Here is a 56,875-nt window from a genome sequence, read left to right as displayed (position 1 = left end):
CAAGTACCCGAACTTCGCAACCGACGCCGACATCCTGACCCCGGCCTGATCAGCACCACCACCGCCGGCCCGGGAAGGACAGCCTGCCAAGCCATCCTTCCCGGGCTGCCCTCAGTACGATGAAGGTTTTCAATGAAGAAATATGCAACCGTCGACCCCACCAGCGGCAATGTAGTGCAGGAATTTGACAGCATGACAGACGCAGAGGTGGCCGCTTCCCTGACGCGCTCCCACGCTGCCTACCGGTCCTGGCACACGAAGGACCTCGCAGAACGCTGCGCGCTCCTGCAGCGCATCGCCGACCTCCACCGGCAGCACTCCATCGACCTTGCCAAACTGATGGCGCTTGAGATGGGCAAGCCCATCACCCAGGCCAAGGCCGAAGTCGAGCTATCCGCTGCCATCTATGAGTACTACGCCACGTCGGGCCAACAGTTGCTCGCCGACGAAGAACTCGACATCGCCGGTGCGGGCCGGGCAATCGTCCGGACAGCTCCCATCGGACCACTCCTGGGCGTCATGCCGTGGAACTTCCCGTACTACCAGATGGCACGGTTCGTCGCTCCCAACCTGCTGCTGGGCAACACCATCTTGCTCAAGCACGCCAGCAACTGCCCGCAACAAGCCCTGCGCATTGCCGAAATCATCGACGCGGCCGGGGCCCCGGAAGGCGTCTACCAGAACCTCTTCGCCACCTCCGGACAGGTCGCGGAAATCATCGCCAGCCCCAAACTCCAAGGCGTTTCCCTCACCGGATCAGAGCGTGCAGGCAGTGCCATCGGCGCACTCGCCGGCCAATACCTGAAGAAGTGCGTCCTCGAACTCGGCGGCTCCGACCCGTTCCTCGTACTTCCCGCAGCCGATATCGACAAGGCCGCCAGTGCGGCAGCGGCAGGCCGATTCGGGAACGCAGGCCAAGCCTGCACGTCGCCGAAAAGGCTCATCATCGACTCGTCCAACTGGGACAAATTCCTTGAAGCGTTCCTGGCGAAAGCCGCAGAATGGCAAACCGGGGACCCCATGAGCGAAGACACGCGCCTCGGTCCCATGTCCACCGCCCAGGCCCGGGCAGAACTGGCCGAACAAGTTGACGACGCCGTGTCCAAGGGAGCGACCGTCCACCTGGGCGGAGCCGTCCCGGAAGGCCGCGGCGCGTACTACCCGGCGACCGTCCTCTCCGGCGTCACACCCGAAATGCGTGCCTACCGCGAGGAGCTTTTCGGTCCCGTGGCGATCCTCTACCGCGTGGATTCCGTGGATGAGGCAATCACCCTGGCCAACGATTCGCCCTACGGGCTCGGCAGCGCGGTCTTCACCGACGACCAGAAGCAGGCCGCCTACGTCACCGACCGCCTCGAGGTCGGCATGGTGGGAATCAACACCACCATCAAGAGTGCCCCCGACCTCCCGTTCGGCGGAGTCAAGAGCTCCGGCATAGGCCGCGAACTCGGCAAATTCGGACTCAACGAGTTCGCGAACAAGAAACTCATCCGCATCATCTGAGACCCGACACAAAACATCATCTGAGGCCCGACACAAAATAGGAGAGTCCATGCGCGCAGCAGTCTATTACGGCAAAAACAAACTTGAAATCGAAGACATACCGGAACCGTTCTTGGTCGATCCAGCCGGCTGATCCCAGCAGAGTACACGCAATCGATGACGACACACGATAAGGCTGGGCCTGCCACTGCAGGTCCAGCCTTCAGTGTGCGGCCTGGCTATTCGGGGAAGCGGCGCGGTGGACAGCCATGGGAATAAAATACCTCGAAAAGTTAGTTGTTGGTTAAAGTAATTCTGGCGAACACAGCAATCACCAAACAGGAGACACCATGGACAACACACCCCTCGATGTCAGTAAGACCGCACTGTTACTGATAGACCTTCAGAACGACAATGTCCATCAGGACGGGGCGTTCGCATCCTTCGGTGCCGCCGCCCATGCAGTTGAGCAGGGCTTGGTCCCCCACGTGGGGCAACTGCTCGAATGGGCACGCAACGAGTCAATGCCGATCATCCACAACCGCATCGTGTTCTACCCCGGTGGCGACTTCGGCGGGACGAATGCCCCCATCTTCCGGATGATCGGCCCGGAGTCACTAAAGCTCGGATCCTGGGGTGCAGACGCGCTGGAGGGGCTGGGGGCGCTGGCGGACGAGCCTGTCCTGATCCGCAATCGGATGAGCTGCTTCAACGGCAGCGGACTGGATATTTTGTTACGGAATACCGGGGTCACCACGGTAATAGTGGCAGGCGTCTGGACAAACATGGCCGTGGAACATACCGTGCGTGACGCAGCGGACCACGGGTACCGCACAATCCTGGTAACGGACGCAACATCGAGCATCAACGCAGAGTGGCACGACGCCGCACTCAGCTATGCCTTGACGAACATCGCCGAATTCCAGTCAACCGGCGAAATTACGGGGGCGGCCGTTTGAGTACGCTACCCCAACCGACCATCGCGTGGCAGTCCCCGGACGATCCGCGCAAGCCCTTGGTCGTCTTGCTTCACGGGCGCGGGTCACGCGAAACGGACATCATTGCGTTGGCGAATTACCTCCCGGCCGGTCCGGCCTACGCGGCTGTGCGTGCACCTCTCGCAGAGGGCCCGGGGTTTGCCTGGTTTGCGAACCGTGGCATCGGCCGCCCTATATCTGCGTCCCTCACGGAGACCATGGCATGGTTTACGGACTGGCTGGACAGTGTTGCGCCGGCCGAGCGGCCCGTGATCCTTGTTGGCTTTAGCGGGGGTGCCGCCTTCGCTGGGGGTCTCGTATTGAACGATCCTGGCCGCTTCGCAGGTGCGGCAATCCTCTACGGAACCCTGCCCTTCGACGCTGGCGTGCCGACGACGCCGGGCCGACTCCAGGGCATTCCAATGTTCGTAGCGCACGGTGACGCTGATTCGGTCGTACCGGCCGAGTTGCTGAGATCCACCTGGAGCTATCTCACTGAGGAGTCAGGTGCGCAGACAATTGCCATCCGTTCGGCCGGCGGCCACAGCATAGGACAAGACGACGCAACCGCCCTCGCGCACTGGATCACGGACCTGCAGGGGCCTTAGGCCACGCAGGAGGACCGCGGCCACTTATAAGGAATTTACATAACCGATAGCCCAATAAATATTGGACGCCATAAGGGACCGAAGCAGATACTTAAGTAACGACGAAAGGAATTCCCATGGCTTATCTTCGCCTCCATCACGTGAACGTCACTTCAGATGACATGCACTCCCTCAGCGACTTCTATCGCGACGCTCTCGGCCTGCCGTTGCTGCCTTCGCCGAAAATGATCGCAACCACCCATGCGGCCGACGCCGGAGTCACCGATGGAAACGCTGAATGGGAAGAGGGAGCACGCTTCTTTGAGGCTGGCGACCCCGAGGAACTTCAGGTGCACGCCACACGGCGCCAGGCGTACCTTGCCCTGCAGGAAGGGCACTCTGTAAATCCCCTTGTTGGGGGCCACTTTGCCTTCCGGACCGACGATATTGAAGCCATCAAGGCCCGGCTGACGGAACACAACATCCCCTTCGACGACTGGGGCATCTGGTCCGTTGAAGGGTGGCACCAGATCTTCCTGACGGACCCGGCCGGAAACATGATCGAGATTCACCAGGTGAAGGAAGCAAAGGCGTAGCCCTGCACTCCGGACTGGCCCTGACGGCCGTTGCGTCCCCTGCTCGGGGATGCAACGGCCGTCGCCCATTTAAATCGTGAAACGGCCGACCAACAGCCCAACGATTTCCAAGGAAGTCAACGACGCACAGATGCCCGGCTGGAGTGTTCCAACCGGGCATCGTGTTTCCTTGCTCCTGCTTCCGTCAGGCGGGGGAGGTGACATTTTCAAGGACAACTGCCAAGCCCTGGCCCACGCCGATGCAGATCGCGGCGACGCCCCAGCGCGCACCCGAGGCCTGCAGGCTCCGGGCGAGGGTGCCCAGGATCCGGGTGCCGGATGCGCCGAGGGGGTGGCCCATGGCGAGCGCGCCGCCGTGGCGGTTCACGATCGAGGGATCGATGCCCCAGGCGTTGATGCAGGCAAGGGATTGCGCGGCGAACGCTTCGTTAAGTTCGACGGCGCCCACCTGGTCCCAGCCGATGCCCGCCTTCGCAAGGGCCTTGTTCGCGGCCTCCACCGGGGCGTACCCGAAGTACTGGGGGTCGTTGCCGTGCGCGCCGCGGCCGGCGATGCGGGCCAACGGTTCCAGCCCGAGCAGCGCGGCGGCGTTTTCGCTGCCGATCCAGGCCGCGGAGGCGCCGTCGGACAGCGGGGATGCGTTGCCGGCGGTAACGGTGCCGTTCTCGGTGCGGAACACGGTCTTGAGGCCGGCGAGCTTCTCGGCCGAGGAGCCGGCGCGGATGCCTTCGTCGCGGACCAGGTCGGTGCCGGGAACCGGGGCCACCAGGTTGTCGTAGAACCCCTCGTCCCATGCGGCGGCGGAGAGGTTGTGCGAGTTCGCGGCGAACTCGTCCTGCTGCTCGCGAGTCACACCATACTTCTCGCGGAGCCGCTCGGTGGCCTCGCCCAGGGAGATGGTCCACTCCTTCGGCATGGCCTTGTTGACCAGGCGCCAGCCCAGCGTGGTGGAGGCCAGGGTCATGTCACCGGCCGGGTAGGGCTTCTCCGTCTTCGGCAGCACCCACGGGGCGCGGGACATCGATTCGGCGCCGCCCACGAGCATCAGCTCGGCGTCCCCGGCGTTGATCTGGCGCGATGCGATGATCGCCGCGTCCAGCGACGAACCGCAGAGCCGGTTCACCGTGGTACCCGGGATCGAGACCGGCAGGCCGGCCAGCAGGGTGCCCATCCGGGCGATGTTGCGGTTCTCCTCGCCGGCGCCGTTGGCGTTGCCGAACACCACCTCGTCGATCCGCTCCGGGTCCAGCCCCGGCGCACGCTTCACGGATTCGGTGATGATGTGCGCGGCGAGGTCATCCGGACGGACCCCCGCGAGGCCCGAGCCGAACTTACCGAACGGGGTGCGCACGGCGTCGTACACAAAAGCCTGATTCATATTGGTCCTTCTTCTTTTCTTATTGTCTTGGAGCCGCGAAACGAGAATTAGATGTTTCGTCCGCCCGCGATCTCCAGCACCGTGCCCGTCATGTAGCTGGACAGGTCACTCGCAAGGAACAGGATTACCGAGGCCACTTCCTCCGGTTCCCCAAAGCGTGCGAGCGGCACCTCGGAGAGGCGGGCCTCGAGTACTTCAGGCTTCATAGAATCGATCAAGGCCGTGCGGATGATTCCGGGCTGGACAGCGTTGACTCTCACGTTGGCGAAGCCGACTTCCTTGGCGGCGGCCTTGGTCAGGCCCACAATGCCGGCCTTGGCAGAGCTGTAGTTTGTCTGGCCCGGATTCCCGACCTTTCCGGAGATTGAGGACACGTTGATGATCGATCCACCACTAGGCTGCTCACGCATGATGCCCGCCGCGGCGCGGGTGCCGAGCCAGGCTCCCTTGAGGTGAACGGATATGACGGCGTCGAAGTCTTCTTCAGACATCTTCCGCATGGTGGCATCGCGGGTGAACCCTGCGTTGTTGACCCACACGTCGAGTCCGCCGAAGCTTTCACGCGCCGTCCGCGCGAGAGTGTCGACGTCGTCCGCTGACGTCACGTTGCAGCCAATCCCTACGGCACGGCCACCAATACCCAGACCCGCTGCCGCTTTGGCGGCCTGCTCGGCGTCAAGGTCACCGATGACTACGTTCGCGCCTTCCCGCGCGAACGCCACCGCGGTGGCCAGTCCCAAGCCGTTGGCGCCGCCTGTTATGACGGCTGTGCGATTCTTCAGCAGTTCCATGTACTTCTCCATTCAGTTGTGTTTGTGGGGCGGTCAGCGGATTGCGACCGCGTTGGACGGCGAGCCAACGCCACCAGGCAACCTGAGCGGCGTTGCGGCGACCATGCAGTCATACTGCCCGTCGGCCTGGCAAGCCTCGGCCAGTTCGTCAAGCTGCCAGAGTTCGCCAATAGCGAGGCCAAGCAACGGTATGAGGATCCGGTGCAGCATGCCGGTATGTGAGGAAGCGCGCAATGTCCCCTGCGTGTCGGCATGGACAGTGAGATCCGATGCACTTGCCGGCCAGACTTCCAAGGCGACGTTGTCGGCGGCCGCGAGAGCTATGCGATTGTCCCAAAACCATGCAGCAGTGTCGTGGCTCTGTTCCAAGCCCACTGACACGAGAGGGGCGCCGGACAATGTGTCAACCCCTGTTTGGGCGTCACGCTTGATCTGGTCGAGGCGATTGCCCAGCCAGCCGAAACGCAGCATCAGGATATCGCCTGGTTCGATGCCAACCCCTTGATGCCGGGCTGTTTCCTCCAGCACGCGGACCGGCACGGACCGCGGCTGGGAGTAATCGATGGGGTCCCCAATATGCTCCAGGTACCGCCCGACGTCGAGCAAGACTGCCCTGCCCACGATGCCGTGTTCGGCATAGCGCTGGATTCCCAGGGTCGGGTCTCCGGCGACCAATTTCTCTGGGTCCGCGCCGTTGTAAAAGCCGTAGTCCGGGTGACCGAAATGGCGAAGTCCGTCTATCTGGCTCGTTGCCTGCGGGAAAAGGTTGTCAATCCTGTCGTCCCGATGGAACTCGTTCAGTCCGAAGACAGTGTGCTGCAAGGAGCCGCGGTGGGAAATTAGCGGCGATGGAAAGGCATCTAAGGGAAGGTCAAGGGAGTAGGTTAGACCGCCACGGACCAAGCCCGCGGCCCGGATCCTTCGCGCCGGAGTCAGGAAGTTGAGGGTGCCGAGATCGTCGTTCGCGCCGAATATTCCCCAACTGCTGCCCGGTGGCGCGTCAGTGCGGCCCAACAGGTCGTGGTAACTGGGTAGGCCGTCCCGATGGTTCACGCGTCGTCCATGGATGTCGCATCGCCCCTGTCAGGTAAATCCGGGATGAGCAGGACCTTGCAGGATTCCTCGGACAGGAGTTCGATGGCTTCGTCGAGAGCAGACAGTGGAAGGCGATGAGTGATGAACTTGGACAGGTCCAGTTTGCCGCTGGCCACCAACTCTGCAATCTTCTCCCAGGTTCCCCAGAGAGCGCGGCCGAAGCTACCGGTGAAGGTAAGGCCCTTCTTTATCAAGTAGGCAGCGACATCCACCTCAATCGAACGGCCCGGAATTCCGACGGCGACGATCGTCGCCTCCTTACGCAGTGCTTCAAGGAGCGGCGGCAGTGCTGCAGGGGCCCCGGAGGCTTCGAAGGCGACATCGAAACCGAACTTGGCGCCGGAGAGCCCACGGCAGGCGCCTATAACATCGTCCGTGGGGGCAAGCGGTGTTGCCCCCAGTTCTGCGATCAGGCCCCTGCGGTAGGCGTTCGGTTCAACAACCACCACGTTGCCGGCGCCCAGCGCGCTGGCGATCGCAACTATGAACAGGCCCACTGGGCCTCCACCGCTGATCACCACATCAGCTCCGGCGAGGTCAACTTTTGATCGCTGGATGGCGTGCATGGCTACCCCAGCCGGTTCCAAGAGGGCGGCCTGTTCAAGGGGAAAATCCTGGGGCAACTTGAAGCAGGCCGTGGCCGGGACAACAAGCCGTTCGGCGAAGCCGCCGTCCAGGTGCAGTCCAAGCAATTTCATGTTGAGGCAGTTGTGGGCGTTTCCGTTACGACACGGGTAGCAGTCCCAGCAGGCGACGTGGGATTCGAGCGCCACCTTGTCCCCGATAGTCAGAGAGTCAACCGCGGATCCGACTTCAATGATTGTGCCAGCGCACTCGTGCCCCAGCACTACCGGAATGTCGAGGTTAAACGCCTGCGCCATGGGTGAGTACTCGTAGAGCTCGCGATCGGTTCCGCAGACCGAGGCTGCTGCGATCTGAATTCTTACCTCATCCACGGAAATTCGCCGTTCGGGATAGGCGCTGACGAAATTGGCACCGCGTTCGGGCTTTGCCTTGACCACGGCGCGCATTGTGCCGATTACATGGAGCGATTCTGTCTCGGGAGCACTAAGGGACGTCATTGTGTTGAACCATTCTTCTAGGACTTACCGATTATGAGGTCGGGGCGCCGTCGACGCGGTAGAAGGCGAGCTTTTCCTCGTCGATCCTCGCTCCAACGCCGGTACCCTCCGGTACGTGTATCCGGCCTTCCCGGATGACGAGTGGATCGGCCAGGAGATCGTCGGCCATGTCGAGGAAGTTCGAAAGCTCTCCTGCACGGCGACTTGTGGCCTCATACGCAGCGCCGAACACCACTGTGGCGATGGTCCCGATCTGAGTGTCGATCTGGTTGCCCATGTAGACGTCTACACCGAGTCCGGTGGCCAGTCCCAGTATTTCTTGGGACTCAGTGAAACCGGTCCGTGCAGTCTTGATGCAGAGGCCGTTGCAGCCACCGGAGAGCAGCTCACGTGAAGCATCCCCTGCAGTCGGCACGCTTTCATCACCCACGATCGGGATCGCTGACATCTCCACCAGCCGACGGCGGCCCATGGCTTCCTTGGCGTCGCAGGGCTCCTCGAGGAAACTCAGGCCGAGGCCCTCAGTACGGCGCAGCACTTCAATTGCTTCGTTGGCAGTCCAACCGCGGTTGGCGTCCAGATAGAGTTCCACATCCTCGCCCAGCCCCTCGCGCAGTACATGGCACGCTTCGACGTCGAGGGCCAGCGGGCGCCTGCCCACTTTGAGTTTGAAGGTGGTGATGCCGTAGTCCTCACCGAAGCGCTGGGCTTCTTCGAGTAGCACCTCGGGCTCTTTGAAGCCGAGCATATGGCTGACCCGCATTGAGGGGGCAAAGCCCCCCAGGAGGCTCCAAACTGAGCTGCCCGTAGCCTGGCCGATGATGTCCCAGAGGGCGATGTCGATTCCGCCCTTGGCCGTGTTGTTGTGAACCGTCCGTCGAAGCACCTGTTGGACCAACTGGCGGCGAAACGGATCCAACCCAGTCAGTGCGGGGGCAAATATGCCGTTGATGACAGCGACGATGGAAGCCTGCGTCTCGCCGTATGTGTAGGGCCGGGGCGGAATGTCCGCCTGGCCGATGATCCCGGTATCGGTGTGGATCCGCAGCAGGACGTGGTCTGCCGTCGTGACTTCGCCACTGGCAAACTTTAACGGCCTGACGTAAGGGATCTCGTAGGGAATTGCCTCTATGCGTTCAATCTTCATGTCCGTGATGTTCTCTCTGTGGCTGTCAGCGGAGGTAGACCCTGCGCGGGTCGATTTCATAACGCAGCAGCCGGAGTTCTTCGGCTGTGGGTTGAGGAGTGACCCTGAGGTCGTTGGAGACTTTAAGGTCCCATCCGGTATTCTCGCGGACCTGCTCAACGGAGATACCTTCGTGGACGGCCGACAGCTGTAGCTCATCATGCACACCCGAACGCGTAAGGATTCCGAGCTCCGTGATGACCTTCGTCACGCCTGCTCCCCTGACCCGGCCGCCCTCAGCAAGTGCACGGTCCGGCCCTGGCGAGGTGCAGAAGTCCAACTGCTCCACAAAGGTGCGGGCATCATGACGGCGCATCACGACGAAGACTTCCTTGGAATTAGCAGCCACTTCAACGGCTCCGCCCGATCCGGGCAGCCTCACCTTGGGCTTCTCCCAAGGCCCGATCACAGAAGAATTCAGGTTGCCCCACTTGTCGATCTGCGCTGCGCCAAGGAAACCGACGTCGATGTGGCCGCCTTGGAGGACGTAGCCGAACAGGACCGGCATTGAAAGAACTGCCTCAGCTCCCGTAATGAGGACGGCGTCTGCAATCGTTTCAGGAAGGTGGGAGGGATGGGCCCCACAGACACCGGACTCGTAGACGATTTCGAGATCAGGGGCGGAGGTCATGCTCGCCAGCGATACTGCAAGAGTTGGGAGCCCGATTCCGGCGAAGACCGTGTTGCGGCCTGCCAGTTCTCTCGAGGCGACGACGGTGAGCAGCTCGGTGGCGCTGATGCTTATGTCGGGGGCCAATGAGGTCATTGCGCTTCCTTAGTGTTGTCTCCGGCGCTGTCGGCTGGCTCTAGCCGTGTTCCATAGTTGACCTGACCGCTCAGGGCCTGTCCGACGCGGAGCCGGGCTAGCGTGCCCTCGCCAAGCTTGGCCAGATACTCTGCGTGATCTTTGGTCCCGTATATCCACTCCTCCATCCATCTTGACAGGCTGACCGGGTCGGCGCTGATGCCTGACCATGAACGGTAAAAGTCGTTGTCCCGGTCGGAGTACCCCTGTGAAAAGGACGGATGGGTGGCCCCAGGGCATTCAACAACAGCATCCACGGCGAGTGCCGGAATCACGGTTCGGTTCGGGTCCGCCCTAATCACGTCGTCGTCAACGATCTCCTCAACGACGACTATGGCGCGTTTGGCCGCGAAGACTGCTTCGGCCTGAATTCCTGTCAGGCCCCACATCTGTGTGTTTCCTGACCGGTCAGCCCGCTGGGCATGCACGATGGTGACGTCCGGATTGATAGGGGGCACCACGTAGATCTCTTCGTACAGCCCGTCCTCATCGGGATAGGGCGAGGTGACCTTGCGCATGCCTTTCTGGATGCTGGGAAGGTCGGATCCGAAATAGGACCGGAGAGGGTAGAACGGTAATCGTTGCGCCCCGGCCAGGTAGCGGCAGATCATTCCGTAGTGGCTATATTCCTGGTAATCGAGCGGGGCGGGCTCCGACCGTTCCACGCGTCGGCGCAGCTCCCCCAGGGATCCGGCCGAGGAGTTGCCGACGAACGAGGACACAAGTGTGCTGATGCATCCGCCGGCCAGCATTTGATCCACCACGATGTCCGCGGTCATGCGGACCAGCGTCAGATTCTTCCGGCGCTGGCGGATGATCTCATGGCCAGCGGCCGTAGGTATCGCGTGCGTGAAGCCCTCAATTGCCACGACGTCGCCGTCGTGGACGAACCGGGCAATCGCTTCCTGCATGGAAAGCGCTTTGTTTTTGGTCCTGCCGGGGGAAGCCCCCACTGGCAGCGTGGTCGACGCTGGCATGGTCAACTTGGAACTCCTTCGATACGCAGGGAACGTCGCGTCCTGTTGCTTTACCTTCCCAAACGAACTTATTTGACGTCCAATACCAATAAGGGTCGACGTTATCTATGCTTTAGATATATCGACCGGTGACGCGTCCGCCGCGCACGCCGCGTGGCCTCTTATGACCGACAACCACGACGAGGGGTAGGCAGTGGAATTCAAGGAACTCGAGGCGTTCGTCGCCGTGGCCGAAGAACTGCATTTCAGCCGTGCGGCTGAACGGCTGCAAATTGCGCAGCCTCCGCTCAGCTACCGGATCCAACAACTGGAAAAGCAACTCAAGATCAAGCTTTTTAATAGGAATACGCGCTCTGTTACGCTCACGGACGCCGGCGAGAGACTCCTCGGCCCGGCCCGCAGGGTCCTCGCCGACGTCGAACTGGCGAAGGCGGCCGCGCACTCGCTCACGGCCGGTGAATCGGGCCGCGTTCGCCTGGGTTTCGCGGGGGCTTCAAGCAGCAAGATCCTACCGCCGCTGGCCCAGGAGGTTCGGCGACGTTATCCCGGCATCGATTTTGTACTGCAGGGGCAGGTCTACGCCTACGCAGCCTTGGACCAGGTGGTCAGCGGCCGTCTTGACATGGGCTTCGTCCGACTCCCAATCAACCACCCTGACGTCAGTTACCGAATAGTCGAACACGAGCGACTTATCTGCGCCCTTCCCTCTTCGCACCCACTCGCGCGGGAAAAGGAAGTCTCACTTGAGCAGCTTGCCGACGACCCGTTCATCAGTTTTCCGGCCGAAGGAGGCTCCTCTCTGCGGGCCGCCTTGCTCGAGTCCTGCGCACGAGTGGGGATCACACCGAGGATCGTGCAGGAGGCTCCCGATTCCTACACGATTCTTGCCCTCGTGGCGGCCGGTGCAGGTGCCACTCTGACACTTACATCCGTGCAACATGTTCAACCCACCGGTGTGACATATCTGCCGATTGCCGGGGAACCAATCTGGCTTCATGCCGCCATCGCGTGGCGTACTGACAACGGATCACCGGCCCTGGCCCGCGTCCTTGAAGTTTTCGACGAAGTTCTCCCAGGGCCTGTCGCTTAACGCTATCCCCCACCAGCCCGCACTCGATATATCTAGATTTCTAATTGAATGATCGCTCATTGGTATTTGTGTTAGATAGCTGGAGGTCCGTAGCCTTCTCGTAGGAGCTGTTACGAAAGTCACACCCGGCATCAATGCCGGATGCGGCAGCAAGCAGCGCTCCACCCGCCACAGCGACGCTGCCGCCAATGCCGGCAACAGCGAACGCGCTATAGGACACCTCGACGAGAATGAGCCAAGGCCATGAAATTGAATGATCCCCAAGCAGCCAACGGGCTGGAGGGCAAAGAAGCCTCCGGTTCCGCTGGCCGTGAGAAAATGGGCCGGCTTCCGGCCCTGCGCTGGGCAGAGCTGCCCAAGCCCGTCGGACTCCGTAAAATGCTCGGCCCGGGCATCATCCTGGTAGCCGTCGGCATCGGATCGGGCGAATACATTTCCCACCCTTACATCACCAGCCAGGTTGGACTGACCTTCCTTTGGGCCGCAGCAGTCGGGCTGGGTCTTCAGTACTTCATCAACACTGAGGTGGCACGCTACACACTCGCCACGGGCGAAACAGCCGTTACCGGATTCACGCGACTCTGGCGCGGCTGGGCTCCGCTGTTTGTCATCATGACCGTAGTTCCATTCGCCTGGCCCGGCTGGATGAGCAGCGCTGCCACCATGGTGACCTTCACCGCCGGCGGGCAGGGAAGTGTCCAATGGATCGCTGTCGGCGGCCTCGTCATCATCGGGCTAGTACTTACCCTCTCGCCGATCGTCTATAAGACGGTGGAGAAGATCGAGTTCCTGAAGGTCATCGCGATCCTGGTCTTCGCCGTCGTGATTATCCTGTTCGTCATCGGCTGGGAACCGTGGGCCGCACTGCCCGCGGCAACTGTCCAGAGTGCCGGGCGCATGCCCGAGGGCATCCCAGCAGCGTTCCTTGTCACGGCTATGGTCTTCGCCGGTGGCGGGGGCGCGCTCAATCTGACCGTCAGCAACTACATCCGAGATAAAGGCTGGGGCATGGGAGCCCATGCACCGCGAATTGTCTCGCCGATCACGGGCCACGAAGAAGCCGGCTCTGCCACGGGGACGCAGTTTGCAATCACCTCGGAGAGTGAGAGGCACTGGAAGATTTGGTGGAAGAATGCGAAGACCGAACAGTTCTGGTCCTTCTTCGTCATCGGCCTGTTCACCATCGTGATCTTCTCGCTCCTCGCCTACCGGCTGATGCCCGTTGGTAGCTACCAAGGCAAGGGCGACCTGTCGTTCATTCAGGTGCAGGCCAACATCATCGGCGAGCAGTTCGGCGGCCCGCTGCAGACGTTCTATCTGCTCATCGGCACCGTTGCGCTGATGTTCGCGAATCTGGCAGTGGTGGATATCGTGGCCCGTGTTGTCGCCGACGTTCTTGCTGTCAGCTACCTTCGTGACCACAAGTTCTGGACCGAAGCAAAAATCTACAGCACATGCGTATGGACCATGATCGTGCTCGGCGTCATCATCCTCAGTGTGGGCGTCACCCAGCCCATCACCCTTCTGGCCATGGCTGCAATCCTCAACTGCGGGGTCATGGTGGTTTACTGCGCACTCCTCATCCGGCTGAACCGCCGCCTGCACAAAGTAGTCCGCATCAATCGCCCGCGCATCGCAGCCCTGGGCATTGCAGTCCTCTTCTACTCAGCGGTTGCCATCTTCACCACGGTCACTCAGATTCAATCCCTCACGGGCGCGTAAAACATGAGGCGTGACCGGGCTTTGATGCCCGGTCACGCTTCCTGCGCGTTCCCACCACACGAAAGGATGCTTGGCATGAGCACCCCCCAGATCACCTTCATTGGCGCCGGTGCCATCGGCCTCCCCATGGCCGTGCGAGCCGCCGCGGCAGGCGCCGTAACAGCCGTGGATACGTCAGCTGAGCGTCTCGCGGAAGCCCGCTCGCACGGACTCCAGACGTCAGAATCATTGGCTGCAACCTCCCCCGCCGATATCGTGCTGGTCATGGTGGCGACGGCACAGCAGGCCGCAGCGGTCCTGAACGGACCTGATGGCGTCTACGCAACGGCGGACCCCGGAGCCGTCGTCGTCGTCCTCTCCACCCTAGGCCCCGACGCCATGCAGAAGCTGGCGGCCGAACGCCCAGCCGGCGGCCCCGTGCTGCTGGATGTCCCGGTTACCGGAGGAATCCCGGGGGCAGTTGCCGGAACCCTGACCCTTTTTGCCGCCGGAGACCCGGACGCCATCGAGCAAATACGACCCGTGCTGGAGACGATGGGGAAGGTGGTCTTTTCCGGGCCCAATGTCGGCGACGGACAGTCCTACAAGATCGTCAACCAGCTCCTGGCCACCAGCCAACTGGTAGTAGCCGCTGAAGCCCTCGCCTTCGCCGAACGGCTCGGCCTCGATACCGGCAAGGTCTTCGACGCGGTAAGGGGAGGCGCCGGAGGATCCTGGATGCTGGAAAATTACGGCCCCCGAATGCTCGACACGAACACCGCTGACATCGCGGCACGCGTAGACATCTTCCTCAAGGACGCAGCCCTGGTGGGCGAGACGGCAGAGCGGATTGGCTTTGAAGGCAAGATGGCAACAGCGACTGTCGCCGTCCTGGAACGCGCTGTTGCCTTGGGGCTCGCAGCCCGCGACGCCTCCAGCGTAATCGACGTCTACCGGCAAAAGTGACCCCGCGGGGTACGACCCCCTCACGCGGCAAAGCTTGCTGAGCGAGGGGGGCGTCCCGCTGGCTAGAAGACGATGACCGGCTTGATCGTCTTCCCGCTCTTGGAATCTTCGAAGCCTTGGTTGATATCGTCAAGAACGTAGTCATTGACGAGCTTCTCGAAGGGAAAACGGCCCTCTTTCCACAGCTGGATCAGCCGTGGAATAAAGACCTGTGGGACGGAGCTGCCCTGGACCACGGTTTTGAAGGTCCAACCTTTCACAAGCGAGGCGCCGATCTCGAAACTGACCTCAGTACCAGGCTTTGCCGCGCCAACCAGAGCGACCGTTCCGCGAACGCCCAGTGAATCGGCTGCCTGACGGAGGAGCGCAGGAATGCCAGTAGTGTCCACCACATAGTCAACTCCGGCGTCAGCTGTGATTTCTCGGAGCCGATCCGCCAGATTTTCCGTCTTTGAGTTTATGACGTGAGTGGCACCGAGCTCGCGGGCGAGCTCCAGGCGGGCGTCGTGAATATCGACGGCGATGATGGTGGCACAATCTGCCACCCGTGCCGCCATGACTGCGGCGCAGCCGACAGCGCCCGTGCCGAAAACGGCAAGCGAAGACCCGATTTCAGGCCGGAGCTCATTGAGGACGGTGCCTGCACCCGTGTTGATGCCACAACCGAGTGGACCCAGGTGCTCAAGAGGGACATCCTTGTCAACGCGGACTATGGATTCTTCGACCACGTTTGCGTGGGTGGCGAAGGATGACTGGCCAAAGAAGTGGGACGAAATGGCCTCGCCGTCCTTACTCAGTGCGGTGGCACCGTCCAGACGGCGGCCGCCGAAATCGGCAGCCATCAGGTTCTCACAGTAAGACATCTGGCCGTTCCGGCAGCGCTTGCAATGGCCGCAGTATGCGGCTGCCAACACCACATGGTCGCCCGGCACCACCGAGACAACCGAGTCGCCGACCTCCTCGACGATGCCGGCCCCCTCGTGGCCGAGAACGGCGGGCAGCGGGGTGGGATAGATTCCATCGCGAACGAGAGTGTCCGTGTGGCAGATCCCGGTCGCAACCATGCGGACCCTGACTTCGTTGGACCTCAGGGCGTCCAGTTCAAGCTGTTCAATCGTGAATGGCGCGCCCTGCTTGCGCGCGACAGCGGCAGTTATCTGCACGGCAATCTCCTTCTTATGTTGGCCGGGGTGCCGAAGCGCCCCGAGAGTCGCGAAGCCGCTAATTGCGTTTCGCGCGGCGCTGCGCTCTGGTGCGCGTCGCCCGTCCTATCTGGGTCTGGAGCAACAAGAGGCGCGGCACCGCGAGGTACACGGCAGTGGGGACCACCACAAGGGTCAGTACGAACGCTCGCAGGACCGGATGCCACTGCGGAACCAATGCTCCCAGCGCGCACATCCCCGTGGCCGCCAGCGGAAATATCGCCAACCAGGTCACGACGGCCCTCACATGCACGGATGCCATACCGACGCCCCTGTGATGATGCACGTCGATTTCGTCCGCTGCAAGCAGCGCCTTGCCGTCGTGCTCCACTCAATCTCCAAACGTTTGGTTGGAGTTGATATTACTGAGCACGGCCGTGCAAATGCAAACGAACGGTTGGAGATAAAATGGCGGCATGGCCTGGGACACTGACGCGACACGAAAGAAGATCCTTGATGCAGCTATTGCCGAGTTTTCAGAACGCGGCTTCTCCGGTGCACGCATCCATCAGATCTCCCAGAACTCAGCGTGTAATCGCGAACGGATCTACTTCTATTTCGGCGGCAAGACCCAACTCTTCGAAGCGGCATTGACGCACCAACTCGTCACCGCCTTGGACGACCTTCCCGTCATCGGCTCAGGCCCCGAAGCCATTGCCGATTTCGCGGGCCGCTACTTTGACTTTTCCAGAAGCCGGCCAAGTCTCGCACGACTAACTTTCTGGGAGGGTCTCGAACGGGGCCACCCTGTCGGCGCCGAGGGCCGGGCCGTCCATTCGTCGAACAAAGTATCCGAGATCCGCGCCGCGCTCCCCGCGATAAGCGAAGCCGGTGCCGAGGACATCCTGCTGACAATCGTCACTCTGTGCCATGCCTGGATATCGACCCCGAACGTTCATCTCGTTATTACCGGCGAGCCGAACGAGGAACGCAGGCGCGCAGCCATCATGCGGGCCAGTGAACTGCTGGCTTTCGACGCAGGTACGGACTAGACACCCTCAGCTACTCGGGGCAAATGGCCAGGCAACCGGCCGAGTAAGATACTTGACGTTTCAACTTTCTTGCCCTATATTTAGTTGTATCTTCAAGTATTAATCCTCCAGAAGAACAGAATCCGATGAAAAACCTCCTTGCCCGCGTATTCGGAAAGAAGAACCACATGACGAACCTGACAATCATTGGAAACGGCAACATGGCTCGTGGCATTGCCACCCGCGCCCTCGCCGGCGGCCACACGGTTGAGATTCTCGGACAAGACGCGACCAAAGCGCGGGAGCTTGCCATCGAGCTTGGCACCGGCGTCACCTTCGGCACGACGGACGATGCCCCCCAGGGTGACATCGTGGTGTTGGCCGTGCCGTTCGACGCCGCCAAGTCGGTCGTCAGCGCCTATGGCGAAGCTTTGGCCGGCAAGACCATCGTGGACATCACCAACCCCGTGAACTTCGATACCTTCGATTCCCTCGTTGTGGAACCCGGCAACTCAGCCGCCGAAGAAATCGCCCAACTCGCGCCGGCAGGTTCGAACGTCGTGAAGGCCTTCAACACGACCTTTGCGGGCACCCTGGTTGCCGGCGAGTCAGGTGGACAGCCGCTGGATGTCTTCATCGCCGGAGACAATGCGGGTGCCAACGCGGCCGTCAGCAACCTCGTCAGCGGCGGCGCCATGCGCCCGCTCGTCGTCGGTCCACTCAAGCGCGCACGGGAACTCGAGGGCTTCCAGTTCGTCCTCATGACCATGCAGGCAAACCCCGAGTTCGCCGATTTCAACTGGGACACTGGCCTCTTGGTCACCAAGTAGCGGTCTAGAGCCGCTGTCGCGCCGTGTAGTGAGAAAGTTTTGACAACGTCGAGCGAGTGCATGGCCGTGGCCGCTCATGGAGGGGATTATGGAGGTGTCTGCCACGGTCGACGCCGATGCGAACTTGGTGCTCGAAAGGGCCCGTCAAGTAGCGTGGCGTGGAGGACTTCCACGGGAACCGTGGATTGTTGCCGAGAGCACGAGTGTTAGATTCCTGAATTGATTCCCTGTCCTCCCCGCGGCAGACACCAGAATTTGCAGGGTCAAGGGTGTCAGGAGGAACTGTCATGGATATTGTTCACGAGCGGACCGCCGGGATGGATATCTCCAAACTCGACGCAAAGGTCTGCGTGCGGGTCCCCGGCGCCCGGGCCGGGACATACACGTCAACTGTCACGACCTGGGGCTCGACGACCGGGCAGATCCTGGAACTGCGGGACTTCCTCGAACGCGAGCACGTCACCACAGTGGTTATGGAAGCCACCAGCGATTACTGGAAGCCATTCTTCTACCTGTTCGAAGAAACCCTGCCGGTGATGCTGGTCAACGCCAGGGCGGCCCGGAACATCCCGGGACGCAAAACAGACGTTTCCGACGCAGCATGGCTGGCCCAGCTCGCCGCGCACGGGCTGCTGAGGGCCTCCTTCGTCCCGCCTGAACCGATTCGCGACCTGCGGGACCTCACCCGTGCCCGGTCCATAGCAACACGCGACCGGACACGCGAGATCCAGCGCCTGGAAAAGTTCCTTGAGGGCTCCGGGATCAAGCTCTCCTCCGTGGTCTCGGACCTGACCGGGGTCTCGTCCCGGGCGATGCTCGAAGCCCTCATCAACGGCGAACGGGACCCGGAAGTCCTCGCCGGCCTCGCCAAAGGAACCCTGCGCTCCAGAATCCCCGCACTCGTTGATGCACTCACCGGCCGGTTCAAGGAGCACCACGCGTTCATGGCCCGGCTGCATCTGGACCAGATCGATGCCCAGACCCGCATCATCGACGCGCTGACGGACAGGATCGAGGAGGCGATGGCCCCCTTTCGTGCAGCCAGGGAATTCCTGGCCACCATCCCGGGAGTCTCTCTCAAAGTCGCCGACGTCATCATCGCCGAAACCGGCGCGGACATGACCGTTTTCGAAACACCGGCCCGGCTCGCGTCCTGGGCCGGCGTCTGTCCCGGCTCCAACGAATCAGCCGGACGGATCAAATCCGCGCACATCTTGCCCGGCAATAAATACCTCAAAGCAGCCCTCGGCACCGCGGCACTCTCAGCCTCGCGAAGCAAAAACACCTACCTCGCAGCCAAATACCAACGCATCAGATTCCGGCGGAGTGCAATGATAGCCATCGTCGCCCTCGAACACTCGATACTCAACGCAGCCTGGCACCTCCTTGCCCAGGGGGAATGCTACGACGATCCCGGCGCCGACTACTTCACCCGCCTCGACCCCGTCAAAGCCCGCACCAACGCCATCAACAAACTCATCAGCCTCGGCTATGACGTCACCATCAGGCCCACCGCAGCCTGACCCACCTTACTTTCGTATTAGTTCCACCGGGCGACAGCCTCCGGACGCAGGAAGAGGACGACGGCGGGGAAGCACCCGCCGTCGTCCTCTTCCTGCGTGAGGTTCACGAATCCTCGCCGTCAGGTGACTACCAGACCGCTAGAAGACAATGACAGGCTTGACGACCGTTCCATTGGCGGAGTCCTCGAAGCCCTGGTTGATCTCACTCAAGGCGTAGTTGCGCATCAGCTTGTCCATGGGGAAACGGCCTTCCTTCCACAACTCGATGAGCTTGGGAATGAATACTTGGGGCACTGAGCTGCCTTGGATCACGGTCTTGAACGTCCAGCCCTTGACCAGGGAGAGGCCGATTTCGAAGGACACCTCTGTCCCGGGTTTTGCGGCGCCTACCAAGGCCAGGGTTCCGCGGAGGGCAAGAGCATCGGCCGCTTTGCGGAGCAGTTCCGGACGGGCGGTTGTGTCGATCACGTAATCGGCGCCGCGGCCATCCGTCAGACGAAGGATCTCGTCCGTGAGGTCCGTTTCCTGCGTGTTGATGACGTCCGTCGCTCCGAGTTCCTTGGCGAGATCCAGCCGGGAGGTGTGGATGTCCACTGCAATGATGCGTGCGCACCCTGCCACCCCGCCGGCCATGATGGCACCGGATCCTACGGCTCCCGTGCCGATGACCACGAGCGTACTGTTCAACGCGGGCTTAAGTTCGTTGAGCACCGCACCGGCTCCGGTCTGGATGCCGCAACCCAAGGGTGCAACAACCTCGAGTGGGACGTCGGAACCGACCCGAACGACGCTTTCCTCGACGACGTTGGCGTATGTGGCAAACGATGACTGGCCGAAGAAGTGGGAGGAAATCACTTCGCCGTCCTTGCTCAGTGCCGTGCTTCCGTCAGGCCTCCTGCCGCCGAAGTCTGCCGCGAAGAGGTTCTCGCAGTACGCCATCTCGCCGGATCGGCAGCGGTCGCATTTTCCGCAATATGCGGCCGCGAGCAGTACATGGTCGCCCGGCTGCACCGTTGTGACGGAAGACCCTATCTGCTCCACAATTCCGGCCCCCTCGTGTCCCAGGACGGCGGGCAAGGGTGTCGGATAGACCTGGTCTCGGACGATGGCGTCCGTGTGGCACACGCCAGAGGCCACCATCCTTACGAGCACCTCATTCGGACGGAGAACGTCCAGCTCAAGTTTTTCAATCGTGAGTGGCTGCCGCGGCTCACGGGCCACTGCTGCGGTTACCTGCATAGTCATGCCTTCCTGTCCGTGTAGGGCTCTTGGCTTAGAACGGGTACTGCTGGTCGGACTGCTCCACGGTGATCCATTTCAGTTCCGTGAACTCGTTGATGACGGCCCGGCCATCGAACCGGCCGTAGCCGCTGTTCTTCATGCCGCCATAGGGAGCCTGAGCCTCGTTCTGCACTGTTGCCCCGTTGACGTGCACGTGTCCGGCCTGAATCCGCATGGCAACCTGCAAGGCCCGGGTACTGTCCGCACCGAAGACGGCGGCGGCGAGGCCGTATTCGGTGTCATTTGCCACTTGGACTGCCTCTTCGACGCCGGAGACGCGGACTACCGTGGTGATGGGGCCGAAGGTCTCCTGGTCGTAGATGGACATTTCGGGCACCACTTTGTCGATGATCGTGGCAGGCATTGAAGCACCATCGGCCCGGTCACCGACGACGAGCTCTCCGCCCTTCGCCAGTGCATCATCGATCAATGCGTTGATGCGTGCCCCTGATTCTTCGCGAATCATGGGACCGACGATGCAGGCTTCGTCAGTGACGGGGTCTCCAGCGGCCAGCTGCGCCGCACGGGCGGCAAACTTCGCGACAAACTCGTCGGCGACGCTCTCGTCAACCACGAATCGTTCGGTGGACATACAGATTTGTCCCTGGTACAGAAATGAACCGAAGACAGCCGCGTTGACGGCGCCATCGATGTCGGCATCGTCCAGGACCACGAACGGTGCCTTGCCGCCGAGCTCCAGCAGTACGGGCTTGAGGTAGCGGGCAGCCTTCTCGGCAATAATGCGCCCCACCGCCGTTGAACCGGTGAAGTTGATCCGGCGGACCGCCGGGTGCGCGATGATCGCTTCCACCACCCGGTCAGAGTCCTCGGCAGTACTTGTCAGGAAGTTCAGGACGCCGGCAGGTACACCGGCCTCGTGCAGGACCTCCGCAATGATCGAATGGGTCCGGGGGCTGGTTTCCGAAGCGCGGAAGACCACGGTGTTGCCGCAAACGATGGGGTAGGCAATGGCCCGGGCTGCGAGCACGCCGGCTCCATTCCAGGGCGCCATGCTGAGAACAACGCCTGCGGGCTGTCGCACCGTCATCGAGAGTGTGCCCGGCTTGTCCGTCGGAAGGGTCTCACCTTGAATCTGCGTGGCAAGTCCAGCCGCTTCACGGAACAGCTGCGCGGTGAGGAACACATTGAATCCGGCCCAGAGCTGCGCTGCACCAACTTCGGCCATCATCGTCTCAATGAACTCCGGCCCTCGCCGCTCCATGATTTCCGCGGCCTTCAGCATTACAGCGCGTCGTTCAGTCGGGCCGGTGGTCGACCAGGTCGTGAACGCCTTGGCCGCAGACTCCACCGCATCCAGGGCGTCGTCCACGCCAGCTGCTGAACTTTCGGTCACGAGTGCGCCCGTCAGCGGGTGCCGCCGTTCGAACGTCTTGCCTTCACGGCCGTCACGAGGCTGGTTGTCAATGATGAGTTGCGTTTGCAAGGGAGCTCCTTTGTTGGTGAGTTACCGGGCCGCAGTTGGCTCGGCTCGAGGATGCGGTTCTTAGTGCTGGACGGGGTCGTTGGTCGCGAAGGTTTCGGGATTTCCTGCAGCTTTGCCCTTGGATTCGGATTCGGATTCGGAGTCGGGAAGGCTAGGCACGGCCAGGACGGCAACGACGCCGATGGCGGCGGCAATTGCCCAGACGGAGAAGTTGATGAAGTTGCCGAGCGCAGCCGCCACGAGGACGCCGCCACCGGAGATCGCCAATACTGCGCCGATCCGCCCCACACCGAGCGTAATTCCGAGGGCGGTGGCCCGGGTTGCGCCGGAGAAGTACGTGGCAACGAAGCCGTTCACCAGTATCTGCGCTCCCACTGATCCGAAGCCGACCACTGCCACGAGAGCGTACATGGCCACGAGAGGCATGATGCCGGTTCCCATGAGAACCAGGGCGATTCCGGAGCTGGCAAAGGCGACGGCCGTCACCCGGCGGGGTCCGAAGCGGTCCGCCAAACGGGAAGATACCAGAACACCTACAACGGCCCCGATGTTGACCGTGAGCAGGAAGGTCAGTGAAGAAGACAGAGAGTACTTGGCAATCACCATCAGCTGTGGCAGCCAGGTGTTCAGCCCGTATACGAGCGTTTGGCCACAGATTCCGGCCAGGCAGAACAGGATCATGGCGCCAAGCAGACGTCCAGTCAGCAGCGTGCGGAAACGCCCGGTTTCGGGGGCGTCGGTGTGAACCCGTACCGGCGGCAGCAGTTCCAGCCCGTATTCGGCGACTATGCGCTCCGCGTTGATCCGGTCACCTTTCGCTGCGAGGAAGGCCGGGGACTCGGGAAGGTATTTGAACAGCAGTGGGACAACGGTGACGAGTGGAATGCCGCCCAAGGCAAGCATGCCCTGGAATCCCAGGGAGGGCAGGAACGCGAGAGCAAGAAGTGCGGCGAGAATGCCTCCGACAGCGTAGCCGGAGAACATCAGGGCGTTATTGAAGTTGCGTCGGGCCGACTTTGAGAACTCCACGGTAAGTGCGATCGCCGTGGGGATGACACCACCCAGTCCGAGGCCTGCAAGGAAACGGAACAAACCAAAGAGTTCGGGGGTCGGCGCCCAGGCGGTCAAGAGCATCAGCAAAGAGAAAGCCGCGATGGAAACCATCATGACCTTCCGGCGGCCGACGATATCGGTGAGGTACCCGATAAGGATGGCGCCAATAAACATGCCGGCCAAGGCGTAGCTACCGATGGCACCGGTCTCTACCGGCGTCAGACCCCAGGGCTCGTACGCCAGGAGCTTGGGAACGATTGCACCATAGACAACCAGGTCATAGCCGTCGAAGACAATGGCAAGGAAACACAGAAAGATGACGACGCCGGGCGATTTGCGCGGGCGGGCCGACGTTGAAGATTGGGGGAAAGTCATGGGGGGCTCCAGGTGATATACACAACATTGTGATGTGCCAGAGATGAGGGCGATCGGTTGTGATCTGACCCACAACCGAATGTAACATGAAAATGTTGTTCGTCAATAGAGTTGTTGCACGTTTCCTGATTGATGATCTCTCAGGTAGTCAAGAGTTAGAGGAGTCTTATGCAGTGGAAACCCAGAGCCTTGATCCTGGATTTATTCGGGGACTACCTCCGATATGCCGGCAGCGAGGTTCGGCTTGCCGACATCACGGCACTCCTCGCTGTCTTTGACATCGAGGCCGCCACGGTCCGCGTTAACCTGTCCCGCCTGCGCAAGGAGGGCTGGTTCACCACGAGGCGAGTGGGGCGGGAAACGGTCTACTCCCTCACCCCGCACATGCTGGAGATCCTCAACGAGGGACGCGAGCGGATTTTCCGACGACGGGACGAGACCTGGGAGAGGCGTTGGACCATGGCCATCTACCAGGTCCCGGAATCCGAACGCGCCGTCCGCGAACAGCTCCGGAAACAGCTCGCCTGGCATGGTTTCGGCCAGCTGTCACCATCAACCTGGCTGAGCCCGCACAACCTCCTCGCCGAAGTCCGTGAAATCGCCGCCGAGAATCCGCTGGCCAAGGTGGACGCGCTATGGTGCGGAACCGGCGACCTGCAGGAAGACAGGGGCCTGGCTGCGCGATGCTGGGATTTGGAGCAGTTGGGTGCGGACTATCAACATTTCATTAGCACGTACGCACCGCTCAATGACGAAGCCCTGAGTGCAGGCAAGGATGGCCGGACGGCCCTCATAGAACGGATGCATGTTATCGGCGACTTTCGCCGCTTTCCATTCCGGGATCCGCACCTTCCCCCTGAGCTGCAGCCCGCGAACTGGCCCAGCCGCGGGGCTTACACGCTCTTCGGCGCAGTGCACCGACAGCTCGGACCCGCAGCGACGGAATTCGTTTCCAGCATCATCGGCCAGCCCGTGGCGCAGGGCCAGGAAGTAGCTTCGTAGTCAGGAATCCACCCCGAACCGTGAGGAATGTGTAACAAAAAGTTGACGTCGCACGTATATGCGTTACATACTCATTACGAGACTTATCTCACTGACTTCCCAAAATTTAGAAGGTGGCATCGATGGCACTTCGCGTAGCCTGCATTGGCGGCGGTCCCGGCGGACTGTTCTTCTCAACCCTGTTCAAACAAACCGTTCCCGACGCCGAAGTCGTGCTCTTTGAGAGGAACCAGGCCACTGACGCCTTCGGCTTTGGCGTGGTTTTCTCAGACGCAACGCTTAATCGGATCAACGACGCCGATCCCGTTGTCCGCAACGGCCTGCGGGACTTCGGCACCCACTGGGATGACATCGAAGTCTGGCTCAAGGGTGAACAGAAGTCCTTCGCCGGCAACGGCATGGCCGCCATCTACCGCAAGACCCTCCTTCAGCTCATGCAGGAACGGGCCGCGGAGGCTGGCGTCGACATGCGTTTTGGCCAGTATGTGCCGGACCTGTCCCAGCTTGAAGACTTTGACGTGATCGTCGGTGCTGACGGCGCCAACTCCTCGACCCGGGAACAGCTCGGCGAGGGCTTGGGCCACACGGCAGAGACGGCCACGGCCAAGTTCATCTGGTTCGGCACGAGCCACAAATTCAAGGGCATGACCTTCCTCCACCGGATGAGCGAGTTCGGCAACTTCGCTGTCCACGGCTACCCGATCAGCGAAGACCTCAGCACCTTCATTGTCGAAACCGACGAGGAAACGTGGCGCAAGGCCGGACTCGACGAATTCGATGTCAGCCAGCCTCCGGGACCGTCGGACCTGAAAACACAGCGGTTCCTCGAAAAGCTCTTCGCCGAAGACATTGCCGGTGAACCGCTGGTGGCCAACAGCTCCCGCTGGGCTAACTTCCGCACCCGCCGGACCCGGTCGTGGCACAAGGGCAACGTCGTCCTCCTCGGCGATGCAGTGCACACCGCCCACTTCTCCGTCGGATCCGGCACCAAAATGGCCATGGAGGACGCCATCACCCTCGTCCGGGAAATCGCTGCGCACCAGGACGACCTCGAAACGGCCTTCACCAACTATGAAACCGAGCGTCAGCCCCAGGTGGCCAAGATCCAGAACCAGGCACGCGGCGGACTGAGCTGGTGGGAACACTTCGGCAGGTACTACAACTCCTTCGCGCCCACCCAGTTCACCTTCCACTTCTTCTCCCGCAGCATCGACATCGACAAGATCCGCCAGCGCGATGCCGGCTTTGTTGAGTCCGTGGAAGAAGACTGGCTGACCAGGCATGGCCACACACCACTGGAAACACCGCTCAACGCCGGATCCGTCCGGTTCGACGGGCGCCAGCTCTCCCTCACCCAGCAGGATGGTCAGGCCGCCCTGACCGGTCCCGGCGGCACTATTGCCCTGGTCACCGACCCCGCCGACGCAACCGCCACCACGGCACTGCTGCTCACCGCACCGGATACCGAGGAAGGCCTTGCCGCCGCCTTTGACCAGCTGCCCGCTCAGGCTGCAGCGATCGTGATCCAGGGTGGCAACCCGTTCACCCGCATCCTCCTGTCCGAGGAAGCTCGGCTCGGCTGCGGCCTGACCAGTGTCATCATCGATGACCGGGGCCTCGCATCCGCCCTCACACTGGTGCTCTCCGGCCGCGCAGACGCCATCGCCACCGCAACCACCACCACGGAGGCAAGCGATGCATAGCCTGACCCCCCTGTTCGAACCCCGCGGCATCATCGTCGTCGGCGCCTCGTCCAGCCCGGAGAAACTGGGTGCCGTCATGGCGCAGTCGCTCTCCCGCTACCCGGCGCCCGTGGAACTGGTGAACAGCCGCGGTGAAAACGGGATGCACACCAGCATCGCCGACGCCGCGGCCGCCATCCCCGGCGGCCCCGATCTGGCCGTCCTCTGCGTCCCCGCCGCCGCCACCGCGCAGGCGCTGCGGGACAGCGCAGCGAACGGCGCCAAGGCTGCCTTGGTCTGCGCCGGCGGTTTCGCCGAAGCCGGCGGACCCGGCATCGAACTCGACCGGGACGTCATAGCAGCCGTCCGGGAAACCGGCATCCGACTGCTCGGCCCGAACACCTCCGGCTTCTTCGTTCCCCACCGGAACCTGCGGGCCAGCTTCGTCCCCGGCGTCGCAGAACTGGAACCCGGCTCGGTAGCCGTAGTGGCAGCCAGCGGCGGAGTCAACCACGTCCTGGCCTTCCACCTGCAGCGCGCCGGAGCGGGCGTCAGCCTCGCCGTCGGCATCGGCGCCGGCACGGACATCACCGCACCGGACGTCCTCGACTACCTCATTTCCGATGAGCAAACCAAAGCGGTTGCCCTGCACCTGGAAACCGTCGCTGACGGCCCGGCCCTAGTGGACGCCGTCGCCCGCCTCAGCGCCATCAAACCGGTCGTCGCTCTGATCGTCGGACAAAATGACGTGTCCGAATTTGCCCAGTCCCACACCGGCGCCCTGGCCACGTCCTGGCGGACCACACGCGCCGTGCTTAAGCAGGCAGGCGCGGTGATCGTCGACGACGAAAACCAGCTGGTTGCCGCGGTCACCGCACTCGCCGGCCGCCGCCTGGCGCCGGCCCCCAATCCCGGAGTTGGACTCATCACCGGACAGGCCGGTCCCGGCCTGCTGATCGCCGATGCCCTCCACACTGCCGGTGTGACGCTGCCGCGGCTGGCTCAGGCCAGCCAGGACACCATCGGTGCACTGTTGCCGCCAATGACGTTCCAGGCCAACCCGGTCGACACCGGCCGGCCTGGGCCCGGCTACGACAAAATCGTGGCGGCCGTGGCCGCAGACCCGGCCATTGACGTCGTCGCCGTTTACGGACTGACCGAACCCGTGGCCGACCTGCCGGCGTCCGTTGCCGACTCAGGAGCCGCGGCAAGCCTGCCGTTCCTTATCGGCGTGGACGGACCCGACGGCGACGTTGAACGTGCCCGCAAATCCGCCCAACTCCACGGCCTGCCGCTGATCACCGGACCGACATCGCTGGCCCACGGCATCGCCGCGCTGGTCAACGACGCCCGTGGACAGTTCCAACGAGCGCAAGCGCCCGCCCGAACGATCGCGTGGCCGGACGTGCAAGGGCCCTGGGACGAAAACCGGGCCAAGGAACTCCTCGGCGCACTGGGCATCGCCACACCCGCACGGCGCAGCTGCAGTACCCGCGCCGCTGCCCAGAAGGCACTCTCCGAGCTGGGCGGCCCGGTAGCGGTGAAGCTGCTCGACGCCGCTGTCCTGCACAAAACCGAGATCGGCGGTGTGCACCTGGGGGTGAACTCCCCCGCGGCCATGGATCGGGCCCTGGACGGCCTCGAGGCCGCCGGAGCCCGCGAATTCTTGGTCGAGGCCATGGCACCCCCGGGCGTTGACCTGGTGGCGGGAGTGCGCCGCGATCCCGTTTTCGGCCCGATCGTCGTCTTTGGCCTCGGCGGCACGGCCGCCGAAGTCTTCGCCGACATTTCCATCCGTTCGGCCCCGCTGTCCGCCCGTGAGGCTGAAGGCATGCCCGCGGACCTTCAGGCCCGCGAACTGCTGCACGGCTTCCGCTCCGGGCCCACAGTGGACACGGCCGAGCTGGCAACCATCCTGGTCCGGCTCGGTGACGCGCTCGTTGCCAATGACCAAATCGCCGAGATCGAAATAAACCCCCTGCGCCTGACCCGCGATGGTCTCATTGCGCTTGATGCCGTAGTTATCAATGTCGAGGAGGACACGAAATGACCACCCACACCAGTGCAGGCACCATTGCCTGGCCGGCGGACCTCGCCGCCGAATTCCGTGCCAAAGGCTACTGGGAAGACCGCGCCCTGGGCTCTTACATCCTCGACACGGCCGACCGGTTGCCGCAGAAAATCGCCGTCGTGGACGGGGACATGCGGCTGACCTATGCCGAACTGGCCAACAGAATGGACGCCGCCGCCGAACGGCTCCTGCAGTTGGGGCTGAGGGCGGATGACCGCATCATGGTCCAGCTGCCCAACGGCTGGCAATTCACCGTGCTGACGCTGGCGTGTTTCCGTGCCGGCATCATCCCGGTCATGGCGCTGCCGGCCCACCGGCAATACGAGCTTTCCTTCCTCACAGAACTCTCCGAATCCCGGGCCATCGCTGTACCCGACGTCATCAAGGACTTTGACCACCAGGACATGGCCGAAGGCCTGGCTGCAACCATTCCGTCGCTGGAGATCATCCTGGTATCGGGGGAAGCCAACGCCCGGAACGTGCGCCTTGAGGACATCCTGGCCCCGGGAGCGGATGCTTCCGGCGCAAGGGCCAGACTGGACGACTCCGCGCCGTCAGCTGACTCGCCCGCACTGTTCCTCCTCTCCGGCGGCACCACCGGCCTGCCCAAGCTCATCACCAGAACCCACAACGACTACGCCTACAACATCAAGGCAACGTCCGTGCCCACGGGCGTCACCGAAGATACGGTCTACCTTGGCACCCTCCCGGCCAGCCACAATTTCCCGCTGGCCTGCCCGGGCATTCTGGGGATTCTGTTCGCCGGTGGCCGCGCAGTCATGCTGCCCAGCCCTGAACCACGCAAAGCTTTCGCCACCATCGAACGGGAGAAGATAACGCTTTCAACGGCGGTCCCGGCCGTTGCCCAACGATGGATCGAGTACCAGCAGGAAACCGGAGGCGATCAGCTGGCCAGCCTCCAAGTACTCCAGGTAGGTGGCTCCCGCCTGCCGGACGAAATTGCGCGGAAAGTGAAACCGGTCCTGGGCGCCACCCTGCAGCAGGTCTTCGGCATGGCTGAAGGACTCATTAACACCACCCGGCTGGACGATCCCGAAGACGTCATCTGCACCACGCAGGGCCGCCCTGTATCTAAAGCCGACGAAGTCCGCATCGTGGATGAGGCCGGCAACGATCTGCCTGATGGCGTCCCCGGCTCCATCCTGACCCGCGGGCCCTACACGCCCCGCGGCTACTATCGCGCACCTGAAGCCAACGTGCGCGCTTTCACCGCCGACGGCTGGTACGCCAGCGGCGACATCGTGGAACGGCGCCCGGACGGAAACCTCATCGTCCAGGGCCGCGACAAGGACATGATCAACCGAGGCGGGGAGAAGATTTCTGCCGAGGAAATCGAGAGCCTGGTCTACCGGATAGAAGACGTCACGATGGCTGCTGCAATCGCCATGCCAGACCAGTTGCTCGGCGAACGTCTCTGCCTCTACATAACGGTCAAGCCCGGAAGAGTGGTAACTCTCGACCAGATCCAGGACATGCTGCGGCGGACCGGAGTGGCGGCCTTCAAGATTCCCGAACATCTGGTGGTCGTAGACGAACTGCCTGCCACCAAGGTGGGCAAGATCAACAAGAAGGAACTCCGCGCCGACATAGCGGAACGGCTGGCCTCTGCCAACGCCGCCCACGCAAAGTAGAGGATTGCCATGACTGAGAACATCACCCACGAGTCAGTGGCCGCCAGCCACGCCCTGCCGGAGCCGACGCCTGAAGAGGCGGTGCAGTTGGAGCAGCTGTATGCGGACTTCGAGACGGAGAATCTGGTTCCGTTGTGGACGGAGATCGGGGATTTGATGCCGATGGTTCCTTCTCCTAAGGCGGTGCCGCATGTGTGGCGGTGGAGTGATCTGTACCCGTTGGCCGCCCGTGCCGGTGACCTGGTGCCGGTGGGCCGTGGTGGGGAACGTCGCGCGATCGCCCTGGCGAACCCGGGACTTGCCGGGACCCCGTACGCGACCCCGACGCTGTGGGCAGCGATCCAGTATCTGGGTGCCCGCGAGACCGCGCCGGAGCACCGCCACTCCCAGAACGCGTTCCGGTTCGTTGTGGAGGGCGAGGGTGTCTGGACGGTGGTGAACGGGGATCCGGTCCGGATGTCCCGCGGGGATTTCCTGCTGACGCCGGGCTGGAACTTCCACGGCCACCACAACGACACCGATGAGCCGATGGCCTGGATCGACGGCCTGGACATCCCGTTTGTGCATTACGCCGACGCAGGGTTCTTCGAGTTCGGCACTGAACGCGTCACCGACGAGGCCACCCCGGATATCTCCCGGTCCGAGCGGCTGTGGGCCCACCCCGGCCTTCGCCCGCTCTCCGGACTCCAGGACACGGTCAACTCCCCCATCGCCGCGTACCGGTGGGAACACACCGACGCCGCCCTGGCCGAGCAGCTCCTGCTCGAGGACGAGGGCCACCCGGCCACCGTCTCCCAGGGACACGCGGCGGTCCGGTACTCGAACCCCACCACGGGCGGGGACGTGATGCCCACCATCCGCGCCGAGTTCCACCGCCTCCGCGCCGGGGCAGCCACCGAACCGCTGCGTGAAGTGGGTTCCAGTGTCTGGCAGGTCTTCGAAGGCTCCGGCACCGCCACCCTGAACGGCGAAGTCAAGACCCTGGCCAAGGGCGACCTGTTCGTGGTCCCCTCCTGGCAGGAATGGTCCCTGCAGGCAGGAACCGAATTTGACCTCTTCCGCTTCAGCGATGCCCCCATCTTTGAACGGCTGAACTTCAACCGCACCTACACCGAAGGACGCAAGAACGCATGAGACTCCTCACCCTCCGCACCGAAAACGGCACGAAGGCTGTCCGCCAGGACGGCGACACCCTCACCGAAATCGACGGGTTCGCCGACGTCGGCGCCCTGCTGAAAGACTCCGCCTGGGAGACCATCGCCGCCGCAGCCTCCGGTGCGACCCACCCGCTCGAGGGCGCCGACCTCGACGCCGTTGTCCCCGCTCCGGGCAAGATCATCTGCGTGGGCCACAACTACCGCAACCACATCAAGGAAATGGGGAGGGAAGTCCCCGAATACCCCACCCTGTTCGCCAAGTACGCCGAATCCCTCATCGGACCCAACGATGACCTGGCCCTGCCGCAGGAATCGGACTCCGTGGACTGGGAAGCTGAACTCGCCGTCGTGATCGGTAAGGCCGGCCGCCGGATCAGCGAAGCCGACGCCAAGGACCACATCGCCGGCTACGCCGTGCTTAATGACGTGTCCATGCGTGACTACCAGTTCCGTACCATCCAGTGGCTCCAGGGCAAAACCTGGGAGAAATCCACCCCGTTCGGCCCGGCCCTGGTCACCACCGACGAATTCACCGCGGGACCGCTCATGACTTCGGCTGTGGACGGCGAGATCCAGCAGCAGACCCCCACGGGCGACGTCGTGTTCACGCCCGAGTTCCTGGTCTCCTACATCTCCACCATCATTACCCTGAACCCGGGCGACGTCATCGCGACCGGCACCCCGGGCGGGGTGGGCCACGCCCAGGACCCCAAGCGGTACCTGCAGGAAGGCCAGCTCCTGGTCACCACCATCGAAGGCCTGGGCCAGCTGAACAACCGCGTGGTCAAGGAAGCCTGATGGTAGCCCGCCAGGACCAGAGCACGGACCCGGAGCTGCTCGACGCGCTGCTCCAGGCCCGCCGCGGGACCGCGTTCTTCGCGAGGAAACTCAACGAACTCTCCGACGACGAACTCGACGGCCCCTCGCTGCTGCCGGGCTGGACCCGCCGGCACGTGACCGCGCACATCGGCTACAACGCCCGCGCCATCGCCCGGCTCATCGAATGGGCAGGCACAGGGGTGGAAACACCCATGTACTCCTCCCCGGAGGCGCGCAACCACGAGATCGAGTTCGGCGCCACCCTCTCCCCCATCGCACTGCGGAACCTCTTCGACCACTCCGCCGTCCACCTGAACGTCGAATGGCGCGACTTGCCCGCCGATGCCTGGCACCACAAGGTCAAGACCGCCCAGGGGCGGATCGTTCCGGCTGGGGAAACAGTGTGGATGCGCACGCGAGAAGTCTGGATGCACACCGTCGACCTAAATAACGGAGCCACCTTCAGTGATATCCCGGAACCTGTCCTAGAGCGCCTGCTCAAGGACATCACCGGTACGTGGCACGCCCGCGGCACCGACGCCGGACTCCTGGTCAAAGTCACTGACCGCGACCTCGCGTTCGGCGACACAAGCGCGCCCGAGCCCACGATCATCAGCGGGCCGTTGCCCGACGTTGTCGAATGGGCTGCCGGCCGTGGCACGAACGGCGTTTCGGCCGCAGGGACGAGCGTCAGCGATACTGTGCCAGCGGCGCCCAAGTGGATCTAGGCCGAAGGGCTTTTGCGATGACGAGAATGCTGATTATTGGACCTCCCGGTTCCGGAAAAGGAACGCAGGCGGACCGGATTTCAGAACGCCTGGGCGTTGTGGCCATCTCCACCGGCGATATCTTCCGTGCAAACGTGAAGGGCGAGACCCCGCTTGGCATCGAGGCCAAGAAGTACATGGACAACGGCGACTTCGTTCCGGACAGCGTCACCAACAAGATGGTGCGTGACCGGCTCAGCGAGTCCGACGTCGAAAACGGCTTCCTGCTGGACGGCTACCCCCGCACCACGGCCCAGGTTGATTACCTGGACGTGATCCTCGCCAAGGGTGAGGAAAAGCTCGACGTGGTGCTGCAGCTGACTGCCGACGACGAGGAACTGGTCCACCGACTGCTCGGCCGGGCCAAGGAAACGGGCCGGAGCGACGACAACGAAGCTGTCATCCGCCACCGCCTGGACCTGTATCACGAGCAGACCGAAGCCGTGGTGGCGAAGTACGCTGAGCGCGGGATCCTCACCCAGGTGGACGGCATCGGCGCCATCAATGTGGTCACGGACCGCGTGATGCAGGCCATCAGGGCAGCACAGGCAGTTTAGCCAGGTCCCTCCAGGCCTTACTTTCGCGGCTCCATCTGGTGAGGAGACGCTCCAAGTCATTCCATCGAGTGGGTAACCAAGAACGGCGCCCTGCACCCGCTTGTGCGGGTTCCGGGCGCCGTTCGTTTTCTTGAGGCTGACTGTTGCTTAGGCCAGGGCTGCGAGGGTGCGGTTCTCGCTGCGTCCGAAGACCAGGGCGTCGATGGAGAAGCGGCCTGCCCCGACGATAGCGAGGGCGGCGGCGCCGGCTGCCAGGACGAGCACGAGTTCGTATCCGCCTTTATCAGCGAAGATGCCGGCGGGGGCGTGTACCAGGAAGAGGGCGCCGAGCATGTTCAGGGTCAGCAGGGCGGCCACTGGGCGGACCAGTACGCCGAGGATGATGGCGGCGCCCCCAAGGAGCTCCAGGAAGCCGATGGCGGGAGCGACAAGCTGTGCAGCCGGCACCCCCATCTGTGCGAAGGCTGCCTGAGTGCCGGGGATGGTGTATTCAAAAATTTTCTGCCAGCCGTGGGCGAAGAAGACAACGCCCAAGGCGAGACGCAGGACTGTGCGGGCGAGGTTGGACTGCGTGGCTGCGGGATACACCGGAGAAGTCATGGAATCGTTCCTTTTGTCTTGGCTTTCCTGAAGGATGCTGTCGAAGCCTGCCTTCAGAGAATTAGTTGAGGTTTCAAGTAACAGTCTAGGGGAGAATTACTTGTCGCGTCAACTATTTCTCCAAGATGCCAGCCCATATGTCCGTTTCCGGCTGCCAGGGGAACTCACCCGCCCACGTCATGGCGGCGATAAAGGGGCGCCATTGCCGCGTCAGGGTCGAGCCGCTCCAGGAGGGAATCGGCAATCCCTCGCAGCTGCCCAAGCTGCTCGGGCGTGAGGGCATCAATGACGTGCCGCCGGACATTCGCCACATGGCCGGGTGCAGTTTCCACAATTTTGCGCCACCCGTCACCGGTGAGGCACGCGTTGGTTGCACGTCCGTCCTCGGGACAGGGAAAGCGCTCCACCAGGCAGCGCGCTTCGAGCCGCTTTACGACGTGGGACAGGCGTGGCAGCGTGGCACTGGTCTGGGCGGCCAGATCGGTCATCCGCAGGGTCCGATCAGGGGCTTCGGAGAGCATTGCGAGCACGTAGTACTCGAAGCTGGTGAGGTCTGCCTCGCGTCGTAGCTGAGAGTCAAGCGCATTGGGCAGCAGCTCGACCACTGTATACAGCCGCACCCAAGTGGCCAATTCGTCCTTTGTAAGCCATTTGGTCTCCATATTGTCATTCTCCACTAACTTGGTTGTTGCAACAACCATCAAAGCGCGCTACTATTTAGTTGAAGCCTCAACCAATTGGGGACGAAATACGAAGGAGACCGTTATGACCACCGTAAGCATCCTCGGAACGGGCAACATGGGCCCCGCCATCGCCGGCATCGTTGAAAAGGGCGGCAACACCGTCCAGGTCCTCGGCAGCGAGGACACAGACAAGACCCTTACCGGAGAAATTGTCGTCCTGGCCGTCCCCTACCCCGCAGTGCAGGAGATCCTGGCCCAGCGTGCTGACCAGCTCGCCGGCAAGATCATCGTTGACATCACCAACCCGCTGAACTTCGAAACCTTCGATGCCCTGACGGTGCCGGCTGATTCCTCGGCCGCTGCCGAGATCCAGGACGCGCTTCCGAACTCCCGCGTGGTGAAGGCATTCAACACCACCTTCGCAGCCACCTTGGCGTCGGGCGAGATTGCGGGGCAGCCCACGACCGTGCTGATCGCCGGGGACGACGCCGACGCGAAGTCCCGGCTCGCCGAGGTCATCACCGCCGGCGGCCTGCGCGCCATCGACGCCGGCTCACTGCGCCGGGCGCGTGAACTGGAGGCAACGGGCTTCCTGCAGATCGCCCTCGCCGCCAGCGAAAAGATCGCCTGGACCGGCGGCTTCGCCGTCAAGGCCTAACCCAGCCGTCAACCCAACTCCGCAGCACCGCATTTCCCCGGGAGCCGGCCAGCCTTCATTCTGGCCGGCTCCCGTCACACTTGTGGCCCCCATACCGAGGAAGAATTACCTCCGATGCCAGTCTCACCCGTCCGGCTGAACCACGCCGTACTATTCGTCACCGACCTTGACCGGGCCGAGTGCTTCTACATCCAGGTCTTCGGGATGGAAGTCGCCGCCCGCGAGCCGCGCGCAAACGCGTCTTTCCTGCGGCTGCCGCGCTCCGGTAACCACCACGACCTCGGCCTCTTCGGGGTAGGCACCGATGCGGCGCCAAAGGTGCATGGCGGCGTCGGGCTCTACCACCTCGCCTGGCAGCTGGACACTATCGAGGAACTGGCCGAGGCCCGCAGGACCTTGACGGAGGCCGGCGCGTACACAGGTCAGTCCAGTCACGGCGCCACCAAGAGCATCTATGGGGCAGATCCAGACGGCAACGAGTTCGAACTTATGTGGATGCTTCCCCGGCAGCATTGGGGTGAGTACGAGAACGCCGCTCCCGTCGAGCCGCTGGAGCTCGAGGCCGAACTGGCCCGGTGGTCCGGTGTAGCCACCGCCGGCCGAATCACCGTAGGTAATTCTGATGGGGACAACCAATGAATAACGCTTTCGACGAACCCACGATTGTCTGGCACAGCCCTGACACCTCCGACCGTCCCCTTGTGGTCCTATTGCACGGACGAGGCGCCGACGAGGCCGGCATCATTGGTTTAGCCGCGCACCTCCCGACCGGGCCGTCATACGCAGCCGTCCGCGCACCAATCCCAGCCGGGGGAGGATACGCCTGGTTCGCCAACCGTGGAATCGGCCGTCCGGTCGCGGAGTCCCTCAGCCAGACCATGGCTTGGTTCCGGAAGTGGCTTGACCTCGTGGCACCCGCGGGCCGCCCGGTAATACTCGTTGGCTTCAGCGGCGGCGCCGCGTTTGCCGGAGGTCTGCTCCTGTCCGATCCGCAGCGTTTCGCTGGCGCTGCAATCCTGTACGGAACGTTACCGTTCGACGCGGGCGTCCCGACCTCACCTGCGCGCCTGGCCGGAGTGCCGGTCTTCGTAGCCCAAGGCGAAACGGACACAGTCATCCCCCGCGAACTCCTGGATCGCACGTGGACGTACCTGCTTGGAGATTCGGGCGCACCCAGCTTCGCCCGCCGCGACCCCGGCGGACACGGTCTTACCAACACCACTGTTGCCGAGCTCGGCGGCTGGATCGCGGAACGGCTGCACTTCCTTGCCTCCCGCAGCATTCTGCCTTCCGACCACGTCACTTGGAGTACCTTCTCCGGCGGCAGACTTCCGGCCCGCCAAGGTACCCGCCCCGATGTTTCCTGGTCGATTCCCCAGGAGCAACGCTCTGATAACAGCCCCCTCCATATCCGAGAGCAGCTCCTCAGCCGGATCATCGCCTTGCCAGGGGTAACCGCACGTCAGTCAGCTATCTCCGTACCCGGTGCATCTGGCTTCATGGTTGAACGTGGCCCGGGGGCGCCGCTTGATGCATTCCTTGTGCCACAGGCCGGAGAGTTCGCGCACCTCCACCCCGAATACGACGGATCACTGCATCTGGCCCTACCCCCGGTGCTTACCCGCGAGGCTATAGCTAAAGGATGGGGCGTGGCTCACCCGCTGGCCGGCATCCGTCTAGCCCGCGGAATGGTCATGATCTACGGACCACGGAACAACGCGGAGCTTGACATCGTCACCGGCATCCTCCAGACAAGCCACGCCTACGCCACAGCATCGCTTCCCGCCAGCGACGGCAACGCCTGACGTGCGGCGGGGCCATGACCATAGGCCGCCATGGCCCCCGCGCCTCTTGCTTTGGCGTATAGGAGCCCGAAGGGTTTGCGAGAGGTGGAGCGCCTTGCATCCGCGCCGCCTGGAAGTTGCATTTGAAGCGGGATGTAACCAAAGCTGACATCGTAAAGCGGATCGGCGTATCCAAGCGCGCCACCGGCCCCATCATGGCCAAACGCCTGGAAACTGCCAAAATCACTGCCAGGGTAAGGCTTCATAAATACGACGCCGAACGCCGTCGGGAAAATTCAGGACCCTGTCAACACCCCACACCTGCTGTTGCCCCATGGCCGCGAGAGTGTCGGGATCAAGGAGGGCATCCCCTGTCAGGCCAATGGCGGCAGCGTAGACCTGCGCGAGTCCCCTCGCTGATCCGATGCCGCCCACTGCGGCGGGTCCCGCCGCCCGTACTTCACGACGATTGGGTGAGTAGGACCCCAGGTTAGGCGGAACAATACTGTTGACACCGTTGAACGTCACGGCGCCCAGACCGTCCGACGACATCTGGCTCTCGGACATCATTGCAAACTGTTCGGCCGTCGGCTGGGCGGGACGTAACGCTTCGAACCGGTCCTCTTGTGACTGCGGAAGGGCGAGCCAGAAGTCGATGTCGCGGGGAGCGCGGATCGTGCCCTCGTACAGTTCTTGCAGGGTCTGGCCCGTGATCCGCCGCACCAGTTCCTCCATGAAGGATCCGATCGTCAGGCCGTGATAGCCGAATGCTGTCCCAGGGCGCCAATACGGCCGTTGTGCCGCGAGCTTGGGTGCAGCGCGGCGCGAGTCCAGTATGTCCGCAGTCTCCAGTCCCCCGTCTACATTGATAAGCCCCGCCTGATGCGACAGGAGCTCCCGGACAAGGATCGTTTCCTTCCCGTGGGCACCAAACTCCGGCCAATAGTGAACCACGGGTTGATCCAGGTCGAGGTTTCCCGAGCTGACCAGGGTCGCCAGAGCGATGGCAGCGACGCCTCTTGTCGCCGAAAACGTACCCGTGGCAATGAACTACTTGGATGCAAAAAACTGCTCCCCGGGAGTCTGACCTGAATTTATCACTCCAACTTCCGGGGAGCAGTTCAAACTTGTCTGAACCCCGCTGCCAATACGTGCGCTTCCATAGCTGGAAGCCCACCCGCAAATCATCGGGACGGAGACGCCCGGCGATTACCTGGCCCTATGCCCTGGCCGCCGGGCTGCAAGGCGGCCATGTTGCCGTTCTCATGACGTGCCCTTGCTCATCACTTCTATATGCAAAGCTGCCATTTCATGTCCCGTCTGCGAAATGGTGCCCATCCCCGGGCACCTGTGTCATTTTTCCTGACGGGCATTGTCGGAGTTCTTGGCCGGACGCCACCGGCGCAGGGAAGTTCGCGACTCGTAAGCCTGGGCCGATGGGTAGGTTACGAGCTCCACTGTGCTGCCCCACGGGGTGCGGGCGTAGAGATACCGGTTGCCCTCTCCTGCATCGCCTCCGGGAAGATCACCGGGCTGACTCAGCAGCTGCCCGCCGGCCTTTTCCAACCGGGCGGCGGCCTCCTCGATGTCGTCGACGTAGACGCAGAAGTGCTGGAGGCCGTAGTCGCTCGGCACGACAGGGTCGCGCTGGGCTGTCCCGGAGTAAGTGAACAACTCCAGATTGGGTCCTTCGCCGAGACGAAGCATGCGTATTGCCTCGATCCGCGCCCCTGTGGGGATCCCCAGGCCGGCCTCGACGGCGGGGCCTGCCAGGGGTTCGTCGAGCATGTCATAGATCTTTTCGGCACCGAAAGCGTCGGCGAAGAAACGTGTGGCCTGCTCAAGGTCGGGCACCGTGATGCCGATGTGCTCAATGGCGCGAATACTCATCGTTACTCCTCCTAAACCTGGGCTGCTGCCCAGAAACCAGACTGGGTTGCCTCGTACATGCGGCCGCCCCTAAGACGTGTGCCGATGATGTGTACGCGATCGTCTCCGGCTGCCCCTGCCAGGGCATCGCTGGCCGCGCGGTCCTGCGCCCACACGACTGTCTCTCCGGCGGGGGCCGGTTGGTCGGTGAGAACGGTGACGTTCAGGGCGGCGAGCAGCCCCCTCAGGTGGTTGCGCTGCATGTCGTTGGTGTCGAGTCCGATGTCGGCGCTGGGAGAGCTGAGCGTAACCTTCCGGCCCTGCTCGGCCAGCCACAGGGCGGCGAACATCGCGGTCTCCGTGTCCCCGTGCACAGTCAACTCCTTCGCTTCGGGGGCACGGCGGTCGGCCAGCATCCGCACGGCGTCGACGGCTCCTTTGGGGGCGCCTGAGCTCTTGGTGCCGGTGGCGAGTAGGACGGTGTCGTACCCGTTCATGTCGGCTTCCGTGATCTCGGTGTTGAGCCGGACGTCAACGCCGGTGCGCTGCAGCTCGGCGCTGTAGAACTCGAGGAACGTGGTGATCTCCTTGTTCAACACCTCCGCTGCTGCCCACGCCCGCAGCTGGCCGCCGATCTCCTGCTCGCGTTCGACCAGCGTCACTTCATGGCCGCGCTCGGCGGCCAGGATGGCGGCCTCGCATCCGGCCGGGCCGGCTCCAACAATCAGGACCCGCTTGGTGAGGACGACCAGCCGACGGGCCTCGGCGGCCCGCTTTTCCTGAGACAGTGCCGGGTTAATGACGCACTGGGTGTGCTGACCGTTGAACATCCACCGTGAGATGCACTCGTTGACGGCCAGGCAGCGGCGAATGTTTGACGTTTCACCACGCCGGGTCTTTTCGACGATCGTGGGATCGGCCAGGCCCGCTCGTCCCATGGCGACGAAGTCCAGTTCCCCGGCGGCGACGTCGTCGTTGAGCTCGTCCAGCAGCCAGACCAAACGCCCCACGCCGATGACGGGTACGGAGACCCGCTTCTTCACTTCTTTGGCATAGTGCAGGAGGTTGCCCGGGGGGACCATGGGCAGGAGAACGTCCGCCGTGTCGTAGTTGCCGGCCGACACGTCCAGCGCATCGACGTACTCCTCCAGCATCTGGCAGAACGCCAGCCCGTCCTCCAGGGAGAGCCCGCCCTCATACGGCTCCTCGACACTGAGCCGGTACAGCACCGGGAAGTCGGGACCGACCTGTTCGCGCACCGCCCGGACCACCTCGAGGGCGAATCGGGCCCGATTTTCCAGCGAGCCTCCGTACCCATCGGTGCGCTTGTTCGTCTTAGGTGAAAGGAACTGTCCCAGCAGGTACCCGTGCGCGCCGTGGAGCTCCACCGCGTCGAAGCCCACTTCCTTGGCCCGACGGGCGCCCTGGGCGTACATGTTAATCAGGCCGGGGATCTCCCCGAGCTCGATGGCGCGCGGCGCCGTTCCGAAGGCGCTGGTGATGCCCGCCGTTGGCGCGATCGGGGGCACGTTGCCTTCGGTGTTGCCCTGGGAGTTCTGGCGGCCCGTGTGGTGCAACTGCACGGCGATCTTCGCGCCCTCATTATGCACCGCCTCGACCAGGTCAGCCAGACCGGACCGGTAACGGTCGTGGTCGATCCGGATCGGGTGTCCGACCGTGCGGCCAACCTGCCAGTCGACCGAGGTGTTCTCCGTGATGAGCAGGCCTGCTCCCCCGCGCGCCCGTTCCCGGAAGTATTCGATGAGGCGGGGACCGGCGTAGCCATCGACCTCGGCGTACTGGGTGAAGATGGGGGACTGGACGAAGCGGTTTTTCAGGGACATCCGTCCGATCCGTCCGGGCTGGAACAGTGCGGGGTGCTTCACGGCACGCTCGCTCAGGGTCTTGGACATTGGGGACTCCTTCGTCACCGGGAGGTATCTCCTCCCAATAGCAAGTATCTGAGACTCCAGGGCGCAAAACCTGCCGCCATGTGCACAGAAATGTTCCGGATGCGCACAACGTCGCGCGGATCACATTCAGCGACTGGTATTCCGTGCTTCCCGGGGTGAAACACCGTAGGCGGCGCGGTAAGCCCGGCTGAACGATGACGGACTGTCGAAGCCGTACCTGTGGGCGATCTCTGTGATCGACAAGGCCGTCGGTGATAGCAGCAGTTGGCGTGCCGCTTCCCGCCGACGGCGCATCAAAAATTGGCGGCAGGTTTCCCCTGTGCCTTGAAACAAGATGTGCAGGTACCGGGTTGAGAGCGCATTGGCACGGGCAATGTCATCCACCGTGAGGCCGGCATCCGCGATCTGCCTTTCAATGAAGGCCTTGATCTCCATCAGCCGGATCGCCCGAGTGTTGAGCACTATGTTCGAGGAAGCACCGAGCGCCGATGTCAGCAGGTCAATGGCGACACGCCCTGCCGTGTTAGCCGCCTCCTTGTCCAGATCTTCGGATGTCATTGACATTTGTAACCAGTCGAACAGCAGACGGAGACTGGGGGTCGGGGCCAGGGGACGGGCGACGAGTGCGTCAAGGCGCGGGAGCGCCTCAAGGCAAAGGTCACGGGGAAGAAAGAGTGTCGTCTTCACGAGCGGGCCGTCGCTGTGGCACTCCCCCGGGACGACGCCATCCCAAATCAGGGCACTGCCTGGCCCAATCGATGCCTGGCGACCGCTCTGTGAAAAGACCTCCTGGCCTTGCCGTACTAACAAAACCGCAGTGTAGTCACCGTCTGTACGGCTGATCTCACGTGAACCGCGGCGGCCGGACATCCCGCCGAGACGACAATCGACTGCCCATGGTCCGCCTAGCTTCACATCCTTGTATTCCAGCGGGGATTCACGAACCACGTCCAGGCACCAGGGCAGATGGCTCGTCGAGAAACTCGCGACCGTCTCGTTGTTGACCGCAGCCATCGATGTCACGGAGAACCTCCCTCACCAGCGCTCAGGTTCTTCCTGCGTTCATCATCCACGTGTCCCGAATGTGCAGGAACGGGTTGCCTACGACCACACGTCGGACGAATGCCAGGTGCCATAACAACCATCGACCGATGTGAACCCGGCCGGGCAGCCTCTACCGCTGAATCTACAGACGCAGTGCCTGTTCCAATCAGTACCCGCAATAACAGAACCAAGTGTTCCAGGCGAATTTTCATTTTGGCTCCTGACGGTACTGGGACGGAAACAGGCCAGGCGACGACGCCTTCATAGGACCGGCCTTTCCTGTCTCCTGACTTACCGCCGAGACCGGGCCCTGGATCGGGGTCTGCAGGAGGTATTCCGAGGGCTGAGCGATTTGAGGCAGGGCAATGAGATGACGTCATACGGGAAGCACGTAGTGGTGTTGGCACCCCAAGCGGGGGGTGCATTTCAATCGTCATACCGTCTCCCTCATCTTTCATTAGCGGCTAGGACACTCAACCTCACTGCCCAGTGCAGCGCGGCCTAGGCGTCACCAATAGGTTTGAACGAGACGGCGCCTGCAAACCATCCGGAGTCGGAAGCGTCACATGAGTGGCCCCAGGGCGCACCGTCCACAAGACTGCCGATCTGGCGGAACTTTCCACCGAAGAACAGGAGCGGTTCGCGCTTGGTGATCTTCTGGGAGATGACTTCGCCGACGACGATGAGGTGGTCCCCGCCGTCATAGATGTTCCAGGGACGGCATGCCAAGGTGGCTGCGTTGTTCAGCAGCACCGGAACGTTACTGTGAAGGGCCCATGCGGGCTTCTTGCCCGCGGCACTCCCGGCGAAATGCAGGGCGACATCCAGCTGTTCAATGGAAAGGACATTGAGGGCAAAGGGGGCACCTCTAATGTAGCGGGCGGCCCTCGGGTCCGGGTCAGTGTCACCTGAACCAAGGGCGGATCGAGTGAGACGGCTGTGAAGGAGTTGACTGTGGCGCCGTGGGGCACGCCGTCGTCGGACCGGCATGTCACTACTGCGACTCCAGTGGCGAATGTCCCGAATGCGTGGCGCACTTCGCGCGTGTCTACAGGTGACAGGACTGCTTCTTGACTCACCGGCGCCTCCTCGGTCGGGGACCTGATGTTTGGCAAGACAGCATCTAGGCCAGCCCGTGCGGTTGGAAGTCAGGTGGCGGCTAGGGACCGCCACCCGACAGCAGGGGCTGCCCGGCTTGGCCGGCTTAGCCCCAAAGAGTTGGATTCTGCTTTATTCCTGAGGATCGAGGATGAAGTCGTAGGTGACTTCACGGCCGTTGCCGTCCCCGCGGTCTGTAGGTGCGAGGATCAGTTCCGGCTTGACGGCCGAAGCGATATCGTCTGCGACGTGCTCATCACCCTGGAAGTACAACTGGGTAGTGATGAGCTGGTGCCCTGGAGCGGAGACCTTCAGGTGCAGGTGTGCCGGCCGCCAGGCGTGCCAGCCGGCAGCGGCGATGAGGGCCCCGCAGGCGCCGTCTGTCGGGATCTGGTACGGGGCCGGCTGAATGGTGTTGACCTGGAACTTGCCCTCAGTGTCGGCAATGACGGAGCCGCGGAGGTTCCATTCAGGCAGGCCCGGCGCGAACTGGGAGTAGAAGCCAAGGTCGTCAGCGTGCCAAAGCTCGACCTCTGCTCCCGCCAGGGGCTGCCCGGCAACGTTCTTCACCTGCCCTTGGAACAGCAGCGGTGTGCCCGGCTCGTCATCACGCATTGGCAGCGTGGCTGGCGTGTTCTGAGATGGCGCGTTCGGAATGTAATAGGGGCCTTCAATGGTTCCCTTGGAGCCGTGCCGGTTGGCATTGGCTACTTCTTCGACGGAGTGCTCCACCCAGACATCAAGGAACAGCGGCCATTCCCCGTCCTCGCCCACCCTAATCAGCCAAGACTTAAGGGCGTTGTATTCGTCATAGGTGACCTTTTCGTCGATCACGGTGTCGTTTATGGCTTTGATGATCCTGCCGGCGAGGGCGCTAACGCGTTCCTGGCTTGTAGTGGCAGCGACGTGCTTGTCTTCCCTGAAGCGGGCTGTTGCACCCGCACCTGAGGCTGCTGCAGTTGCCTTGGTTTCCGTTGTCACGGTGACTCCTTTGTCGTAGTTAATTTTCGGTGGCTTCAGCATTGCCCCTTCAGGGGAACGTCAAGTGCCGGCATCACACAGTGTGCGGTTGATTCAAGGCTAGGCTTCCTATTGATCGAACAGAAATACTGATTTCAGGCTCATTGAGAGATTTTATGTATCAGTTGACAAGGAAGGACTAGCGACGGCGGACGGATGCTTCGCCAGTGGGGTTACCTTGATGTCCATGTACGGGAAGAGCGGCAAACCAGAGAGCAACGAATGCAGCTCGTCGTTGTCAGCCACGTCGAACACGGAGTAATTCGAGTACTCACCGACTACACGCCAAAGATGCACCCAGCGCCCGTCACACTGAAGTTCCTGCGCGTATTCACGTTCCTTTGCTTTGATGGCTTCCGCCTGGTTGGTGGGCATGTCCGGCGGAAGGTTGACGTCCATTCGGACCATATAGAGCATGAGCTTTCTCCAACGTGTCGGGGCAGGATTTGGAAGAAAACTTCCAGTCAGTCCTGCCGGTATTTTTCGAGTTTGTCGTAATCGATGTCGGCACCAACGCCCGGCACGTCTCGGACGTGGATGATGCCGTCCTTTATTTCCAGAGGTGTGGCCAGAAGGTCGTCCGTCATGTCCAGGAAGTTGGACAGCTCGCCGGCGCGCCGGGAACTGGCTTCGAACGCCGCACCGAAGGTCACCGTGGCGAGGCTTCCCACTTGGGTGTCGATCTGGTTGCCCATGGTGACATCCACTCCCAGTCCCTCGCACAAGCCAAGGATTTGCTGGGCTTGCGTAAACCCGCTCCGGGCGGTCTTGATGCAGATGGCCGTGCTGCCACCGGACAACAGCTCCCGCGAAACGTCACCGGGTGTTGCGACACTTTCGTCGCCTACGATCGGGATGGTTGCCTGCTGGACGAGCCGACGGCGGCCCATGGCCTCGCCGGCGTCACAAGGCTCTTCCAGCATCGACAATCCAAGGCCTTCGGTACGGCGAAGCACTTCCATGGCCTCATTGGCCGACCAACCACGGTTGGCGTCAAGGTAGATTTCAGTGTCGTCACCCAGCCCATTCCGCAGTACATGGCACGCCTCGACGTCCAGGGAGAGCGGCCGGCGGCCTGTCTTTAACTTGAAGGTGTTGATCCCGTACGTCTCGCGGAAGCGTAGGGCCTCGTCAAGCAAGTCCTGCGCTGGCTTAAAGCCGAGCATATGGGAGACGCGCATGCTGTCAGTGAACCCGCCCAGGAGTTTGTGGACGGGTGTGTCCAGGGAGATGCCGATGATGTCCCAAAGGGCGATGTCCAAGGCCCCCTTTGCGGTTGGATTGTGAACTGTGCGGCGGAGGATTTGCTGCACCTTGGCACGGTCCAAATGGGTCGAGGCCGATGAGCTGCGGGGCAAAAATCTGGGTGACCACCGAGATGATCGAATCCTGCGTTTCGCCGTAGGTGTACGGGCGGGGAGGAGTGTCGGCTACTCCACAGATCCCGGTGTCCGTGTACACCCGGATTAGGACGTGTTCGGCTGTGGCCACCTCGCCACTGGCAAATTTCAAGGGCCGTGTGTACGGGATGGCGTAGGGTACGGCCTCGATGCGTTCAATCTTCACCGGCTAGGTTCCTTTGCGGCAGCAGCTGCGAGGGTGAACCCGGCAGCGAGTCGAATAGGGTCAGAAAATTTTGAATCAGCGCTGATTCGCTGTTGCGGTTCCACGCGACCGCGAGGTCAACAGGCGGCGGATTACGCAGCGGCCTGAAGACAACCCCTTCGAAGGAAAACATCCGGGAGGTCATCGGGACCAGAGCTATGCCCATACCCGCCGATACCAGCGAGAGGAGCGTTGACGTTTCGTTCGCCTCCTGCACCAGCTTGGGCTTAAACCCGGCCCTTCTACAGGCGTCCAGGAAAATGCCGTTCACCACGGAAGATGTGGGATAGCCGATGAAGTTTTGCGACGCGAGTTCGGCGATGTCAAGGGTTCCCTTCTCGGCCAACGGAGAGTCCGCAGGCAGAGCGGCGACCAATTGATCCTGTTCCAGCAATTTGTGAGCAACAGCTTGGGAGCGGATCGGCGGGCGGAGAACGGCGACGTCCAGCCTGCCCTCCTCCAAAGCCGTTTCCATCTGAGGTGTCAGCATTTCTCCTTGGACCGTGATCCGGAGCCCGGGAAAGCTGCGACTCGCAGACTGCACTATGACGGGCATCAGTCGGTAGGTCGCTGTTCCGGTGAACCCTACCCGGAGCACCCCAGTAGCCCCCGCCCCCACTTGCTGGACATCAGACTTGAGCACTTCAAGCTCCTTGAGCAGCAGCCGCCCACGATCCAACAAGACCTGACCCGCGGGAGTAAGCTCCACTTTCCGGGTAGTGCGTACGAAAAGAGCCGTCCCCAGATGTTCCTCCAACTGCCGGATCTGCTGGGAGAGCGGAGGCTGGGCCATATGCAGCCTGGCAGCCGCTCGGCCGAAATGCCGCTCTTCCGCTACCGCTATGAAATACCGCAGATGACGAGTCTCCATGGCAGCCCTTCCCTGGACTGGATAAAAGCTTATGCGCCGTTCTGTTTCGAGACTAGGACCGTGATCTAGTAAAGGGAAATACTTATTTCCAACTCATTAGGACGATCTTCATCCTAATACTCCTAGTTATTGCCCGGAAAAGGAGAGCGCCCCGCAGTATCTTTCCTCCCCATACGTGCAGAGGGGCACGTCACCTCGAATCGTGTTAGCGGGTCCCTAAACGACCAAATCATCTGGGGAAGCAAGCTCTTGCGCCTCTGTACTGTCTCCGCTCTCTGCGACAGCCACGAATAACCTGTGCGGGCGGCGCTCGGCGGGCAACAAAGGTCGACAAGCTTGGGTATGAAGGTTGGCTACGAGTTTGGAGCCTTGGAACCATGCCGTCCTGTTCGTGGCCGACCTCGACCGCGCAGAGCGATTTTACACCACCGTTCTCGGGATGGACGTTGCCGCCCGCGAACCAACCCCGCGCGAACGCCTCGTTCCTGCGGCTTCCGCGCTCAGGCAACCACCACGACCTTGGCCTGTTCGGGAGTAGGACCCAAAGCCGCACCCAAGACCCCTGGCGGCATCGGCCTCTACCACCTCGCCTGGCAACTGGACACCATCGACGAACTTGCCCAAGCCCGCAAAACGCTGCTCGACGCCGGCGCCTACACGGGTGAATCAAGCCCCGGTGCTACCAAGAGCCTGTACGGCGCCGATCCCGACGGCAACGAATTTGAAATGATGTGGATGCTCCCGCGCGAGGATTGGGGCGACTACGAAAACGCCGCCCCCGTGGAACGGCTTGACCTCGAGGCCGAACTGGAACGATGGGCAGGAGTCCACACCGCAGGGCACATCCACAACGAAAGAACAGGAGTCAGCTCATGAGCACCTTTCCCGAGCCCACCGTCGCATGGCACAGACCGCCAAAACCCACGAGACAGCCTCTTGATAAAAGACCCCACTAAAACGGTGCCCCAGTAGGCGAACACTCTCGGGCTGGGTCCGGCGGGTGATCATTTTTCGATCTCCGCCGGGCTCGTCTTTTAACAGCAAAGAGAACGCGTCCGTGGGCTGGTCGCATGGCTCATGGCGGTTGTTTATCAGGTTGGAGTACACCCCAGCTTGGCGTCAGGCTGCCACTCAAACACCGCCAGGATAGGGTCCAAAGTCGATTCCTGCACTCTCCTACTGAACAGTCCCAGATGCAACGCTGACAGAAGACCCCGGGAAATGCAGCGCCATGTTGAAGCGTGCTGGGCGGGAATCACTGCGCAAAGCGCTGCCCACCGAATCCCATCGCGCCCGTCTGGATGCTGCCGGGCCGACGCATGAGGTGCCTTGTTTGATGTTCAAGTCATTGTCCAAACAATGCTGGACAATTTGGGCTGGAGCGTCGGAGTTGCCAACTGGGCCTTCAGGGGCATCAACTTCCTCGGCTTGCCAGCTTTCGGTTCACCTCGGCAATGTCCAAGCGGTCTGGGTCGAACGGTTCGTTGGAGTCTGTCACCGCCGCGGCCCATTCCAAGCATTCGATGTGGTCAGGATGCGTCGAGTCGGCGAGGGCATCCAGGATGCTTTCATACCCGGGGAGGCCCCCGGAGTCTTCCAGCGGCCCGCGTCGGGCGCCGTCGGTCAGCCGGGCCAGCGGAGTGGCTTCAGGTGTAACCAGCTGTCGCCAAAGTCGTACTCATAAAACGCCGTACCGGAACCCCTCACCAGCAACTGGTCCAAGGAGTAGCCTTCTTCGGAAAGGTCCGTCGGCTCTTCGCACCAGTCTTGGGGCATCCACTGTAGGGTGTCTGGAATTTCACGGCCGATGGGCCTCAGCGGTGCAAAGGGAGCGCAGTCCGTGAACCGGTGCAAATGCTATCCTCCCAGCCGAACGCCACCTGTAATATGCGGCGAACCTGTCCCAGCGTTAACGACGCTTGCAGCTCAAATCAACGCAAGATCTCCAGCACGCTGTTCACAAGTCCCACGCAAACATCAAGGATGCCGTTCCGTGCCTGATGAGCGCGGGGACGTCAATCATAGGGATGTCGGCCCTGAAATCTGTCGTCCAGGTGGGAACAGCCGCACCGGAGGCGTACCAGGAAGCGCAGTCAATGGCACGACCAGGTGCCTGGATGTGCGGGATCGAGGAACTCGTAAGCGGGTTCTAAGTCCTCGTATGCTGCAGCACTCTCGGCATCAGCGCCGGCAGCAGAGACCAGTCCTGGCCACCCATGGGCCGGGCTGCAGGAGCACGTTGAATTCCCGAGCCGGGAGCTCCACAGTCCAGAAGCAGGAGCCGTGTGCCAGCGAGAGCCTGTTGTCACCACTCCCCTCGATCATGGTTCGTAGCGAGTCGTGCATTCTCCGACAGACCGTGCAGCTGCCGACCGTAAACGATGAGCAGATCGGGCACGTATGGCCAGGCCCAATAGCTTCCTGGGCGGCCCTCCTCCTTTCGTGCTGGTCATGTAGGAGATCCACGTCAACGGCATGAAAAGGGTAGCGAGGTCATTCAGGATCTCCCCTTCAGGAGGGCGACGTGTTCGACGACCAGAACACCTCAGATTCCAGCACTCTGGGTGTAGATGCGACCTCCCCACCGCACCGAAACATCAGAGAGTCGCAGGACGCAACCTTGCTTGGTCAGGTAACCACGGGCAGCTCCGGTGGCGCCCACGTTGACGGGACGGCGGCCCTAAGCTACTGCGACTACTGCTGCATGATGTCTCTGACCGACTACCTGACGTGGATCCAAAAGGACGACGGCAGCGGGCCGCCAATATCGTTTTCAAAGGCGTGACCTGCGTAGGAAAATCATCTAATCCCGGCGCCCAACATGATGTCGAGTACGCCATGCAACCGGCCCTGCGCCGCAGCTCACGATCCAAGCGGTGCCTTCTGGTCCCCCATCATCGCTGGGCGGTCCCTGCACGCAACCCGCGCGCTACGCGCCCGGAATTCCCCCGGACATTGTTCCTCGGCGCTCCTGCTGTCGCTTATTTCCTCACAACAATCTCCTCCCCCTGCCCGGTCCCCGCAGGTTGCCCTCCGGTCCCTCAAACCCAGCGGTGATTCCTCTACCGAAGGCCCCACCAGAGCAGAAGCCCAAACCAACGGGCCCCTGCCAACCATTTGAGGAGAGATCATCGTGGACACCCTGCACATCACCACACCGGCCGACCTCGTCAGCCTCATCGGCCACAGCCTCGGCTACTGGCCCCACGAAAGCCTGGTCTGCATCTCACTCCAGGACAGTCGGATGGGAGCCACCCTCCGGCTGGACCTGCCCACCACACCCGACCACGCACTCATGTACGCCCGAAGGATCGGCGGCTACCTCCGCAGCGACCAGGACGCGACGGCGGCCGTCTTCGCGATCTTCACCGACACCAACCGCGACAACGACAGCGAGGCCCTCTTCGGCCCCCTCGTCGAATCACTCGCACAGCAACTGGCATTGGCCAGCATGCCGATCCAGGCCGGCTGGATCGTCGGACCCTCATCCATCGCCGAGTTCAGGATCCACCCCGTCTCCTACGGCCCTGAAATACCGCTCACCACAGTCCAGTCGAGCACGGTCAACGCCGAACTGATCTTCCGCGGCAGCCAGATCCAGGACAGCCTGGCCCTGGCCCTCCCCAGCCGAGCCGTCACGCCTGAGTTCACCACCGTCGTCCACACCCACCGAAAAACCGCCGCGACGCAAAGCTCCGCCCAAAGGACAGCCGAGGCCCGCGGACTCTGGTCCAGCCTCCTCGACGGCGGGGAGGAGCCGACGGCGGCTCAGTTCGCCGAAGTGCTCGCCCAGCTGCAAATTCCCGAACTCAGGGACAGGCTGATCGCGAGTATGCCCGGTTTGGACCTGCCGATGGAACTCCTCCTGTTCGGCGAATCCGACACCGCACCGGACTGGGACCGGATCGACACCGCCGAAGGACTACTGCGGCAGCTCTACGCCGTCGCCGCCCCCGAGCATGCCGCAGCCCCGCTAGCTGTCCTGGGGTGCATCGCCTGGTGGAAAGGCAAAGGCTCCATCGCGTCCGACCTGATGGACCTCGCCCGCTCCTTCGACCCGGACTACCGGCTCGCCCGCCTCATGAGCCAAATGCTCGGCTGCGGCCTCGTTGCGGGTTGGGCGACGAGCAAGAGCCAGGCCTACCGCAGGCTCTGACCCAGAAGGGAGCCGACGCCATGAACATCGTCCTGTACACCAAGCCCGGCTGCCAGCAATGCCGGCTGACATCGCTCAATCTCGACAAGGCGGGCATCCAATACACAAGCGTCGACCTGACCACCAACGGCGCGGCCCTCGAATACGTCCAGGACCTCGGCTACGCACAAGCGCCCGTCGTCGTGGTGGATGACCATCATCATTGGTCCGGCTTCAACCCGACGGAAATCGAGAGGCTGACACAGGCGCTCCAACACTCCGCTGGCACCCAGCCAGAGCCCGACAACCTCTAGACCCAGCCAGACCTACGCAAACCCAATGACCGTCGACCCGCCGTCAACGGTCATTTCCTCTGCCTCGAATCCACCCAACCCAATCCCCCACTCATTGGCTCGCCGGCAATCACGCTTTCAGGCCCTCTCCCCTGTGGCCGAGCAATCCGCCGACTGAAGCACCTTCCGACGACGACCCCCGCCAATGCCCGCGACAGCCCAGCACAAAAGCGCCTCACACCTCTGGCATCCAAGGCCGTCAGCGTGAGGACTGCCCACGTCTGGTCATGTCGGGCGCTGACCAGGCGCAGATGAACACACGTGACCACCAAGAAATGCGAAGAATGCAATAACAGCTTCGAATCCTCCCGCAGGACACAGCGCTTCTGCTCAACGCGCTGTGCCAACAGGCAGCGGGACCGCCGACGTCGGACTCGCAGCCGCCCCGGCCTAGTTCCACAGGCAGACTCGTTCGCCACTGACCCCCTGGCCCAGCTGGAAGCAACCAAACGACAACTGGAGTCCAAGACGAAAGCCTGCCAGCGGCACCGGGAAGTACTCCAGTCCAAGTTACGGTCCCAAGCCTGCGAGATCGATCGACTCGAAGCAGAGAACTCCGAACAAAGAGTGAGCAACAACCTCCTCCAGTCAGAGGTCTCTCGCCTCAAACGCGCGCAAAGAACCAATGTCCAGGATCTCGCCCACATCTCTGCCTGGCTGGTCTCCCTTGCTCAGGCCAAGGGCGTCGCGCTCGACCAAGCAACACTGGAAATCTTTCGCCGCCGTGGGTGGCATCCAACGAATCGCCAAGCTGGAGCGCCGCGGCTATGACGATGTCCATCGCGCGGCTTTCTGCACAAGCAGGCCTGCGCTACCTGTTCAAGACGACGATGATGGACGATCTCTCCATTTCTCCCCGGGACGCCAGCACGTACTACATGAAGGCCGGTACACCGGAAGGCCGATGGATTGGCAGCGGACTCAAAGGAATCAACAGAACCGCCGCTGAGCCCGTCTCCGAAACAGACGCAAAAGCGGTCTTTGATTTAGCAATCCACCCCGACAACGCAACGCCCTTGGGCCGCCCCCACAGCCCACCCATCGCCGTCGACAACAAGACCGGCCCACCTACCGTAAGGCACGCCGTCGTCGGCTTTGACCTGACCTTCAGTGTGCCAAAATCGGTGTCTGTTCTGTGGGCACTCAGCCCTCGAAGCACCCAGGATCACATCCTGCGGACCCATCACGACGCCGTCGAACAAACTCTCACATGGCTGGAAGAGAACGTCATCCACACCCGCGCCGGACGGAACGGCGTAGCCCGTTTAGGCACGAGGGGCGCCATGGCCGCCGCCTTCGACCACTGGGAATCACGCACCGGGGACCCGCAACTCCACACGCACTTGGTGATCGCCAACCGCATCCAGCGGATCACCGACGCGGCTTGGGTCACGCTCGACTCCCGCACCCTGTACAAGGCCGCCGTCGCCGCCAGCGAACACTACAACGGACTCCTGTTTGACGCCCTCCACCGGCACCTCGGAAGTGACACGGATATCCGCACCCCGGTCACTAGCACCCAGAATCCCAGCCAGCAACTCACCGGCATCGACAAAGAACTCATCCGCGAATTTTCGAACCGGTCACGTCTCATCAATCTGGAAACAGACCGCCTCGTGGCGCAATGGGTCACGGAACGCGGTCATCCACCCACCGCAGCAACCATCATCAAGCTTCGCCAGCAGGCAACTTTGGCCACCCGCACCCCAAAGACCGAACTGCCCACACCGCTGCGTGAGCTCTCCGGCCAATGGCGAGAACGAGCGGCCGCCAAAGGATTCCAGCCAGCCGACGTCCTCGCTGCCACCATCAACAGGTCCTGGGACTCCCCCTTCGCGTCCACGGACCTCACGGCCGAGTGGATCGACAGTGTCGCTTCCCTTGCCCGTGAACGTGTCGCCAGCAAACGCTCAACCTGGAACCGCTGGAACCTCCTCGCCGAAGCCGAAAGAGTCTGCGCACAGATCCGTTGCCGCTCCGCTTCCGACCGGAGTGCGCTCATGGATGCAGTGGCCACGGCCGCCGAACATCAGTCCGTGGCGCTCAACGAGTACCGCTACACCGCCCCACCAGACGCCGCGGCTGACCTCCGCATCGGGCGAAGCAGCGTCTTCGACTTCCACGGATCGCGCCTCTACACGGACACGTCGACGCTCGCCTGCGAGGACGCCATCATGGCTGCAAGGAACGACGACGGCGGCCCTGTCATGCGCGCGGATGTCATGCGCGCGGACGTCAACATGGATTCACTCGACAGAGTGGGACACGCCAGGAAGCCGGAGCTGCACTCAGATCAGCGCGCCGCCGTCGCAAGCGTTCTCCTCAGCGGCAACCGCCTCGATGCGATCGTGGGGCCAGCCGGCGCTGGAAAGACAACGACTCTCGGCGCCGTCAAGGCGATCTGGGAAGCGGAGTACGGTGCCGGTAGCGTGATCGGGCTGGCCCCAGCAGCGGCAAGCGCGGCCGTGTTGGGCCGCGGTCTCTCCATGGCCACGGAGAATGTTACTAAGTGGCTGCATGAGTCGGTTGGCCGAGGAGCAAGTTCAAGAGCTGGGCGCTTCTTCGACCTCCAAACCCGCCTGACGAAAGCTCATGCCGACGACCGCTTGACCATCGCAGTGGCGCAGGAAGCTGCGCGGCTCGCCGCCGTTCAGCAGCAATGGCGCTTCCATCCTGATCAGCTCGTCATCATCGACGAGGCCTCCATGGTTTCCACGTTCCAACTCGCCGCCCTGGTCCAGCAGGCCCGCGAGGCCCATGCGAAGATCCTCTTGGTGGGTGACCCAGGCCAGCTGGATGCGATCGACGCCGGAGGGACGCTCGGTTGGCTGGACCGGGAAGGAAAGACGACCCGGCTCAGCAGTATCTGGAGATTTCATGAGAAGTGGGAGGGTGCATCATCCCTCAAGCTGCGGAGGGGAGACTACTCAGCGATCCCGGATTATGAAAAGTATCGACGGATCAGTCACGGCACTTACTTGGATATGGTCGACCAGGCGTATCTGGCGTGGCAGGCCGATATGCTGGCGGGCAAGTCATCCATCCTTATCGCGGCCGACAATGACACTGTCGGCATGCTCAACGAACGCGCCCAGGCCGATCTTGTGGCTAAGGGCGAGGTGGATCCCGAAGTCAGCATTCAGCTCAACGATGGCTTATACGCCGGTTCCGGAGACACCGTCATCGCGCGCGGAAACGACCGCAGGCTCGTCGACAGCGAGGGTGACTTCGTCCGGAATGGAACTCTGTTCGACGTCCAAGGCGTCAGTAGGCGGGACGGCTCGCTTCTCGCGGTGCGGAGGGAAACGGGAGCGAGGGTCGTACTCCCCCGGACGTACCTCGAGTCGTGCGTTGAGTTGGGCTATGCAACCACCGCACACCGTTCCCAGGGCATTACGGTCGACACTGGTCACACTGTAGTTACCCAGGGCCGGCTCACCCGCGAGCTCCTCTACGTCAGCATGACCCGGGGCCGCTCCGGCAACTTTGCCTACGTCAGCGAAGGTGATGACTCTGAGCATCCCGGCATTGATCCTTCCCTGCAGCCGTCGTGGCGAAGCATTCTGGGCGAGGTGCTCGCTGCGGAAGGTGCTGAGCGCACCGCCCATGAGGTTCGCGACGCCGGGCGCAAAAAGTCGGACAGCCTTGAGCGGCTCTACGCGGAGTATGACTACTTGGCGCAAATAGCAGCTGCTCAAAGTCTGATGGAATGCTTGAACAAGCACGATGGCGGCTCATCACTTGAACTCGAACAGTCACCTTCGTGGGGCGCAGCCGTAGCGGCGTGGCGCAAGGCCACAGCAGTCAGCCGTCCGGGCGCTGAACGTGTCGTGGAGCACGCTGTCCAACACAGCACCGCTGCGAATGACCGGGCTGCTGTCCTCAGCATGCGGTTGCGTCGGTTCGTAAAGGGGATGCCGGCGACCTCGATCGCCCCCCTGGTCGAGGAGCTTGCTACCCCCCGTCCTGACCTCGCGGAGCTGGTTGATCAGGTCCGCCAACGGATCCGGCAGAGGACCGACACTGTAACCATGACCGCCCTGACAGAGGACCTCGAGTGGAAACGCGTCCTGGCTGCCTCCCTTGGCAGTGGTGCGTCAGGCCGACTGATTCGTGACGTCGCCATATTCCGGGACCGGTGGGGGATCTCGGACTCTCCCCTGCCCCTGGGAGCGACTCCCGCTGACTATGAGTGGGAACAGCGGGATCATAGGGAAAGACTTCAAGTTGCAATTGATGACGCTCGCGATCGCCCAGCGGCACCTCTACCAGGGAACAGTTCAGAGAATATGGCCCTTTTCCAGCAAGTCGTCCTGACCAGTGCTGGCTGGCAGCTTTAAGCTGTTAGAAGAGGCGAGACTATATGGTCCTAAACCCAACGGTGAAACCCAAAGTTGCGACAGCTGGACTGGTATCGACCAGCACGGTTGTTCTGATAGCCCTCGTTCTCTTTCTGACGTCTGTCCTTGCGGCCGAACTCCCTTCGTTATTCAAGGTTATTGTTGGCGGCCTCTTAGTGGCAGCTGCGCTGCTTTCAGGCACGCTGTGGTGGAAGCGGATCAACCAACGCCGTACCTGGGTACTCGACGCAACGGAAAAGTGGCGGACCTTTGACAATGCCAAGCTGGCAAGTGGGACCACGACCGAGGTAACGCTCCTCAGCGTTGACGCCGTACAACCCACAGGTTCATGGGTCACCATCTTGTGGAACCGCTTCAACCATGTTCAGCCCGCCTGGATAGAGGCACTACCGGAACCGATCTGGCCCGGAGCTATCCTGCTCATCTCTCCCGACCCAGCCCAAGTCATGCCTAACGCCCCTTGGCCGGAAGCATACTTCATTCGTGCAGCCGATTGCCTAGCATGGGCACCGGCCGACGGAAGGCCGGATTGGGCCTCACCTGTCGGCCGAAGTGTTACTTAGTCTGTCAAGAGATCTCAATGAAGGACCCTTGGCTCGGCTCGGAGATAGATTTCCGTCTGGTCCAAGGCAAGCTGCTACAGTCGGAGAAAATCTGGCGGTCACCTTGAATTCGCCAGCCTGCTCCATCGCCGGATCGATCTGACGGCCTCTTCCAACTGAGCGCGATCCCCCACGCTGCATTGACCAGCACCGCGTGGTGCACCATTTGGCGCCTCGTCAAAAGTATTGACGGCATACCCCGGAGGCCTCATAATCATGCGCGGAACCGAATATATGCATAGTCAACGATTTGCCATCTACAGCCGAATAAGCCGCGACCGCGTTGGGGCTGGCCTAGGTGTGGACCGGCAGGCCGGCGACTGCAACACTCTTGTTCAGCAGCTCGGCGGTACTGTCGTTGCTACCTTCTGACAACGACATCAGCGCCTATTCAGGCAAGCACCGCCCTGGCTACGACGCGCTGCTGAACTCCATAAAGAACGGCGACATTGACGCCGTGGCCGTCTGGCATCAGGATCGGCTCCTCAGACGCACGATTGATCTAGAGCACTACATCGACGTCTGCCAGCCACTGAAAGTCGCTACCTACACAGTCAGGGCAGGTCACTTTGACCTCACGACACCGGCAGGGCGTGCAACAGCCAAAACGCTCGCGGCTTGGGCTTCGTATGAAGTGGAGACATCAACCGACCGCGTGAAATCGGCAAAGCTGCAGGCAGCCAAAGCCGGAAAGCCAAGCGGCGGCAATCGGGCCTTCGGATGGAACCAGAACGGCATGACTCTGAACGAACCAGAAGCCGCCGTTGTCCGGGAGATAGTCGAGCGCTTCATATCTGGGGATTCCTGGAACAGCATCGCCATGGATTTGAACGCACGCGCCATCCCAACTGCCACCGGTAAGAAGTGGGCGGCGATCAACGTGAGCAACGTTGCCACGTTGGAACGCCACTATGGAATCCGGACCCACAACGGAGCCGAGTACGAGGCCACGTGGAGCCCCTTGCTCAGCAGAGATGTCCTGGACGACTTGAAGCTGGCGATCAAGAGGGGCCAAGCCACTTACGGCAAGCGCTCCTAGGCACGCAAGCACTTACTGACTGGTTTCGTCTTCTGAACCGTCCCGGGTTTGATGCCGCTATCTTCTGTGAGAAAGATAGTGATTATGCCCAAGCAGTTTCCGCCCGAAGTCCGTGACCGTGCAGTGCGCATGACCTTGGAT

At 62.3% G+C, this 56,875-nt stretch carries 50 protein-coding genes and 3 pseudogenes; 27 read left to right on the top strand and 26 right to left on the bottom strand.

What is annotated here, in order from left to right; genetic code table 11:
* The first annotated feature begins 132 nt into the window (after positions 1–132).
* The 4 genes from ACX80V_RS20710 to ACX80V_RS20695 all read left to right on the top strand — a co-directional run bounded on the left by ACX80V_RS20710 (position 133) and on the right by ACX80V_RS20695 (position 3,642).
* A complete protein-coding gene (locus ACX80V_RS20710) occupies positions 133–1,503 on the top strand; it encodes an NAD-dependent succinate-semialdehyde dehydrogenase (protein ID WP_485844716.1) in 1,371 nt (456 codons plus the stop codon).
* Between the two features lie 329 nt (positions 1,504–1,832).
* Positions 1,833–2,441, top strand: a complete 609-nt coding sequence (locus tag ACX80V_RS20705) for a cysteine hydrolase family protein (RefSeq protein ID WP_459310361.1) — start codon at positions 1,833–1,835, stop codon at positions 2,439–2,441.
* On the top strand, positions 2,438–3,067 hold the full coding sequence (locus tag ACX80V_RS20700) for an alpha/beta hydrolase (RefSeq protein ID WP_485844715.1): 630 nt from the start codon (positions 2,438–2,440) through the stop codon (positions 3,065–3,067). Before ACX80V_RS20705 ends, ACX80V_RS20700 begins: the two co-directional genes overlap by 4 nt.
* A 116-nt stretch (positions 3,068–3,183) precedes the next feature.
* A complete protein-coding gene (locus ACX80V_RS20695) occupies positions 3,184–3,642 on the top strand; it encodes a VOC family protein (RefSeq protein WP_459310363.1) in 459 nt (152 codons plus the stop codon).
* 184 nt (positions 3,643–3,826) lie between these two features.
* Here the strand turns inward: ACX80V_RS20695 and ACX80V_RS20690 are convergent, their stop codons facing one another.
* The 7 genes from ACX80V_RS20690 to ACX80V_RS20660 form a co-directional block, all read right to left on the bottom strand.
* Positions 3,827–5,020, bottom strand: a complete 1,194-nt coding sequence (locus tag ACX80V_RS20690; protein ID WP_485844714.1) for a thiolase family protein — start codon at positions 5,018–5,020, stop codon at positions 3,827–3,829.
* 47 nt (positions 5,021–5,067) lie between these two features.
* Positions 5,068–5,823: a 3-oxoacyl-ACP reductase FabG gene (fabG, locus tag ACX80V_RS20685; RefSeq protein ID WP_485844713.1), complete on the bottom strand. Its 756-nt coding sequence runs from the start codon at positions 5,821–5,823 to the stop codon at positions 5,068–5,070.
* A gap of 21 nt (positions 5,824–5,844) precedes the next feature.
* Positions 5,845–6,864, bottom strand: a complete 1,020-nt coding sequence (locus ACX80V_RS20680; protein ID WP_485844712.1) for a cyclase family protein — start codon at positions 6,862–6,864, stop codon at positions 5,845–5,847.
* The gene (locus ACX80V_RS20675; protein WP_485844721.1) at positions 6,861–7,937 is read right to left on the bottom strand and encodes a zinc-dependent alcohol dehydrogenase; all 1,077 of its coding nucleotides are present in this window, start codon (positions 7,935–7,937) and stop codon (positions 6,861–6,863) included. Before ACX80V_RS20675 ends, ACX80V_RS20680 begins: the two co-directional genes overlap by 4 nt.
* Positions 7,938–8,019: 82 nt before the next feature.
* Positions 8,020–9,135 (bottom strand): mandelate racemase/muconate lactonizing enzyme family protein, encoded by a 1,116-nt coding sequence (locus ACX80V_RS20670; RefSeq protein WP_485844711.1) that lies wholly within the window; start codon positions 9,133–9,135, stop codon positions 8,020–8,022.
* A gap of 25 nt (positions 9,136–9,160) precedes the next feature.
* Entirely contained in the window at positions 9,161–9,940 is a 780-nt protein-coding gene (locus ACX80V_RS20665; protein ID WP_104063590.1) for a CoA-transferase subunit beta, read from the bottom strand.
* Positions 9,937–10,956 (bottom strand): CoA transferase subunit A, encoded by a 1,020-nt coding sequence (locus tag ACX80V_RS20660; RefSeq protein ID WP_485844710.1) that lies wholly within the window; start codon positions 10,954–10,956, stop codon positions 9,937–9,939. Before ACX80V_RS20660 ends, ACX80V_RS20665 begins: the two co-directional genes overlap by 4 nt.
* Positions 10,957–11,149: 193 nt before the next feature.
* Here ACX80V_RS20660 and ACX80V_RS20655 point away from each other — a divergent pair, with 193 nt between their 5' ends.
* The 3 genes from ACX80V_RS20655 to ACX80V_RS20645 all read left to right on the top strand — a co-directional run bounded on the left by ACX80V_RS20655 (position 11,150) and on the right by ACX80V_RS20645 (position 14,713).
* Positions 11,150–12,046 carry a LysR family transcriptional regulator gene (locus ACX80V_RS20655; RefSeq protein ID WP_485844709.1) on the top strand — a complete coding sequence of 299 codons (897 nt, stop codon included), beginning with the start codon at positions 11,150–11,152 and terminating at the stop codon, positions 12,044–12,046.
* 243 nt (positions 12,047–12,289) lie between these two features.
* Positions 12,290–13,768 carry an Nramp family divalent metal transporter gene (locus tag ACX80V_RS20650; RefSeq protein ID WP_485844708.1) on the top strand — a complete coding sequence of 493 codons (1,479 nt, stop codon included), beginning with the start codon at positions 12,290–12,292 and terminating at the stop codon, positions 13,766–13,768.
* Between the two features lie 75 nt (positions 13,769–13,843).
* The gene (locus ACX80V_RS20645; RefSeq protein WP_252602992.1) at positions 13,844–14,713 is read left to right on the top strand and encodes an NAD(P)-dependent oxidoreductase; all 870 of its coding nucleotides are present in this window, start codon (positions 13,844–13,846) and stop codon (positions 14,711–14,713) included.
* A 62-nt stretch (positions 14,714–14,775) separates the two neighbouring features.
* Here ACX80V_RS20645 and ACX80V_RS20640 read toward each other — a convergent pair whose 3' ends face one another.
* Together ACX80V_RS20640 and ACX80V_RS20635 are read right to left on the bottom strand one after the other, a co-directional pair.
* Complete coding sequence (locus tag ACX80V_RS20640) at positions 14,776–15,876, bottom strand: NAD(P)-dependent alcohol dehydrogenase (protein ID WP_459310168.1); 1,101 nt, start codon at positions 15,874–15,876, stop codon at positions 14,776–14,778.
* Between the two features lie 58 nt (positions 15,877–15,934).
* Positions 15,935–16,246 carry a putative antibiotic biosynthesis monooxygenase gene (locus tag ACX80V_RS20635; protein ID WP_459310167.1) on the bottom strand — a complete coding sequence of 104 codons (312 nt, stop codon included), beginning with the start codon at positions 16,244–16,246 and terminating at the stop codon, positions 15,935–15,937.
* 85 nt (positions 16,247–16,331) lie between these two features.
* Here ACX80V_RS20635 and ACX80V_RS20630 point away from each other — a divergent pair, with 85 nt between their 5' ends.
* The 3 genes from ACX80V_RS20630 (at position 16,332) to ACX80V_RS20620 (ending at position 19,239) form a co-directional block, all read left to right on the top strand.
* Positions 16,332–16,907 carry a TetR/AcrR family transcriptional regulator gene (locus tag ACX80V_RS20630; RefSeq protein ID WP_485844707.1) on the top strand — a complete coding sequence of 192 codons (576 nt, stop codon included), beginning with the start codon at positions 16,332–16,334 and terminating at the stop codon, positions 16,905–16,907.
* A 167-nt stretch (positions 16,908–17,074) separates the two neighbouring features.
* Positions 17,075–17,716 (top strand): NADPH-dependent F420 reductase, encoded by a 642-nt coding sequence (locus ACX80V_RS20625; protein ID WP_485844706.1) that lies wholly within the window; start codon positions 17,075–17,077, stop codon positions 17,714–17,716.
* Between the two features lie 287 nt (positions 17,717–18,003).
* Positions 18,004–19,239, top strand: coding sequence for an IS110 family RNA-guided transposase (locus ACX80V_RS20620; RefSeq protein WP_485844705.1), 1,236 nt, complete (start codon positions 18,004–18,006; stop codon positions 19,237–19,239).
* Between the two features lie 138 nt (positions 19,240–19,377).
* Here the strand turns inward: ACX80V_RS20620 and ACX80V_RS20615 are convergent, their stop codons facing one another.
* Genes ACX80V_RS20615 through ACX80V_RS20605 form a run of 3 tightly spaced genes read right to left on the bottom strand, consistent with a single transcriptional unit; the run spans position 19,378 to position 23,392 of the window.
* Complete coding sequence (locus ACX80V_RS20615; protein ID WP_485844704.1) at positions 19,378–20,484, bottom strand: NAD(P)-dependent alcohol dehydrogenase; 1,107 nt, start codon at positions 20,482–20,484, stop codon at positions 19,378–19,380.
* A gap of 28 nt (positions 20,485–20,512) precedes the next feature.
* A complete protein-coding gene (locus tag ACX80V_RS20610) occupies positions 20,513–21,964 on the bottom strand; it encodes an aldehyde dehydrogenase (protein ID WP_485844703.1) in 1,452 nt (483 codons plus the stop codon).
* Positions 21,965–22,024: 60 nt separating this feature from the next.
* Entirely contained in the window at positions 22,025–23,392 is a 1,368-nt protein-coding gene (locus tag ACX80V_RS20605; protein ID WP_485844702.1) for an MFS transporter, read from the bottom strand.
* A gap of 168 nt (positions 23,393–23,560) precedes the next feature.
* Between ACX80V_RS20605 and ACX80V_RS20600 the strand changes: the two genes are divergently transcribed.
* The 8 genes from ACX80V_RS20600 (at position 23,561) to ACX80V_RS20565 (ending at position 33,099) form a co-directional block, all read left to right on the top strand.
* Positions 23,561–24,394 (top strand): PaaX family transcriptional regulator, encoded by an 834-nt coding sequence (locus ACX80V_RS20600; protein WP_485844701.1) that lies wholly within the window; start codon positions 23,561–23,563, stop codon positions 24,392–24,394.
* 122 nt (positions 24,395–24,516) lie between these two features.
* Complete coding sequence (locus tag ACX80V_RS20595) at positions 24,517–26,097, top strand: FAD-dependent monooxygenase (protein ID WP_485844700.1); 1,581 nt, start codon at positions 24,517–24,519, stop codon at positions 26,095–26,097.
* A complete protein-coding gene (locus ACX80V_RS20590; RefSeq protein ID WP_485844699.1) occupies positions 26,090–28,126 on the top strand; it encodes an acetate--CoA ligase family protein in 2,037 nt (678 codons plus the stop codon). The genes ACX80V_RS20595 and ACX80V_RS20590 overlap by 8 nt, the downstream gene beginning before the upstream one ends.
* Positions 28,123–29,799 (top strand): (2,3-dihydroxybenzoyl)adenylate synthase, encoded by a 1,677-nt coding sequence (locus tag ACX80V_RS20585; RefSeq protein ID WP_485844698.1) that lies wholly within the window; start codon positions 28,123–28,125, stop codon positions 29,797–29,799. The genes ACX80V_RS20590 and ACX80V_RS20585 overlap by 4 nt, the downstream gene beginning before the upstream one ends.
* Positions 29,800–29,808: 9 nt before the next feature.
* Positions 29,809–30,933: a cupin domain-containing protein gene (locus ACX80V_RS20580; protein ID WP_485844697.1), complete on the top strand. Its 1,125-nt coding sequence runs from the start codon at positions 29,809–29,811 to the stop codon at positions 30,931–30,933.
* Entirely contained in the window at positions 30,930–31,754 is an 825-nt protein-coding gene (locus ACX80V_RS20575) for a fumarylacetoacetate hydrolase family protein (RefSeq protein ID WP_485844696.1), read from the top strand. Before ACX80V_RS20580 ends, ACX80V_RS20575 begins: the two co-directional genes overlap by 4 nt.
* Positions 31,754–32,503, top strand: a complete 750-nt coding sequence (locus tag ACX80V_RS20570) for a maleylpyruvate isomerase family mycothiol-dependent enzyme (protein WP_485844695.1) — start codon at positions 31,754–31,756, stop codon at positions 32,501–32,503. The genes ACX80V_RS20575 and ACX80V_RS20570 overlap by 1 nt, the downstream gene beginning before the upstream one ends.
* A 26-nt stretch (positions 32,504–32,529) precedes the next feature.
* Positions 32,530–33,099 (top strand): adenylate kinase, encoded by a 570-nt coding sequence (locus ACX80V_RS20565; RefSeq protein ID WP_485844694.1) that lies wholly within the window; start codon positions 32,530–32,532, stop codon positions 33,097–33,099.
* Positions 33,100–33,246: 147 nt separating this feature from the next.
* Here ACX80V_RS20565 and ACX80V_RS20560 read toward each other — a convergent pair whose 3' ends face one another.
* Both ACX80V_RS20560 and ACX80V_RS20555 read right to left on the bottom strand, forming a co-directional pair.
* Positions 33,247–33,699, bottom strand: a complete 453-nt coding sequence (locus tag ACX80V_RS20560) for a DoxX family protein (RefSeq protein ID WP_485844693.1) — start codon at positions 33,697–33,699, stop codon at positions 33,247–33,249.
* A gap of 164 nt (positions 33,700–33,863) precedes the next feature.
* Complete coding sequence (locus ACX80V_RS20555; protein ID WP_485844692.1) at positions 33,864–34,361, bottom strand: MarR family winged helix-turn-helix transcriptional regulator; 498 nt, start codon at positions 34,359–34,361, stop codon at positions 33,864–33,866.
* A gap of 103 nt (positions 34,362–34,464) precedes the next feature.
* Here ACX80V_RS20555 and ACX80V_RS20550 point away from each other — a divergent pair, with 103 nt between their 5' ends.
* The 3 genes from ACX80V_RS20550 (at position 34,465) to ACX80V_RS20540 (ending at position 36,845) form a co-directional block, all read left to right on the top strand.
* Positions 34,465–35,040, top strand: coding sequence for an NADPH-dependent F420 reductase (locus ACX80V_RS20550; RefSeq protein WP_485844691.1), 576 nt, complete (start codon positions 34,465–34,467; stop codon positions 35,038–35,040).
* Positions 35,041–35,154: 114 nt separating this feature from the next.
* A complete protein-coding gene (locus tag ACX80V_RS20545) occupies positions 35,155–35,679 on the top strand; it encodes a VOC family protein (protein WP_485844690.1) in 525 nt (174 codons plus the stop codon).
* Positions 35,676–36,845, top strand: coding sequence for a luciferase domain-containing protein (locus ACX80V_RS20540; protein WP_485844689.1), 1,170 nt, complete (start codon positions 35,676–35,678; stop codon positions 36,843–36,845). Before ACX80V_RS20545 ends, ACX80V_RS20540 begins: the two co-directional genes overlap by 4 nt.
* A 222-nt stretch (positions 36,846–37,067) precedes the next feature.
* Here ACX80V_RS20540 and ACX80V_RS20535 read toward each other — a convergent pair whose 3' ends face one another.
* The 10 genes and pseudogenes from ACX80V_RS20535 to ACX80V_RS20490 form a co-directional block, all read right to left on the bottom strand.
* On the bottom strand, positions 37,068–37,871 hold the full coding sequence (locus ACX80V_RS20535) for a serine hydrolase domain-containing protein (RefSeq protein WP_485844720.1): 804 nt from the start codon (positions 37,869–37,871) through the stop codon (positions 37,068–37,070).
* Positions 37,872–38,177: 306 nt separating this feature from the next.
* Positions 38,178–38,714: a VOC family protein gene (locus ACX80V_RS20530; RefSeq protein ID WP_485844688.1), complete on the bottom strand. Its 537-nt coding sequence runs from the start codon at positions 38,712–38,714 to the stop codon at positions 38,178–38,180.
* 11 nt (positions 38,715–38,725) lie between these two features.
* Positions 38,726–40,606 carry an oxidoreductase gene (locus ACX80V_RS20525; protein ID WP_485844687.1) on the bottom strand — a complete coding sequence of 627 codons (1,881 nt, stop codon included), beginning with the start codon at positions 40,604–40,606 and terminating at the stop codon, positions 38,726–38,728.
* A 126-nt stretch (positions 40,607–40,732) separates the two neighbouring features.
* Complete coding sequence (locus tag ACX80V_RS20520) at positions 40,733–41,620, bottom strand: helix-turn-helix domain-containing protein (protein WP_485844719.1); 888 nt, start codon at positions 41,618–41,620, stop codon at positions 40,733–40,735.
* Between the two features lie 531 nt (positions 41,621–42,151).
* A complete protein-coding gene (locus tag ACX80V_RS20515) occupies positions 42,152–42,466 on the bottom strand; it encodes a flavin reductase family protein (protein WP_485844718.1) in 315 nt (104 codons plus the stop codon).
* Positions 42,394–42,621, bottom strand: a complete 228-nt coding sequence (locus tag ACX80V_RS20510; RefSeq protein ID WP_485844717.1) for a flavin reductase family protein — start codon at positions 42,619–42,621, stop codon at positions 42,394–42,396. The genes ACX80V_RS20515 and ACX80V_RS20510 overlap by 73 nt, the downstream gene beginning before the upstream one ends.
* 259 nt (positions 42,622–42,880) lie before the next feature.
* Positions 42,881–43,729, bottom strand: coding sequence for a catechol 1,2-dioxygenase (gene catA / locus ACX80V_RS20505; RefSeq protein ID WP_485844686.1), 849 nt, complete (start codon positions 43,727–43,729; stop codon positions 42,881–42,883).
* A gap of 153 nt (positions 43,730–43,882) precedes the next feature.
* Entirely contained in the window at positions 43,883–44,185 is a 303-nt protein-coding gene (gene catC, locus ACX80V_RS20500) for a muconolactone Delta-isomerase (RefSeq protein ID WP_485844685.1), read from the bottom strand.
* 47 nt (positions 44,186–44,232) lie between these two features.
* Positions 44,233–45,334 (bottom strand): annotated as a pseudogene (locus tag ACX80V_RS20495) (mandelate racemase/muconate lactonizing enzyme family protein).
* Positions 45,324–46,244, bottom strand: a complete 921-nt coding sequence (locus ACX80V_RS20490; protein WP_485844684.1) for a LysR substrate-binding domain-containing protein — start codon at positions 46,242–46,244, stop codon at positions 45,324–45,326. Before ACX80V_RS20490 ends, ACX80V_RS20495 begins: the two are co-directional and overlap by 11 nt.
* 391 nt (positions 46,245–46,635) lie before the next feature.
* Here ACX80V_RS20490 and ACX80V_RS20485 point away from each other — a divergent pair, with 391 nt between their 5' ends.
* Positions 46,636–46,782 carry a VOC family protein gene (locus ACX80V_RS20485; RefSeq protein WP_485844683.1) on the top strand — a complete coding sequence of 49 codons (147 nt, stop codon included), beginning with the start codon at positions 46,636–46,638 and terminating at the stop codon, positions 46,780–46,782.
* Entirely contained in the window at positions 46,764–47,120 is a 357-nt protein-coding gene (locus ACX80V_RS20480; protein ID WP_485844682.1) for a VOC family protein, read from the top strand. The genes ACX80V_RS20485 and ACX80V_RS20480 overlap by 19 nt, the downstream gene beginning before the upstream one ends.
* Before the next feature lie 538 nt (positions 47,121–47,658).
* On the opposite strand, the pseudogene ACX80V_RS20475 reads toward ACX80V_RS20480, so the two are convergent.
* Together ACX80V_RS20475 and ACX80V_RS20470 are read right to left on the bottom strand one after the other, a co-directional pair.
* Positions 47,659–48,098 (bottom strand): annotated as a pseudogene (locus ACX80V_RS20475) (plasmid pRiA4b ORF-3 family protein).
* A 106-nt stretch (positions 48,099–48,204) separates the two neighbouring features.
* A pseudogene (locus ACX80V_RS20470) lies at positions 48,205–48,324 on the bottom strand (alpha/beta hydrolase); the annotation flags it as partial.
* A 1,053-nt stretch (positions 48,325–49,377) separates the two neighbouring features.
* Here ACX80V_RS20470 and ACX80V_RS20465 point away from each other — a divergent pair.
* From ACX80V_RS20465 to ACX80V_RS20450, 4 genes are all read left to right on the top strand, one after another.
* Positions 49,378–50,400 carry a DUF4192 domain-containing protein gene (locus ACX80V_RS20465; RefSeq protein WP_485844681.1) on the top strand — a complete coding sequence of 341 codons (1,023 nt, stop codon included), beginning with the start codon at positions 49,378–49,380 and terminating at the stop codon, positions 50,398–50,400.
* A gap of 20 nt (positions 50,401–50,420) precedes the next feature.
* Positions 50,421–50,693 carry a glutaredoxin family protein gene (locus ACX80V_RS20460; RefSeq protein ID WP_485844680.1) on the top strand — a complete coding sequence of 91 codons (273 nt, stop codon included), beginning with the start codon at positions 50,421–50,423 and terminating at the stop codon, positions 50,691–50,693.
* An 806-nt stretch (positions 50,694–51,499) separates the two neighbouring features.
* On the top strand, positions 51,500–55,072 hold the full coding sequence (gene mobF, locus ACX80V_RS20455; protein ID WP_485844679.1) for a MobF family relaxase: 3,573 nt from the start codon (positions 51,500–51,502) through the stop codon (positions 55,070–55,072).
* A 954-nt stretch (positions 55,073–56,026) separates the two neighbouring features.
* Positions 56,027–56,734 carry a recombinase family protein gene (locus ACX80V_RS20450; protein WP_485844678.1) on the top strand — a complete coding sequence of 236 codons (708 nt, stop codon included), beginning with the start codon at positions 56,027–56,029 and terminating at the stop codon, positions 56,732–56,734.
* Positions 56,735–56,875: the final 141 nt, after the last annotated feature.

It is taken from the genome of Pseudarthrobacter arbutini (assembly GCF_054510915.1).
The sequence above is the reverse complement of the archived record's forward strand: the minus strand, read 5'-3'. Positions and strand labels throughout refer to the sequence as shown.

Bases quoted from the DNA above. Each gene is read 5' to 3' on its own strand.
- ACX80V_RS20630 (WP_485844707.1), top strand. From the start codon at position 16,332: ATGGCCTGGGACACTGACGCGACACGAAAGAAGATCCTTGATGCAGCT.
- ACX80V_RS20550 (WP_485844691.1), top strand. From the start codon at position 34,465: ATGACCACCGTAAGCATCCTCGGAACGGGCAACATGGGCCCCGCCATC.
- ACX80V_RS20520 (WP_485844719.1), bottom strand. From the start codon at position 41,620: ATGGCTGCGGTCAACAACGAGACGGTCGCGAGTTTCTCGACGAGCCAT.
- ACX80V_RS20460 (WP_485844680.1), top strand. From the start codon at position 50,421: ATGAACATCGTCCTGTACACCAAGCCCGGCTGCCAGCAATGCCGGCTG.
- ACX80V_RS20490 (WP_485844684.1), bottom strand. From the start codon at position 46,244: ATGGAGACTCGTCATCTGCGGTATTTCATAGCGGTAGCGGAAGAGCGG.
- ACX80V_RS20555 (WP_485844692.1), bottom strand. From the start codon at position 34,361: ATGGAGACCAAATGGCTTACAAAGGACGAATTGGCCACTTGGGTGCGG.
- ACX80V_RS20540 (WP_485844689.1), top strand. From the start codon at position 35,676: ATGAATAACGCTTTCGACGAACCCACGATTGTCTGGCACAGCCCTGAC.
- ACX80V_RS20690 (WP_485844714.1), bottom strand. From the start codon at position 5,020: ATGAATCAGGCTTTTGTGTACGACGCCGTGCGCACCCCGTTCGGTAAG.
- ACX80V_RS20605 (WP_485844702.1), bottom strand. From the start codon at position 23,392: ATGACTTTCCCCCAATCTTCAACGTCGGCCCGCCCGCGCAAATCGCCC.
- ACX80V_RS20615 (WP_485844704.1), bottom strand. From the start codon at position 20,484: ATGACTATGCAGGTAACCGCAGCAGTGGCCCGTGAGCCGCGGCAGCCA.
- ACX80V_RS20575 (WP_485844696.1), top strand. From the start codon at position 30,930: ATGAGACTCCTCACCCTCCGCACCGAAAACGGCACGAAGGCTGTCCGC.
- ACX80V_RS20560 (WP_485844693.1), bottom strand. From the start codon at position 33,699: ATGACTTCTCCGGTGTATCCCGCAGCCACGCAGTCCAACCTCGCCCGC.
- ACX80V_RS20585 (WP_485844698.1), top strand. From the start codon at position 28,123: ATGACCACCCACACCAGTGCAGGCACCATTGCCTGGCCGGCGGACCTC.
- ACX80V_RS20695 (WP_459310363.1), top strand. From the start codon at position 3,184: ATGGCTTATCTTCGCCTCCATCACGTGAACGTCACTTCAGATGACATG.
- ACX80V_RS20595 (WP_485844700.1), top strand. From the start codon at position 24,517: ATGGCACTTCGCGTAGCCTGCATTGGCGGCGGTCCCGGCGGACTGTTC.
- ACX80V_RS20620 (WP_485844705.1), top strand. From the start codon at position 18,004: ATGGATATTGTTCACGAGCGGACCGCCGGGATGGATATCTCCAAACTC.
- ACX80V_RS20570 (WP_485844695.1), top strand. From the start codon at position 31,754: ATGGTAGCCCGCCAGGACCAGAGCACGGACCCGGAGCTGCTCGACGCG.
- ACX80V_RS20625 (WP_485844706.1), top strand. From the start codon at position 17,075: ATGACGAACCTGACAATCATTGGAAACGGCAACATGGCTCGTGGCATT.
- mobF (WP_485844679.1), top strand. From the start codon at position 51,500: ATGACGATGTCCATCGCGCGGCTTTCTGCACAAGCAGGCCTGCGCTAC.
- ACX80V_RS20660 (WP_485844710.1), bottom strand. From the start codon at position 10,956: ATGCCAGCGTCGACCACGCTGCCAGTGGGGGCTTCCCCCGGCAGGACC.
- ACX80V_RS20600 (WP_485844701.1), top strand. From the start codon at position 23,561: ATGCAGTGGAAACCCAGAGCCTTGATCCTGGATTTATTCGGGGACTAC.
- ACX80V_RS20670 (WP_485844711.1), bottom strand. From the start codon at position 9,135: ATGAAGATTGAACGCATAGAGGCAATTCCCTACGAGATCCCTTACGTC.
- ACX80V_RS20565 (WP_485844694.1), top strand. From the start codon at position 32,530: ATGCTGATTATTGGACCTCCCGGTTCCGGAAAAGGAACGCAGGCGGAC.
- ACX80V_RS20645 (WP_252602992.1), top strand. From the start codon at position 13,844: ATGAGCACCCCCCAGATCACCTTCATTGGCGCCGGTGCCATCGGCCTC.
- ACX80V_RS20525 (WP_485844687.1), bottom strand. From the start codon at position 40,606: ATGTCCAAGACCCTGAGCGAGCGTGCCGTGAAGCACCCCGCACTGTTC.
- ACX80V_RS20665 (WP_104063590.1), bottom strand. From the start codon at position 9,940: ATGACCTCATTGGCCCCCGACATAAGCATCAGCGCCACCGAGCTGCTC.
- ACX80V_RS20650 (WP_485844708.1), top strand. From the start codon at position 12,290: ATGAAATTGAATGATCCCCAAGCAGCCAACGGGCTGGAGGGCAAAGAA.
- ACX80V_RS20590 (WP_485844699.1), top strand. From the start codon at position 26,090: ATGCATAGCCTGACCCCCCTGTTCGAACCCCGCGGCATCATCGTCGTC.
- ACX80V_RS20580 (WP_485844697.1), top strand. From the start codon at position 29,809: ATGACTGAGAACATCACCCACGAGTCAGTGGCCGCCAGCCACGCCCTG.
- ACX80V_RS20545 (WP_485844690.1), top strand. From the start codon at position 35,155: ATGCCAGTCTCACCCGTCCGGCTGAACCACGCCGTACTATTCGTCACC.
- fabG (WP_485844713.1), bottom strand. From the start codon at position 5,823: ATGGAGAAGTACATGGAACTGCTGAAGAATCGCACAGCCGTCATAACA.
- catC (WP_485844685.1), bottom strand. From the start codon at position 44,185: ATGCTCTATATGGTCCGAATGGACGTCAACCTTCCGCCGGACATGCCC.
- ACX80V_RS20710 (WP_485844716.1), top strand. From the start codon at position 133: ATGAAGAAATATGCAACCGTCGACCCCACCAGCGGCAATGTAGTGCAG.
- ACX80V_RS20705 (WP_459310361.1), top strand. From the start codon at position 1,833: ATGGACAACACACCCCTCGATGTCAGTAAGACCGCACTGTTACTGATA.
- ACX80V_RS20530 (WP_485844688.1), bottom strand. From the start codon at position 38,714: ATGAGTATTCGCGCCATTGAGCACATCGGCATCACGGTGCCCGACCTT.
- ACX80V_RS20675 (WP_485844721.1), bottom strand. From the start codon at position 7,937: ATGCGCGCCGTGGTCAAGGCAAAGCCCGAACGCGGTGCCAATTTCGTC.